This is a genomic window from Clostridium sp. AF34-13 (genome assembly GCF_003477845.1).
GTDB lineage: Bacteria > Bacillota > Clostridia > Lachnospirales > Lachnospiraceae > Butyribacter > Butyribacter intestini.
The window spans coordinates 89,810-147,480 of sequence record NZ_QUEB01000003.1 but is presented as its reverse complement, the minus strand read 5'-3'; the positions used below and the strand labels follow the sequence as shown (position 1 = coordinate 147,480).

Annotated in this window: 63 protein-coding genes and 1 pseudogene (1 of these 64 cut by a window edge); 53 read left to right on the top strand and 11 right to left on the bottom strand. The window is 36.4% G+C overall.

The annotated features are described in order from the left end of the window. The 5 genes and pseudogenes from DWZ63_RS03980 to DWZ63_RS03960 form a co-directional block, all read left to right on the top strand. A pseudogene (locus DWZ63_RS03980) lies at window positions 1-70 on the top strand (GNAT family N-acetyltransferase) (its annotated part extends 158 nt beyond the left edge of the window); the annotation flags it as partial. A gap of 91 nt (window positions 71-161) precedes the next feature. Continuing rightward, complete coding sequence (locus DWZ63_RS03975; protein ID WP_147353199.1) at window positions 162-467, top strand: hypothetical protein; 306 nt, start codon at window positions 162-164, stop codon at window positions 465-467. A 463-nt stretch (window positions 468-930) separates the two neighbouring features. Beyond that, window positions 931-1,755: a hypothetical protein gene (locus DWZ63_RS03970; protein WP_118498783.1), complete on the top strand. Its 825-nt coding sequence runs from the start codon at window positions 931-933 to the stop codon at window positions 1,753-1,755. Between the two features lie 29 nt (window positions 1,756-1,784). Continuing rightward, entirely contained in the window at window positions 1,785-2,612 is an 828-nt protein-coding gene (locus tag DWZ63_RS03965; protein WP_118498781.1) for an HD domain-containing protein, read from the top strand. 181 nt (window positions 2,613-2,793) lie between these two features. After that, complete coding sequence (locus tag DWZ63_RS03960) at window positions 2,794-4,182, top strand: hypothetical protein (protein ID WP_118498780.1); 1,389 nt, start codon at window positions 2,794-2,796, stop codon at window positions 4,180-4,182. A gap of 96 nt (window positions 4,183-4,278) precedes the next feature. On the opposite strand, the gene DWZ63_RS03955 is transcribed toward DWZ63_RS03960, so the two are convergent. After that, entirely contained in the window at window positions 4,279-5,025 is a 747-nt protein-coding gene (locus DWZ63_RS03955; RefSeq protein WP_022014842.1) for a hypothetical protein, read from the bottom strand. A 157-nt stretch (window positions 5,026-5,182) separates the two neighbouring features. Next, a complete protein-coding gene (locus tag DWZ63_RS03950; protein ID WP_022014843.1) occupies window positions 5,183-5,653 on the bottom strand; it encodes a LytTR family DNA-binding domain-containing protein in 471 nt (156 codons plus the stop codon). A 402-nt stretch (window positions 5,654-6,055) separates the two neighbouring features. Between DWZ63_RS03950 and DWZ63_RS03945 the strand changes: the two genes are divergently transcribed. Then, window positions 6,056-7,900 (top strand): fibronectin type III domain-containing protein, encoded by a 1,845-nt coding sequence (locus DWZ63_RS03945; protein ID WP_118498779.1) that lies wholly within the window; start codon window positions 6,056-6,058, stop codon window positions 7,898-7,900. A 214-nt stretch (window positions 7,901-8,114) separates the two neighbouring features. On the opposite strand, the gene pyk is transcribed toward DWZ63_RS03945, so the two are convergent. From pyk to DWZ63_RS03935, 3 genes are all read right to left on the bottom strand, one after another. Further along, entirely contained in the window at window positions 8,115-9,533 is a 1,419-nt protein-coding gene (gene pyk / locus DWZ63_RS03940; protein WP_022014845.1) for a pyruvate kinase, read from the bottom strand. A 28-nt stretch (window positions 9,534-9,561) separates the two neighbouring features. Then, window positions 9,562-9,702, bottom strand: coding sequence for a hypothetical protein (locus tag DWZ63_RS15615; RefSeq protein ID WP_182431439.1), 141 nt, complete (start codon window positions 9,700-9,702; stop codon window positions 9,562-9,564). Window positions 9,703-9,769: 67 nt separating this feature from the next. Further along, the gene (locus DWZ63_RS03935; protein ID WP_118498777.1) at window positions 9,770-10,186 is read right to left on the bottom strand and encodes a hypothetical protein; all 417 of its coding nucleotides are present in this window, start codon (window positions 10,184-10,186) and stop codon (window positions 9,770-9,772) included. Window positions 10,187-10,636: 450 nt separating this feature from the next. On the opposite strand from DWZ63_RS03935, the gene DWZ63_RS03930 reads away from it, so the two are divergent. Further along, a complete protein-coding gene (locus DWZ63_RS03930) occupies window positions 10,637-11,854 on the top strand; it encodes a BMP family ABC transporter substrate-binding protein (RefSeq protein WP_118498775.1) in 1,218 nt (405 codons plus the stop codon). A 17-nt stretch (window positions 11,855-11,871) separates the two neighbouring features. Further along, window positions 11,872-13,596, top strand: coding sequence for a methyl-accepting chemotaxis protein (locus DWZ63_RS03925; RefSeq protein ID WP_055945187.1), 1,725 nt, complete (start codon window positions 11,872-11,874; stop codon window positions 13,594-13,596). 539 nt (window positions 13,597-14,135) lie between these two features. Here the strand turns inward: DWZ63_RS03925 and DWZ63_RS03920 are convergent. From DWZ63_RS03920 to murC, 4 genes are all read right to left on the bottom strand, one after another. Continuing rightward, on the bottom strand, window positions 14,136-15,308 hold the full coding sequence (locus DWZ63_RS03920) for a ribose-phosphate pyrophosphokinase (protein ID WP_055945185.1): 1,173 nt from the start codon (window positions 15,306-15,308) through the stop codon (window positions 14,136-14,138). A 56-nt stretch (window positions 15,309-15,364) separates the two neighbouring features. After that, window positions 15,365-16,357, bottom strand: a complete 993-nt coding sequence (locus tag DWZ63_RS03915; protein ID WP_022014851.1) for an ATP-binding protein — start codon at window positions 16,355-16,357, stop codon at window positions 15,365-15,367. A 221-nt stretch (window positions 16,358-16,578) separates the two neighbouring features. Continuing rightward, entirely contained in the window at window positions 16,579-17,724 is a 1,146-nt protein-coding gene (locus DWZ63_RS03910; protein ID WP_118498773.1) for a DnaD domain protein, read from the bottom strand. 249 nt (window positions 17,725-17,973) lie between these two features. After that, a complete protein-coding gene (gene murC, locus DWZ63_RS03905) occupies window positions 17,974-19,356 on the bottom strand; it encodes a UDP-N-acetylmuramate--L-alanine ligase (RefSeq protein ID WP_118498771.1) in 1,383 nt (460 codons plus the stop codon). A 501-nt stretch (window positions 19,357-19,857) separates the two neighbouring features. Between murC and DWZ63_RS03900 the strand changes: the two genes are divergently transcribed. From DWZ63_RS03900 to DWZ63_RS03690, 42 genes are all read left to right on the top strand, one after another. Continuing rightward, entirely contained in the window at window positions 19,858-21,132 is a 1,275-nt protein-coding gene (locus tag DWZ63_RS03900) for a glucose-1-phosphate adenylyltransferase (protein WP_022014854.1), read from the top strand. Further along, window positions 21,129-22,250: a glucose-1-phosphate adenylyltransferase subunit GlgD gene (glgD, locus tag DWZ63_RS03895; protein ID WP_055945180.1), complete on the top strand. Its 1,122-nt coding sequence runs from the start codon at window positions 21,129-21,131 to the stop codon at window positions 22,248-22,250. The genes DWZ63_RS03900 and glgD overlap by 4 nt, the downstream gene beginning before the upstream one ends. Window positions 22,251-22,351: 101 nt before the next feature. Continuing rightward, window positions 22,352-22,639 (top strand): septation regulator SpoVG, encoded by a 288-nt coding sequence (spoVG, locus tag DWZ63_RS03890; protein ID WP_055945177.1) that lies wholly within the window; start codon window positions 22,352-22,354, stop codon window positions 22,637-22,639. Between the two features lie 483 nt (window positions 22,640-23,122). After that, on the top strand, window positions 23,123-23,440 hold the full coding sequence (gene rpsJ / locus DWZ63_RS03885) for a 30S ribosomal protein S10 (RefSeq protein WP_022014857.1): 318 nt from the start codon (window positions 23,123-23,125) through the stop codon (window positions 23,438-23,440). 209 nt (window positions 23,441-23,649) lie between these two features. Beyond that, window positions 23,650-24,333 (top strand): 50S ribosomal protein L3, encoded by a 684-nt coding sequence (gene rplC, locus DWZ63_RS03880; protein WP_055945175.1) that lies wholly within the window; start codon window positions 23,650-23,652, stop codon window positions 24,331-24,333. Window positions 24,334-24,359: 26 nt separating this feature from the next. Beyond that, window positions 24,360-24,983 (top strand): 50S ribosomal protein L4, encoded by a 624-nt coding sequence (gene rplD / locus DWZ63_RS03875; RefSeq protein WP_022014859.1) that lies wholly within the window; start codon window positions 24,360-24,362, stop codon window positions 24,981-24,983. Beyond that, the gene (gene rplW / locus DWZ63_RS03870; protein WP_022014860.1) at window positions 24,983-25,282 is read left to right on the top strand and encodes a 50S ribosomal protein L23; all 300 of its coding nucleotides are present in this window, start codon (window positions 24,983-24,985) and stop codon (window positions 25,280-25,282) included. The genes rplD and rplW overlap by 1 nt, the downstream gene beginning before the upstream one ends. 105 nt (window positions 25,283-25,387) lie before the next feature. Next, a complete protein-coding gene (gene rplB, locus DWZ63_RS03865; protein ID WP_055945172.1) occupies window positions 25,388-26,233 on the top strand; it encodes a 50S ribosomal protein L2 in 846 nt (281 codons plus the stop codon). A 121-nt stretch (window positions 26,234-26,354) separates the two neighbouring features. Beyond that, window positions 26,355-26,627, top strand: coding sequence for a 30S ribosomal protein S19 (rpsS, locus tag DWZ63_RS03860; protein WP_022014862.1), 273 nt, complete (start codon window positions 26,355-26,357; stop codon window positions 26,625-26,627). Between the two features lie 76 nt (window positions 26,628-26,703). After that, a complete protein-coding gene (gene rplV, locus DWZ63_RS03855) occupies window positions 26,704-27,093 on the top strand; it encodes a 50S ribosomal protein L22 (protein ID WP_022014863.1) in 390 nt (129 codons plus the stop codon). 32 nt (window positions 27,094-27,125) lie between these two features. Further along, window positions 27,126-27,794, top strand: coding sequence for a 30S ribosomal protein S3 (rpsC, locus tag DWZ63_RS03850; RefSeq protein WP_022014864.1), 669 nt, complete (start codon window positions 27,126-27,128; stop codon window positions 27,792-27,794). Further along, window positions 27,794-28,231 carry a 50S ribosomal protein L16 gene (gene rplP, locus DWZ63_RS03845; RefSeq protein ID WP_022014865.1) on the top strand — a complete coding sequence of 146 codons (438 nt, stop codon included), beginning with the start codon at window positions 27,794-27,796 and terminating at the stop codon, window positions 28,229-28,231. The genes rpsC and rplP overlap by 1 nt, the downstream gene beginning before the upstream one ends. Next, window positions 28,221-28,418 (top strand): 50S ribosomal protein L29, encoded by a 198-nt coding sequence (rpmC, locus tag DWZ63_RS03840; RefSeq protein ID WP_022014866.1) that lies wholly within the window; start codon window positions 28,221-28,223, stop codon window positions 28,416-28,418. Before rplP ends, rpmC begins: the two co-directional genes overlap by 11 nt. A 53-nt stretch (window positions 28,419-28,471) precedes the next feature. Then, window positions 28,472-28,729 carry a 30S ribosomal protein S17 gene (gene rpsQ, locus DWZ63_RS03835; protein WP_082440773.1) on the top strand — a complete coding sequence of 86 codons (258 nt, stop codon included), beginning with the start codon at window positions 28,472-28,474 and terminating at the stop codon, window positions 28,727-28,729. A 93-nt stretch (window positions 28,730-28,822) separates the two neighbouring features. Further along, window positions 28,823-29,191 carry a 50S ribosomal protein L14 gene (rplN, locus tag DWZ63_RS03830; protein WP_022014868.1) on the top strand — a complete coding sequence of 123 codons (369 nt, stop codon included), beginning with the start codon at window positions 28,823-28,825 and terminating at the stop codon, window positions 29,189-29,191. A 16-nt stretch (window positions 29,192-29,207) separates the two neighbouring features. Next, window positions 29,208-29,513, top strand: a complete 306-nt coding sequence (rplX, locus tag DWZ63_RS03825) for a 50S ribosomal protein L24 (RefSeq protein WP_022014869.1) — start codon at window positions 29,208-29,210, stop codon at window positions 29,511-29,513. A gap of 23 nt (window positions 29,514-29,536) precedes the next feature. Continuing rightward, the gene (gene rplE, locus DWZ63_RS03820) at window positions 29,537-30,076 is read left to right on the top strand and encodes a 50S ribosomal protein L5 (RefSeq protein ID WP_022014870.1); all 540 of its coding nucleotides are present in this window, start codon (window positions 29,537-29,539) and stop codon (window positions 30,074-30,076) included. A 12-nt stretch (window positions 30,077-30,088) separates the two neighbouring features. Further along, window positions 30,089-30,274 (top strand): type Z 30S ribosomal protein S14, encoded by a 186-nt coding sequence (locus DWZ63_RS03815; protein WP_022014871.1) that lies wholly within the window; start codon window positions 30,089-30,091, stop codon window positions 30,272-30,274. A 14-nt stretch (window positions 30,275-30,288) separates the two neighbouring features. Then, window positions 30,289-30,690, top strand: a complete 402-nt coding sequence (rpsH, locus tag DWZ63_RS03810; protein WP_022014872.1) for a 30S ribosomal protein S8 — start codon at window positions 30,289-30,291, stop codon at window positions 30,688-30,690. A 59-nt stretch (window positions 30,691-30,749) separates the two neighbouring features. Then, window positions 30,750-31,292, top strand: a complete 543-nt coding sequence (gene rplF, locus DWZ63_RS03805) for a 50S ribosomal protein L6 (protein ID WP_022224482.1) — start codon at window positions 30,750-30,752, stop codon at window positions 31,290-31,292. A gap of 167 nt (window positions 31,293-31,459) precedes the next feature. Beyond that, window positions 31,460-31,828, top strand: coding sequence for a 50S ribosomal protein L18 (gene rplR, locus DWZ63_RS03800; protein WP_022014874.1), 369 nt, complete (start codon window positions 31,460-31,462; stop codon window positions 31,826-31,828). A 40-nt stretch (window positions 31,829-31,868) separates the two neighbouring features. Next, window positions 31,869-32,378, top strand: a complete 510-nt coding sequence (gene rpsE, locus DWZ63_RS03795; RefSeq protein ID WP_022014875.1) for a 30S ribosomal protein S5 — start codon at window positions 31,869-31,871, stop codon at window positions 32,376-32,378. 25 nt (window positions 32,379-32,403) lie between these two features. Beyond that, window positions 32,404-32,586, top strand: coding sequence for a 50S ribosomal protein L30 (gene rpmD / locus DWZ63_RS03790; protein WP_022014876.1), 183 nt, complete (start codon window positions 32,404-32,406; stop codon window positions 32,584-32,586). A gap of 9 nt (window positions 32,587-32,595) precedes the next feature. Then, window positions 32,596-33,024 carry a hypothetical protein gene (locus DWZ63_RS03785; protein ID WP_055945170.1) on the top strand — a complete coding sequence of 143 codons (429 nt, stop codon included), beginning with the start codon at window positions 32,596-32,598 and terminating at the stop codon, window positions 33,022-33,024. A gap of 375 nt (window positions 33,025-33,399) precedes the next feature. Continuing rightward, a complete protein-coding gene (gene rplO, locus DWZ63_RS03780; protein ID WP_022014878.1) occupies window positions 33,400-33,840 on the top strand; it encodes a 50S ribosomal protein L15 in 441 nt (146 codons plus the stop codon). Between the two features lie 2 nt (window positions 33,841-33,842). Beyond that, window positions 33,843-35,183: a preprotein translocase subunit SecY gene (gene secY / locus DWZ63_RS03775; protein WP_022014879.1), complete on the top strand. Its 1,341-nt coding sequence runs from the start codon at window positions 33,843-33,845 to the stop codon at window positions 35,181-35,183. A gap of 312 nt (window positions 35,184-35,495) precedes the next feature. Continuing rightward, on the top strand, window positions 35,496-38,876 hold the full coding sequence (locus tag DWZ63_RS03770; RefSeq protein ID WP_118498769.1) for an Ig-like domain-containing protein: 3,381 nt from the start codon (window positions 35,496-35,498) through the stop codon (window positions 38,874-38,876). A 116-nt stretch (window positions 38,877-38,992) separates the two neighbouring features. Next, a complete protein-coding gene (locus DWZ63_RS15915; RefSeq protein WP_055945164.1) occupies window positions 38,993-39,961 on the top strand; it encodes an RNA methyltransferase in 969 nt (322 codons plus the stop codon). 581 nt (window positions 39,962-40,542) lie between these two features. Next, window positions 40,543-41,187: an adenylate kinase gene (locus DWZ63_RS03755; RefSeq protein WP_055945161.1), complete on the top strand. Its 645-nt coding sequence runs from the start codon at window positions 40,543-40,545 to the stop codon at window positions 41,185-41,187. Between the two features lie 217 nt (window positions 41,188-41,404). After that, window positions 41,405-42,169, top strand: coding sequence for a type I methionyl aminopeptidase (gene map / locus DWZ63_RS03750; RefSeq protein WP_055945159.1), 765 nt, complete (start codon window positions 41,405-41,407; stop codon window positions 42,167-42,169). A gap of 251 nt (window positions 42,170-42,420) precedes the next feature. After that, a complete protein-coding gene (infA, locus tag DWZ63_RS03745) occupies window positions 42,421-42,639 on the top strand; it encodes a translation initiation factor IF-1 (RefSeq protein ID WP_022013568.1) in 219 nt (72 codons plus the stop codon). A gap of 192 nt (window positions 42,640-42,831) precedes the next feature. After that, window positions 42,832-43,209, top strand: coding sequence for a hypothetical protein (locus tag DWZ63_RS03740; RefSeq protein ID WP_118498767.1), 378 nt, complete (start codon window positions 42,832-42,834; stop codon window positions 43,207-43,209). 516 nt (window positions 43,210-43,725) lie between these two features. Then, window positions 43,726-44,613, top strand: a complete 888-nt coding sequence (locus DWZ63_RS03735) for a M14 family zinc carboxypeptidase (RefSeq protein WP_118498765.1) — start codon at window positions 43,726-43,728, stop codon at window positions 44,611-44,613. Window positions 44,614-44,923: 310 nt separating this feature from the next. Further along, the gene (gene rpmJ, locus DWZ63_RS03730; protein ID WP_082440772.1) at window positions 44,924-45,037 is read left to right on the top strand and encodes a 50S ribosomal protein L36; all 114 of its coding nucleotides are present in this window, start codon (window positions 44,924-44,926) and stop codon (window positions 45,035-45,037) included. A gap of 357 nt (window positions 45,038-45,394) precedes the next feature. Beyond that, complete coding sequence (gene rpsM, locus DWZ63_RS03725) at window positions 45,395-45,763, top strand: 30S ribosomal protein S13 (RefSeq protein ID WP_022013716.1); 369 nt, start codon at window positions 45,395-45,397, stop codon at window positions 45,761-45,763. Between the two features lie 40 nt (window positions 45,764-45,803). After that, window positions 45,804-46,199, top strand: coding sequence for a 30S ribosomal protein S11 (rpsK, locus tag DWZ63_RS03720; protein WP_022013715.1), 396 nt, complete (start codon window positions 45,804-45,806; stop codon window positions 46,197-46,199). 102 nt (window positions 46,200-46,301) lie between these two features. After that, a complete protein-coding gene (rpsD, locus tag DWZ63_RS03715) occupies window positions 46,302-46,895 on the top strand; it encodes a 30S ribosomal protein S4 (protein ID WP_022013713.1) in 594 nt (197 codons plus the stop codon). Between the two features lie 45 nt (window positions 46,896-46,940). Continuing rightward, window positions 46,941-47,900 (top strand): DNA-directed RNA polymerase subunit alpha, encoded by a 960-nt coding sequence (locus tag DWZ63_RS03710; RefSeq protein WP_022013712.1) that lies wholly within the window; start codon window positions 46,941-46,943, stop codon window positions 47,898-47,900. 17 nt (window positions 47,901-47,917) lie between these two features. After that, window positions 47,918-48,454 (top strand): L17 family ribosomal protein, encoded by a 537-nt coding sequence (locus tag DWZ63_RS03705; protein WP_055945153.1) that lies wholly within the window; start codon window positions 47,918-47,920, stop codon window positions 48,452-48,454. Between the two features lie 57 nt (window positions 48,455-48,511). Next, a complete protein-coding gene (locus tag DWZ63_RS03700; RefSeq protein ID WP_243020474.1) occupies window positions 48,512-49,396 on the top strand; it encodes an energy-coupling factor transporter ATPase in 885 nt (294 codons plus the stop codon). Window positions 49,397-49,718: 322 nt separating this feature from the next. Further along, window positions 49,719-50,576 (top strand): energy-coupling factor transporter ATPase, encoded by an 858-nt coding sequence (locus DWZ63_RS03695; RefSeq protein WP_055945151.1) that lies wholly within the window; start codon window positions 49,719-49,721, stop codon window positions 50,574-50,576. Continuing rightward, window positions 50,573-51,382: an energy-coupling factor transporter transmembrane component T gene (locus DWZ63_RS03690; RefSeq protein WP_022013708.1), complete on the top strand. Its 810-nt coding sequence runs from the start codon at window positions 50,573-50,575 to the stop codon at window positions 51,380-51,382. The genes DWZ63_RS03695 and DWZ63_RS03690 overlap by 4 nt, the downstream gene beginning before the upstream one ends. A 101-nt stretch (window positions 51,383-51,483) precedes the next feature. On the opposite strand, the gene DWZ63_RS03685 is transcribed toward DWZ63_RS03690, so the two are convergent. Together DWZ63_RS03685 and DWZ63_RS03680 are read right to left on the bottom strand one after the other, a co-directional pair. Beyond that, window positions 51,484-52,785 carry a GHKL domain-containing protein gene (locus tag DWZ63_RS03685; RefSeq protein WP_055945149.1) on the bottom strand — a complete coding sequence of 434 codons (1,302 nt, stop codon included), beginning with the start codon at window positions 52,783-52,785 and terminating at the stop codon, window positions 51,484-51,486. After that, window positions 52,785-53,519 (bottom strand): LytTR family DNA-binding domain-containing protein, encoded by a 735-nt coding sequence (locus tag DWZ63_RS03680; protein WP_182431438.1) that lies wholly within the window; start codon window positions 53,517-53,519, stop codon window positions 52,785-52,787. The genes DWZ63_RS03685 and DWZ63_RS03680 overlap by 1 nt, the downstream gene beginning before the upstream one ends. A gap of 348 nt (window positions 53,520-53,867) precedes the next feature. Between DWZ63_RS03680 and DWZ63_RS03675 the strand changes: the two genes are divergently transcribed. The 3 genes from DWZ63_RS03675 (at window position 53,868) to DWZ63_RS03665 (ending at window position 57,523) form a co-directional block, all read left to right on the top strand. Beyond that, complete coding sequence (locus tag DWZ63_RS03675; protein ID WP_172794176.1) at window positions 53,868-54,020, top strand: cyclic lactone autoinducer peptide; 153 nt, start codon at window positions 53,868-53,870, stop codon at window positions 54,018-54,020. 22 nt (window positions 54,021-54,042) lie between these two features. After that, window positions 54,043-56,247 (top strand): S8 family serine peptidase, encoded by a 2,205-nt coding sequence (locus DWZ63_RS03670; RefSeq protein WP_182431437.1) that lies wholly within the window; start codon window positions 54,043-54,045, stop codon window positions 56,245-56,247. A gap of 115 nt (window positions 56,248-56,362) precedes the next feature. Beyond that, window positions 56,363-57,523 (top strand): hypothetical protein, encoded by a 1,161-nt coding sequence (locus tag DWZ63_RS03665; RefSeq protein ID WP_147353197.1) that lies wholly within the window; start codon window positions 56,363-56,365, stop codon window positions 57,521-57,523. Window positions 57,524-57,671: the final 148 nt, after the last annotated feature.

Here is a 57,671-nt window from a genome sequence, read left to right as displayed (position 1 = left end):
AATATCGGGTGGATTTCGTATGAAAGATGGGCATTATGAAGATATTTGTCCGTATTATCATGTGCTTTAAAAGTTTAATATAGTAAACTTTATCTCCTAAAAATTGAATTATCTCCTAAAATGAGATATGATGTAGGAGATAAATGACAGGAAATGGAAAAATGAAAACATATATAAACAAATCTAATGATGAAATCATAAAAAAACATATAGCAAACATGAATGAATTTTGCATTGAAAATATAGATTTTGAGCAGGGAAAAGAACAGCTTCAAATGATATACAGATATTATGTTAAGAGGTTTTCAAGTGATGAAATATCATATAAAAATCTTATTATATTAAAAGATGAAATGAGTCGCGATGTTAATATCGGTGAAAATTACAACAAAAATACAAGTCACTGGATGAAATATTTTGTTTCATGCAGTGGCAGTGAATGGAAAGAATTGTGGCAGGCATTATAAAATGACTTTATCTGTTCACATCCTACAAGATTTACTCATTGATGCATGGTCTGACAGATAATGGCTAATGTCATGTTCATGTTTGCAAGTGGGCAGTAAGTTTGCTATTGCATCTGCTTATATTATATATAATACTCATTAAAAGTAAAATAGAAATTTTAACAAAACTTATATCGTATTTTCGGCAAATTTGTACGAATATTTTCTAGTTCAGTGTCTAGCGTAGAGTGCTATATACTTGCCATGATTTCGCACTTTAGCTGCTACTTCAGTATCCATTTCTTGTGATTATTTGACAGGCTGGTGTCTGAGAGTAATACATTTATAAATAATACTAAATAATAGTTTAAAAGTCTTTGCATGGAATTGATAAATAAATAAAGTATAATATCATTGAACAAGTTGTTTAATAAAATAAGCTACATTTATGTTACAGGATATAAGGATGAGGAGGAACATAGATATGAAAAAGAAAATAATTATACCATTAAGTATTATCGTAATTGTATTTTTAGTGGCAAATATTGTTACATACGCATATTCAAATGAAAATTTATTTGAATTTTTCTTTGCTGATAACAACGCTGTACAGAAGAAAATAACAAATAATCTTTTAACAAGAGAAAATCAAAAAATTGAAATTGACAATTATATTATTAATCTGAAAGAAAGCCTGTGTGAAAAGAAAACACAGCTTGGATATCTGGTGATTTCAGTTTCCGATAAAAATGGTAATAAAGTGGATGCAGATATCGACAAAAAAAATAATACAATAAAATCATTTGGAGAAGATAATCGTTTTACATTTGAGTATGAAGCAACAGGTACATTTACTAAATATGCAGAATATAAAGGGAATAAATTATATATTTATGTTTCTTTTGAGATAAATAATGAAATTTGGCAGGATACAGACTTAAACAAATGCATAAAGATTACAGATACAGCAAAGAGAATCAATAAGAAATATAAGCAGTATAATTTTGATTTAAAATTTGCTGAAAATTGTAAAAAATTCAAGTCAAAAGATGGTGTATTATATCTGTCACCATTAGGTCTGAGATTTTTGACAGATACTACTATGGATGAGCTTGTAATCGCAATAAAAGATGAAAATGACAAAACAATTAATAGTTTTAGCAATAGTGATAATATGCTCAGTGAATCCGGTAAAAGGTACAAGGATATAACTAAAGTTCAGTATGCAGCAGAATTTGATGAATTGTTAGATATTAAGAAGATAAATAATATTTATATCAACAGAAATAAATTGGAAGAAGTTAAGTAACAATACGATGTAAAATAAGGAGATTTCTAATGATCATTGACAGAAAAAATGTTGAAGACACTTTTAAAAAATATACTGATAATTATGATACAAGTGATGAGAAGATTAAACTTAAGGTTGACCACACCTACCGGGTGGCGGCTCTTAGTGAGAGGATAGCAATATCACTTGGACTTGATAAATCTGATACAGACCTTGCGTGGCTTATCGGTATGTTGCATGATATAGGCAGATTTGAACAGTTAAAAAATTATGGGACTTTTTCGGATGCCGATTCCATAGACCATGCACACTATGGAGTTGAACTTTTGTTTGATGAGGGGCTTATATGGAAATTTGTTGATAAAACTAAACCAAAGGCAGATATTGAAGATGATAAATCAGAAGATAAGTTAAAAAAGGAATTTTCGGAGCTTGATATATTAAAAACTGCGATTTTTAATCACAGTGCATATCGCATTGAAGAAGGACTTCCTGAAAAAGTACAGATGTTTTGCAATATTATAAGGGATGCTGACAAGATAGATATATTAAAAGTGAATTATGATGTAACACTTGAGGTTATTTATGATGTAACAACGGAAGCTCTTAAAAATTCTAAAGTGACTGGGGAGGTTATGACGGCATTTATGGAGCATCATGCCGTACTTAGAAGTCTTAAAAAGACACCTATAGACAATCTTGTCGGTCATGCGGCACTTGTGTTTGAACTTGTTTATAATGAGAGTTTTAAGATAGTGAAAGAGCAGGGTTATCTTAAAAAGATGCTTTCTTTTAAATCTGCTAATAAAGAAACGGTAAAACAGTTTGAGTTACTTAACAGAGATATGGACGATTTTTTGAGAACAAAAAATTAGTTGGAATATTTCTTCAACTGTAATAAGTTATGACAGATGGATGTTAGAAGATGGAAATAACCATTTAGGCGTTAAAATCGACCATTTAGACATGATTTCACACAAGAAACATTTAATGTGGTAAAATGTAATTGTAAGAACAATGTAGCGTATTTTAAATATTAAAAAGGGAGGAGATTGTATGATGAAGATTAGAAAAAAAATTGTAGCATATGCGATGGTCGCAGTGCTTTCACTTCAAAGTGCATCGATTTCAAAAGCAGCCGTATATATTGATTATGGTTTGCAAAGCAAAAATGCTACTGTGTCAGAAGTGAGTGGTTTTAGTGACAAATGGGCAACGATTATTAAAAATGCAATAAAATCATGGAATAATTCAGGTGCAGGAGTTAAGGTAGCCCAGTCGGCAAATCCTGTCAGCACTTTGGAAGTTGATTCTTATGCCGATAGCTGGTATGGTCTTACGCAAATATTGCAGCTAGATAATGGTTATATAAGCAAAGCAGGTATAAAGATAAATCATAGAACAATATCAGGTGATGCCTCCAATTTCAATAGATTTGCCCAGAGTACGGTTGCTCATGAAATAGGGCATTTATATTGGCTTGCGGACAATCCGGTTGAGTCACCAGCGGGATATGATATGTCTCTTATGAATCACGGACGAAACAGAAATAAAATATATGAGCCACAGGTTTTCGATGTTTCAAATGTAAAAAGAAAATACAGCAGTAAAGCTGCTTATGATATATCAGATAGTATGACTGACGATACCGTAAATTATATAAGTGTAGATGAACCTGAGTACAATAAGGCTTCAAAATTTGTAAAGGCGGCGGATATACTTGTTTCGGGAACTGTTGCTGCACAGGAAACAAAAATGCTTGAAACAGGTACAGATAAAGAGAAAATGCCATATACGATATATAAGATTGAAGTTAAGGATAAATATAAGGGTGATTGCAGCAGTACGATATATGCAAAAAGACTTGGTGGAAAAATAGATGGCAGAGATAATATATTATCGGGTGCGGCTGACATAAATGTAGGAGAGTCATATGTATTTGCATTGAAAGATTATGGAAATGGTGATTATGGTTTTGTAAATACAACACAGTCTGCAATGGCACTAAAAAAATCTTCTATATATGAATATGGCGGCATCAACAGAAAGGATGTGCTTGCTTTAGCAGATACGGCATCTGTCCGGCGTATGGCTGCGGATGAAAAAATATATGGAACGGAGAAAGAATTAAAAAAAGCATCCGATGTTGTGGTAATAGGTGAGGTTATAGATTACTCATATGAAGTTATTGAGGATAATTTATATACTATATGGAAAGTAAAAGCTGACAGAGTTGAAAAAGGAAAAGAAAAGTCAGAGATTATTTATATAAAAACACTTGGTGGAAGAAAAGATACCTTAATAAGTCTTGTGGAAAATATGACAAAGATAGAATGTGGAAATTCATATAAGTTTTATCTTAAAGATTATGGTACAGATTATTATGGACTGACAAATTACAGTGAGAGTATTATAAAACTCAGGGTGGTGACTATTATAGATTAATAAATTATACCAACGGCATTTTTCAGAGAGAGCATTATGATTTTCCAATGAAATTTATACAAAGAGCAAGCCGAAAGGCTTGCTCTTTTATACACTTTATACATAAGTAATTATCACACTTCCGAATTTAACTTCTCCCGTCAGATAAACAACAGGTGAACCGGTACTTTTATTGCGATTTCGTTCTTCTATAGCACCTGCAAAAACTGAAGCTTTCGGTATAATCTGCCATTCTTTTGGAATGAAAAGCTGTGTAGAACCAAAACTCTGTCTGACATGGATCTCAGCAGACTCAGATATTATCTTTGCACTGTCAAAGTAAACTTTGAGTTCTCCGAATGAGCAGTCGAGGTCTGCTTTTTTAAAATCACCCGTGTTTATATATTTAGCTGATGCTCCAAAGCGGTTACTTCCATAGAAAGTATCGTTTGTATCTTCATTAAATACAGTCTGATGTCTGCCAACTTTGTCAGGGTCATCATAATCGTCCCATTCTGCGTGCTTGTTTTGGTTTGAATATTTATAGTTAAAATTCTTTTTTGGAAACAACATTGAAAAACCTATTGTCAGCAGTAAAGCAACAATAATAACAATTTTTGTTGATATATGCGGAAGTCCTAAAATGTTGTCAAATATTATCCATAAAAAGGCAAGTGAGAAGAAGAAACCTGCGAAACTTCTTTCTATAATTGAATTTATCGCTGTTCCGACAAAGATAACACCTAATATAAGTTTAGTTATGCTTACCGCAAGTGTTACAATGTGAAGCTGGCATAAGATAAGATAGCAGGCTACTGCGATGAGCATAAGCCCCCAAAAAATTGAATTTCTGTTTCTGTTCATGTTTAACCTCTTTTCCGTGCCTGATATGGCACTAAAATGTGTAAAGTTATTGTTGAAATTTTGCCGGTACCGTAATATGACAGGTTTATGTCAAATGATTTAAAATGCTGTGTAATATGTAATGCTATTATTTATGATAATTTAGTGTATGATGATTTTACAATTTGTGAAATCGCCTCTCCTCCATTTTATTTTTCAGCATTTTATAATATGCTCTTGAAACATAAACTTCTTTGTGCGTGTTATTAAATGATATAACACTTGATGCAGCAAGGTTTCTCTGTATTGAGTAGATAAGACTGCTGTTTACTATGGCTGATTTTGATATCCTGATAAAGGCTGCCGGGAGAATTTCTTCAAGTTCATAAAGTTTATATTTGGTTTCATACGCATCTGTTGCAGTATGAGCATATATAACAGAACTTTCTGTTTGAAAAAATAATATATCATTTAGGTTCATATAATATTCGGTATCGCCCTTGTAAAAAATTATCTGGTTTAAACTGCCGTTTCCGGCATCATAGCTGGCAAGCATTTGTTGTAGTTTGATAATATCCGGTGTAAGTTTGTGGCATTTGATGATGATTTCAGGTTCGCCTTCATCTGTCATTTCTAATAGTATTTTCAATTTTTTCATTCTCCCTTTTATAGTATTTCAGGTAATTGCAAAATATCATTTTTCAATATAAAATTGAATTTATTTTAGTCATAGATATGATAGTTTAGCAAATGCCTATATTGATGTCCCTTACATGATAAGATTAAAACATATGAGAGATTTTATGTAAATAGGATTTTGGCAAGAGGTAGATTTTTGATGGTAAGAGGTGAAAAATGATAGATTACCTGCTTGTATGGGCATATGAAAATTGATATAATTTAAAATACTATCAAGGAAATCACCAACTTTTATTGTGCATAGCCATAAATGATTGGTGAGGGCTTGCTTGTATCAGAAGGGTTCTGGTATGTTTACAGCAAAATCACAGCGGATTGCAAATATTTGTTTGAAAGAGGGAGGAAAATGCTTATGAAACACAATTTAAAAAAGAATGAAAAAAAGAAAAAAGTTGTATTTATCAACGGATGGAGAAAGCTGTGCAGTATGGTACTTATATTCAGCATGGCAGTATCACTTGGTGCAGGATATGTATCATCACAGGGGGTTGAAGCTAAGGCTTATGACACATCAATGTCTCAGTTTAACAAACAGTATCTCGATACAAACACTTTTACGGTAAAGGGTGAGGCTTATCTTGTTGGCACTGACAATGTTGCAAAGATAGGAAGTACGCAGACTGTTTATTCGGTGCCGGAGGGTACGAAGATTCAGGGAAAAACGATAAAATCCAAATATCTGCCACAGGATAATAACCAGACTGTCAAATATATCTGGAACGGCAGTGGAAATGTAGTCGGTGGAGGAATAGACTGGATAAGTGATCATAACTCCAGTGCAGCTTTCTTAGAGTATGAAACCACAAAATTCAAGGTACTTGCCTATGATGACCAGTGGGTTATCGTGTGGAGTGAAGGATATACACCATATAAAAACCTTACGGAATTTCAGTCGTGCAAAACTTATCTTGTACAGACGGCACACCGTCCGGGATTTTACCGTGTAAAGAGAGAACAGGTATGGCTTGATATGGGTCGTTATGAAAGCACCACCCCTAAGGATGGGGAGAAAGTTACTATTAAGGCAGAGGGCAAGACAACGAAGGCATTTGTCGGTATAAAACTTTTTAACGGAATACCGTCATGGGGGGATTCGTACCGTGTACCGATTAACACAAAGCTTCAGGTTGTATCTACAGAGCCGATAGAATCTAAGACAAAAGGTGACAAGTCAAAATACTATAAGATATATTTCAACGGTAAAAATTCCGTAGATTATATGAAATATAAAAGTTCCGGATATTATTATGTGAATGCGAAGTATGTGAATCTATATAATAAAGATACAAAAGTTCCAAAGGAAACTAAGGAAGGCAAGGTTTATAAACTTGCTGCAGGTAAAGAACTTAATGTATATGAGGAAAAGAGTACGACAAGTACGGTTCTGGGTGCAATGGAAAACGATGTCACAGTCGAATATTTCACTGATGAGACAGACGATACATGGACAACTATATGGTTTAACAGTAAAAAAGCATATGTAAAGAGTGCATACTTTTCAAAGTCTACAGCCGTAAGCGGTGGAAGTAAGGTTACTAATCTGCACATAAAAGATATTGTTAATAATCAATATGTCGTTGGCTGGGATGACCTTTACAACAGCACGGGATATAAAGTGGGAGTTATTACTTCATGGGATAAATTTCTTCTTGCAGCGAGTAAACAGATACCGGGCAGCAGAAATTATGAACTTATAGAAGATGCTGATGTTGAAACAAATTATTATAAGGTAAAAAAGTCCTGCTTTAATAAGAGAAAAACGATAGATATTTTTGTTTACGGACCGTCAAGCAAAGTAAGTGATACAGCACATATGACGCTTTCTGCACCGCCTGAGAGAGATGTAAAACCGATGGCAGAAACGAAATTATCTTATAACAAGAAAAAGAAGAAGTATGTTACGAAAAAGAATATTACGAAAAATACAGTAAAGATAGTGAATTTTTATACAGATTATGCAAAGTATGAACTTCAGTATTCTTCAAATAAGAATTTTAAAGATGCTAAAACTATCACTAAGTCAGGTGGAAATGTAAAAAAATATACAGGAAAATCTATTGTTATTAAGGGACTTAAACCTAACACGACATATTATTTTAGACAGAGATACAAGGCAGCGGTCAAGACAGATGCCGGAACAAAGTATCTTATTGCACCGTGGTCTAAGTCATTAAAGATTAAAACGCTTGCTAAGTAAAATAAATGTGTAAGTGCAATAAAAACAGCCGGGTTCGATAAAATCGAATCCGGCTGTTCTATGTTTTTGTTCTGTATCATGCATGGAACAATAGGCAAAATATCCATACATGATAAAGTTTTACTGGTTTTGATATAAAAATATAAGCATAATTTACATGATGAATAAATATTCATATGATGAATGTTATTCATCATGAATACTATCCATCGGTTTATTTTGAAACGGCTTCTACGCGAATAGTGTTTGTTTTTCCTGATACACCGCTCACCTGACCGCCGGTGAGGACAACATTGTCGCCTTTGTTTAAGTTAAATATTTTCTTTGCATGATTCATTGCGTGATAGAACATGACATCAACAGAGTTAAATTCCTCGCTGAGAACAGGAGTTACCCCCCAACTCAAATTTAATTTTCTCCATGCTTTTATGGATGTTGTCATGCCGATTATGTCAACAGGGCAGCGGAAACGGCTTACCATACGAACTGTATTTCCTGAAAGTGAACTTATGACAATACCCTTTGCGTTTGTATCAATAGCCATTGCACAGGTAGCGTGCGATATGGCATCAGTATTATCCTTTATTCTGTATTCAGTGGTTCTGAAGCGTTTTGCATAGTCAATATTCTTTTCCGTATATAATGCGATTTCTGCCATGTTTTTAACGGCAGCGACAGGGTATTTTCCTGAAGCTGACTCACCCGAAAGCATTATTGCCGATGAACCATCATAGACTGCGTTTGCAACATCAGAGATTTCAGCTCTCGTAGGGCGAGGATTCTGTATCATTGATTCAAGCATTTCAGTAGCAGTTATAACTCTTTTTCCGAGAAGTCTGCATTTTTTGATAAGATATTTCTGGATGGCGGGAACTTCTACAAATGGAATTTCCACACCTAAGTCACCTCTTGCAACCATGATTCCGTCAGCAATCTCGCAAAGTTCTTCAATGTTTTCGACACCTGAGCGGTTTTCAATCTTAGCGATAATATCAATATCTGAACCGCCGTTTTCATTTAAGAAGTTTCTAAGGTCGAGTAAATCCTGCTTTGTTGAAACAAAAGATGCTGCAACAAAATCGACCTCATTTTTGATACCAAAAAGCAAGTCTTTTTTATCCTGTTCGCTCAGATAAGGACCAGTCATCACATGATTAGGGAAATTCATGCTCTTTCGGTCGGACATTTCTCCGCCGACAATTACTTTACATATTGCATCATTTCCCTTGAGTTTAGCAACCTCAAAAATAAGTAAGCCATTGTTTACAAGGATGGTGTCACCGATTTTCAGCTCATTTATAAGATTTTTGTAACTGACTGATACACGCTTATTGTTTCCCTCAACCTCGTCAGTAGTAAATATAAAGGTGTCACCATCTTTTAAAGTAATTTTATGATTTTCAAATGTGCGTATCCTGTATTCAGGACCTTTTGTGTCGAGCATTATCGCTATTGGAAGACCAAGTTCTTCTCTTACTTTTTTGATTCTGTCTATCTTCTGCTGATGTTCTGGATGAGTTCCGTGAGAGAAATTAAGTCTCGCAACATTCATGCCTGCTAAGCACATTTGTTTTAATGTCTCTTCGCTTTCACTTGCCGGACCAATGGTACAAATAATTTTAGTTTTTCTCATGATGAGTAGCTCCTTTCGATTAGACGATTTACTTTTCAGTGCTTTTATTTATCATATCATCGCCATGTTCGCCGGTAGCATCAATATCGCTGCCCGAAAACCACAATCCAAATGCGGTAAGACCAACAATGAATAATATACCGATAATAATCAAAATGATTCGTAACATAACTTTTCCCTCCTGATATATGTTGGTACAGTGATTTTTTTAACCGTACATATGATAAAAAGCTATGTTAAATTTTCTTTTTTCCATCCTTCATATGTATATAATCGATGATAAAGGCTGTTGACCTCGGCTCACAAGCGACTGAAATATATTCAGAAAGACCTTGATACAGAGGGATATGTATCGTATCAGATATGTTTGCCAAATACAGCAGCGATTTGTAGGTGTTTGAAAAAGTTCGTATTTTATGAGAAATCTCAGGACGGGATATAAGCTCCTGTCTGCCAAGCATCTCTGGAGTACATATATCTTCGCCGGAAGATGTTATGGATAAATTATATATTGCCTCTTCAGAATGAACAGATGCAGCCTGATCAATAAAAGGTGTGGATATGGTTGATGTGTAAGAAACAAGGCAGGAAAGAATTATACACAATGTAACAAGTAAACTTGTATATCTGCATTGTTTTTCATTGAAACGCATATCTGCTCCACCTCCTTTTTAAAAAGCCGCTCATAAATTACTTATAAGAATAGCACATTGATATCAATAGGGCAAATATATTTTTGTAAAATTTATTGGATTATGAACCATTTATGATAATGTCCTAATATACCGCAAAGGAAATTGAAAGAGTCTGATTACTCGCGAAATTATCGTCGTTTTTCGACAACTAAAAGAAAAATTAAAAAAAATTTGATTATTTTATTTGTTTTTATGTCGTATTATGATAAAATATGTACAAAAAATACTTGTTTATGTATAAAAATAAGCGGTTATATGCCGTGATTATAGTGGTATAGAATAATAAAAATCATGAATAGTTTTGTGTCTGGGCACACTTGGCACAAATTTTATGTATTGGTGTTTACACTTTATGTGAGGGCGTAATCACTAAAAATGCAAAAATGTGTGCAGAAATGAGGCATATGTATGAAAAGGAAAATATTATCACTTTTAATGACATTCTGCATGGTGTTTTCTTTGACATCCTGTGGGAGCGGAGGGAAAATCGTTGACATGGTCACTAATGATACAGGCGAAAAGACGGAGGTATCACAGAACTCAGATACGGCGAAAAAGGCTGCCGATACGAACAAAGCCGGAATGAAGACTATTTCTAAAGATGAGCTGAAGATAGGTGTTCTTTATATAGGAAGTGCATCGGAGACTTCAGGTTATACATATGCACATGAGATAGGTATTCAGGGTATGGCGAACAATATCGGTCTGTCGGATAATCAGATAGTAAGAAAAGAAAGTGTAAGTGATAGTGATGAGAAAGCTATAAAAGCAGCCTTGCAGGATTGTGTTGATAAGAAATGTAATGTAATCTTTACGACAAGCTGGGGATATATGAACCAGACTGAAGAATTTGCGGAGAAATATCCTGACATATATTTTGCAAATGCAACTGGGTATCTGAGCAATGGCAAAAACTTTACGAACTATTTCGGCAGAATTTATCAGACGAGATATTTATCAGGTATAGTTGCAGGGCTTAAGACAAAGACAAATAAGATAGGTTATGTTTCTGCTATGGGTACGGATAACAGTGAGTGTACCGGAGGTGTTGACGCATTTGCGATAGGTGTTGAGTCGGTAAACAAGGCTGCAAAGGTAAAAGTTGCCGTGACAAATTCATGGTACGCACCGGATGATGAAAAAAAAGCATCAGATGCACTTATAGCAGCGGGGTGTGATGTGCTGGCACAGCATTGTGATACGACAGCACCACAGGAAGCTTCACAGGACAATGGTACATGGTCGATAGGTTACAATTCAGATATGAGTAAGGAGACACCAAAAGCAACGCTCACATCTGTTATCTGGAACTGGAGTGCTTATTACACATCATATATAAGCAGTATCATCAATGCTTCATATGATGGCAAAAATTATTATGGTGGAATGAAAGAGAACCTTGTAAGTCTTACAGAATTGTCATCGCTTTGTGAGAGCGACACAGCGGATAAGATAAAAGAAGCAAAGGAAAATATCATTTCAGGAAAGTTTGGAGTGTTTGACGGAGTGTTAAAGACAAACACGGGAAAGACTGTAGGAAAAGAGGGAAAGACACTTGATGATGCCACTATAACAGGAAAGATAAACTGGTATTATCACAATGTATCGCTGATAAACTGGAAATAGACAGGGGGTATGCCGTTATGAGGAGATTTGAAAACTGGAAATTAAAATATAAGATTTTATTTGTGGCACTTTTGCCAATTCTTGTAGTATGTATAGCCGTGATGGTGATTAATAATACGGTTATAAAAAATACTTTACTTGACAAGACAAAAAATGAACTTAAGGCGACGGCGGAGGCTTTGAGTGCCGCTTACAATCAAAATTCAGGTGAGTATTTCAAAAATGATGACGGTGAGATATGGAAAGGTACATACAATGTATCGCTTTCCCAAAAGCTGGTTACGGAAATGAGCGAGAAAACTGGAAGCAGTCTCACATTTTTTTATGGGGATAAAAGGCTTGTAACTTCCCTAAAAGATAAAAAAGGTGATTACATTCTTGGTTCTAAGGCAGGAGATTATCTAAAGAAAAATGTTCTTGAGGGAGGAAAGGATGTATTTACAAGTCGTGTCAGCGTAGAGGGGACTATGTATTATGGCTATTACATCCCAGTAAAGCAAAATAACAGTGATGACATAATAGGAATGATATTTGCCGGTATGCCGGTAAGGGAAGTTGATAAGACGATAAATCTCGTTAGCGGACTGTTGTTTTTGATATTAGGTATCGTGCTTATTTTAACGATACTTGTCAGCGTACTTGCATCAAAGGAAATTGCATCGGCGATAGAGGATAGTGTACTTGTCGTACAAAATATGGCATCGGGAAATTTAAATGTAAGTATAAACCGGAAAAATCTCGGCAGAAAAGATGAAGTAGGTAAACTTTCAGCCGGTACGAAAAGCCTTCGTGAAAGTCTTGGCAATATGATAGGTGCAATATCGGATAATACACTTAGTCTTGATGTTGCATCTCAGGATATGAGTAATATCGCAGGGCAGGCAAGTGACGCTATGGATTCGATAAGTGAAAATCTTAAGAGTGTGCTTGAAAGTGCCAAAAATCAGGCAGAAGTGACTGCAAGTGTTGATGACAATGTCAATAATATCAACATGATGCTCAAACAGACCGGGGACGAGGCAGACGGACTTTCAGATGCAGCGGATGATATGCTTGGAACGGGCAGAGAGGTCGATAACAGTCTTAAAAATCTTTACAATTCAAACGAAGAAGTTCTTGATGCGATAGAGAGGATAAGAAAGCAGACGAGCGAGACGGATATTTCTGTTGATAAGATAAAAGAAGCGGTAAATCTTATAGCGTCCATTGCAGAGGAGACAAATCTTTTGAGTTTAAATGCGTCCATAGAAGCGGCGAGAGCCGGGGAGAGTGGAAAAGGTTTTGCTGTTGTAGCTGTTGAGATAAGTAAACTTGCGGAACAGAGTAATGCGGCATCAGCCGACATAGAAAAAATGATAATGGATCTCGGAAAAAATTCTGAGAGAACAGTAGAGACTATGGAAATGGTTCAGGATGCGATAAACAGACAGTCGGATGATATGAACAATACCAGAAAGATATTTGAAAAGGTAAAAGACCGCATAAACCTTGTAGCAAAAGGTGTTGCAAATATTAGGGAAGCCACGGAGAGACTGGAAGGCGAGACTACATATATAGCTGAGGATATTAACGGACTTAATGCGGCAGCAAACAAGAATATGGAAAATGTAAAAGAGACAATGGAAGCCGGTGAGGAAGTCCTTAAAGTTGTGAAGAATGTCAGTAGTATGTCCGTGAATGTCAATACAGCCGCTAATGAAATGATGCAGTCGGTTGAAAAATTCAGAAAAAAGCAAATATAAGATAGTAAAAGCCTTATCATTAGTGATAAGGCTTTTACTATCTTTAAAGAAAAAAGAGGATTGAACTATCAGTCTTTGCTGATAGTTCAAAAAATAATGTAAAAAATGTGTACTTAATTGTTGATTAAGTACGGTACAAAAAGGAGTTGGTCTGCGATAGAGGGAGCTATCACAGACCCAAATGAAAAAAATGAAAAAGAATCTATCTCAAACATAAGTCAATAAGCTAATTTAGTTGTTGTCGAAACAGGTGACAAAAATAAGAATCACTGTATGTTTAAATTCCTACTTTTGTTTTACTCACCCGCTTCATTTATGTTTATAAGTACATTATATATGTTAATTGTGTTTGTTTTGTGTTTCATTTATGAAGTGATTGTGAAAATAAGCCCTTAAATCTAAACAAAATCTAAAAAAACACCGACAGAAGGTATGTTTTTTGTCGGTGCTTTTAAAAAGTATTATTTTAAAGTAATAAAATAATTTATTTGTACTTGTATAAGTATTGTATATTAAAAATTTAAAATATATAAATATGATTAAATCTGTCCGTATTTCTTAAGAACAGCCTGTATTCTTTCAGTAGGGTTTAACAGATCACTTATTGACTGGTCATGATTGAGTGTGTCAATAAGAAGAGCAACATATTTGCTCATATCAACATTGATATAGTAATCTCTTTTTAGAACTTCTTCAGGCTGATATACAAGATTTGTAGTAAGAACTTTGTCGATAAGTCCTTTTTCGTGAGCTTCATCAAATTTTTCCATTCCGTTTGTGAAAAGACCAAATGTAGCAGCTACAAATATACGGTTAGCTTTTCTTCTCTTTAACTCTGTGGCAACATCTATCATACTTTCGCCTGAAGAAATCATATCATCAATAATAATAACATCTTTTCCTTTGAGGTCTGAACCTAAAAATTCATGTGCTATGATAGGATTTCTTCCATCGACAATTTTACTGTAATCACGGCGTTTATAGAACATTCCTACATCAATACCGAGGACATTTGCATAATAAACGGCGCGTCCCATAGCACCTTCGTCAGGACTGATAACCATAAGGTGGTCAGTATCAATCTTGAGGTCATCGACATTTTTAAGGAGAGCTTTTATAAACTGGTATGTCGGCTGAACCGTTTCAAAACTCTTTAAAGGAATGGCATTCTGAACACGAGGGTCATGTGCATCAAAAGTGATAATACTCTCAACACCCATCTGTGTAAGTTCCTGAAGTGCAAGGGCACAATCGAGTGATTCGCGTGCACTTCTTCTGTGCTGGCGGCTCTCATATAAGAAAGGCATAATAACAGTGATTCGTCTTGCTTTGCCACCGACAGCGGCAATAATACGCTTAAGATCCTGATAATGGTCATCAGGAGACATATGATTTGTCTGACCACATACAGTATAAGTCAGATTGTAGTTACATACATCTACTAAGATATAAAGATCCTGACCTCTGACTGATTCTCTGATAATACCTTTTGCTTCGCCGGAACCAAATCTTGGGCACGCTGAATCAATGATGAATGAGTCTCTGTTGTAGCCTGCAAAAGAAGCCGCAGTAGCATGATTTTGTGCTCTGTCATTTCTCCAGTCAACAATATAGTCATTGACTCTTTTTCCCATGTCCCTGCTGCTCTCAAGTGCAAGAATACCGAGAGTACCATAAGGGATTGTTTCAGCTAATTTGTCATGTCGTTTCATAATAGTTTGTCCTCCATAATGTATTTGGATAAAGGAAAATAAATAATTTTCCCAGGTTAAGAGATAGCAATCTTAATGCGTATATCGTCACCGGCTATCATATAAAAATTATAATATCCGGTAAATCTTGAAAAGATACGCTCACTGTATCGTTCTCTCAATTCCTGAAATGAGAGATTTGTTGATATAATTGTTGATTTTTGTTTCATGTGTCTTTCTTCTATAAAATAATACAACTGGGAAGTTGTAAAACTGTTTGCCAGTTCTGTGCCCAGATCATCAATGATAAGCAGTTCACAGTTTAGAATGTATGAGACTTGTTCGTTGTTAATATACTCATCAGTCTTATAGAACTTATTTTTTTCTAAAATATCAAAAAGCTGCAAAGAAGTCAAGTACACAACGGTATGCGAGGTGTCTAAAAGCTCTTTTGCTATGCAGTGTGTAAGAAAAGTTTTTCCAACACCGGTTTCACCATAAAAGATGAGGTTATCATATGCCGTGTCAAAATGTTTAACAAAGTCAAGACAAACATCTCTGACTCTGAGAATATTTTCACGCGCTGTTAATGATAAATTTTCTATAATATGACTATTATCATAAAAATCCGGGTTAAAAGTATTAAAATTCTCTTTTTCAAGTATATCAGATAAATTTGAATTGGCATATAAAGAATTTATCTCATATTGTTTAAGACAGTGGCATGGTTTATTATCAATGTATCCTGTGTCCATACAGTCTTTACATGAATAGATAGGCGAAAGATAATCAGCCGGATAACCGTTTTTTGTAAGAAGTTCAATCTTTTTGCTGACAAGCTGTGATTTTTTTTCACGGTATGTCTGTTCATCAAGTTTTTCATCGGGACTAAGAAGTTCCATGCGTGCCTGATTTGTGGAAAGATTGATGATTTCATTTTGAATTTCCTTAAGTTTTGGAATTTTGTTAAAAAGCTTTTCATATCTTGCTGCAACAATGCGTTTGTTTTTTAATCTCAACTGGTCATACTTATACATGATATCACGATATTGAGTGTTTGATAATCCCATAAATTTCCTCCATTATAAAGATATGTACTCTCGGTATCTTCTTAAAACGAGTTGTTTTGGCTGGATTTACGATATACTGTTTTCATTTTTCGTACACTGTGTACGCACTGTGAAAATGTCATTGTGTATCAAAAATCCATATCGAAATTCTTCGTTCAGAAAATTCCGAGAGCACATAGATGGAAAGTTTTGCTGTTGCTGGTTCAGCGTGCAAATCTTTATTATCTGTTTAAAAGTTTTTTTTCAAGTTCACTTATCTCAGCGTGAGATGTATCTCTCTGTCTGAAAGTGTTAAATTGGTTTTTCTTTACATAACCATTAACGGAGCTGCCTGTTGTGTTATATCTGTAGCTGCCTGAATTTGAGTTATCCTTTTGTGATTTTTTATCAGCTTTGTTCTTGGCATATATTTCGTCAGCTTTTTCAACATCGAGTAATGTTTTTATACCTGATTTATGCCAGTTGTCGAGTATGCCATCTGTATATTTGAAGTCTGCTTTCTGGATTTTTAACATTGTGCGGTTGCACGCTTCAAGAATTACGCTTAAGTCAATGCTCCAGTCTTTCTGCCACTTTTCAACAAACTGTTTTTCAATCATTGCGAGAGGTCTTCCAAGTCCAAACGCTTTTGATATGGCGGTATGTGCCGTATTGTAATCAGTAGATTCTTTTTTTGCATCTTCAGGTGTTTTTACACCGCGCTCATGCCAGGCTAATGCAACAGCCTGTATGTAGCTTGAATTACTCTTTCCGAGTGAGATACAATATTCATAAAGATGAAGAAGTAAGTCGGAAGAAAAGTGCAATGTACCATAAAGATATGATATAAGTTCTATCTCATTTGGCTTGAACGGTCTTTCAAGAAACGATTCGATAACCTGACATGCCCATTTAAAATCCTGATTTGAGGCAAGTTCTTTTAATTGTTTAGGAGAGACAGTAACAGGTTTGCTGTTTAAAAATCTGTTTTCTGTTTCTTTAGTGCCGGAAAAAGGCATCTGTTCAGTACTTGCTATATCATCAATTACTTCGTCAGTCTGTGTATACTTCTTTATGGATTCATATACATCATCAGGGTTATACATATCTATGGAAATTAAGTTATCTTCATTATCAACAGTGATGCAGATAAGCCCTTTTTTTTCCCAATGCTGTAAAGCACGAATAATATCTCTTTCGGTGCTGTCCATTTTATCAGCAAGCTCGGAAACCGATATGTCCGTTTTTCCAGCCTGGATATATTCTGACAGGTAAAGATAAACTTTTACATAACTGCCGTTTGCATCAAGCATAAAATGCTCGATAAAAGCATTGCTTATCACTGTATTCGGTTTTATATATCCCGTACAGGAGAAAACATTTTCCATGATAAACCTCGTTTCTTTGTAGTATAAAATTTATGATATAAATAGTCCACCGAATTGTATTTTATCATGTTTTAAAAATGTTTCAAGTCATTGATGTAAAACAGCTATGTGGATTGATAAAATGTGGATAATGTGGAAAATGTTAATAATAGGACAAAATGCCTGAAATACCTATTATACCGGGAATAAAAATATCCACAATGGATTGTGAAGAATTATTAACAATCTATTGTGGATAATGTGGATAACTTATTTGTTGACGAGTGCTTCGCCTATGGATACTACATTTCCGGCACCCATAGTTATCAACAAATCACCGTTGATACAATTTTCAAGTAAAAATTTTTCAATTTCATCAAAACTTGGAAAATAGTATGCTTTTTTGCCAAGTTTTTCAAGCTCCGCCTGGAGTGTTTTTGATGAAATATCGCCCGGATCCTGTTCTCTGGCAGCATAAATATCAGCAAGAACAATATTTTCTGCAAGTGAAAGAGCCTGCACAAATTCTTTTAAAAGAGCTCTTGTTCTGCTGTAAGTGTGCGGCTGGAAAACGCACCAGAGGTGTTTGTGTGGATATTTCTGTGCTGCAGCAAGTGTAGCTGCGATTTCTGTCGGATGGTGTGCATAATCATCAATGACAGTAACACCGTTAAATGTACCTTTAAGTTCAAAACGGCGTTCAGTTCCGACAAAATCAGAAAGACCATTTAATATAGAAGCTTCGTCTATTCCATAATATTCTGATAAAGCTATTGCCGAAAGTGAATTTGATATATTGTGCCTGCCAACTACATTAAGCTTAATCTGCATATCTGTTTTCTGGCCGTTTCTTATGAGTGTGTAACAGCCATGACCTTTTTCATCAAAGCTGATGTCTGCTGCAGAGTAATCGGCACCATCATCAAGACCGAAAGTGATGACCTTGCATTTGAGTCCGTCTGTTATCTCGTTTAATTTGTCAATATCCTTATTTATAACAAGGACACCGTTTTCTGGTATAAGTTCTGCGTATTTGCGGAATGAATGTCTTATGTCGTCAATGTCTTTGAAGAAATCAAGATGGTCTGCATCGACATTTAAGATGATTCCTGCTGTAGGATGGAATTTTAAAAAGCTGTTTGTGTACTCGCAGGCTTCAGTGATGAAATTCTCTGAATGGCCGATGCGGATATTTCCGCCTATTGCATCAAGAATACCGCCTACTGATATAGTAGGGTCTTTTTTTGCCGCAAGAAAAATCTGTGACAGCATTGAAGTGGTAGTAGTTTTGCCGTGAGTACCGGAAATGCCGATGGCATTTGGATAATTTTTCATGACCTGACCTACCATTTCAGCTCTTTCCATCATAGGAATACCAAGCTCTTTTGCCCTGACAAATTCAGGATTATCAGGATGAATTGCAGCAGTGTAAACCACAAAGTCAATATCTGCTGTAATATTTTCGGTTTTCTGTCCATATATGATATTTATGCCTAAGCTCTCAAGATGATCTGTTATCTTGCTTTCTTTCATATCTGAGCCACAGACATTGAAGCCGTTTTCATGAAGAAGCTGGGCGAAACCGCTCATGCTTATACCCCCGATTCCGATAAAAAATACTTTGCATGGATTATTAAGATTTATTTGATACATAATTCCACCGTCCTATCTGTTTTTATAAGTTATCTCTTCTTATATTAAAACAATGAATGGAAAAAAACAATTACAAAATAAAAATGTAATAAAAATATAAATTATTTGTAATTAAAAGGGATTAAAAAACTTATTATGGATGCACGAATTAAAAATTAGAATTAAAGAGAAAAAGCTGATGAACTAAAGGAACAACAAAGAAATTTTTGCTAAATATTTATACATAATAGGTAAATTATGAAAAAATTTGTTAAATATTACAAAAAATAGTTTAAAAAAAATGACGAATTTGTTCACATTTTGTTCATGATGTGTTATAATAAATTGCACGGGGAATGAATATACTATATTGTCACAAAAAAAATCCGTAATTGTGAAATATGAAATTTCGTAAAAGGTCATAAATGGTTTATTCCATTGCCTTGAACTTATAGGTGGACAAGTAATGGGTGACTGTATATATATGAATTTCAAACGAAAAAACATAAAAGGGGTGATAGTGTGATTAAAAAAGAAATGATAGCGATGCTTTTGGCAGGCGGACAGGGCTCAAGACTTGGAGTTCTCACTGCTGATGTTGCAAAACCGGCAGTGTCATTCGGAGGAAAGTACAGGATTATTGATTTTCCGCTTAGCAACTGCATTAATTCAGGAGTAGACACGGTAGGTGTTCTTACACAGTACCAGCCACTTAGGCTGAATACACATATTGGAATAGGTATTCCGTGGGATTTGGATAGAAATGTAGGTGGTGTGTCTATACTGCCACCATATGAAAAGAGTGCAAGCAGTGAATGGTACACGGGAACGGCAAATGCAATCTATCAGAATTTAAAATACATGGAATATTTTAATCCTGACTATGTGCTTATACTTGGCGGAGATCATATTTATAAGATGGATTATGAGGTCATGCTTGATTTTCACAAGGCAAATAAGGCTGATGTTACACTTGCAACGATTCCGGTTCCTATCGAGGAAGCAAGCAGATTTGGTGTAGTGATAACTGATGATAGCGGAAAGATTCAGGAGTTTGAGGAAAAACCTGAGCATCCGAGAAGCAATCTTGCTTCAATGGGTATTTACATATTCTCGTGGCCTGTTTTAAGAGAGGCACTCATAAAGCTTAAAGACCAGCCGGCGTGTGATTTTGGAAAACATATTATTCCTTATTGCCATGAGCAGGGAAAACGCATCTTTGCATATGAGTACAACGGATACTGGAAAGATGTAGGAACACTCGGAGCATACTGGGAAGCAAACATGGAACTTACAGACCTTATACCTGTATTTAATCTTTATGAGGAGTATTGGAAGATTTATACAAAGAGTGATAAGATTCCACCGCAGTTTGTATCAGATGAAGCGTCTATTGACAGATCGATTATAGGTGAAGCTTCAGAGATATATGGCAATGTAAGTAATTCTGTTATAGGTACCGGTGTATATATTGCACCCGGAGCTGTAGTAAGAGACTCCATCATTATGAGTTCATCATATATTGATGAGGGCACTGTTATAGACAAGGCTATAATTGCAGAAAGTGTAAAGATAGGAAAGAATTGCAAGATTGGTGTCGGTGAAGAAAAACCAAACAAGTTTAAGCCTGATATATATGCTTTCGGACTTGCGACTATAGGTGAGGATAGTGTTATCCCGGATGGAGTAAGTGTAGGAAAGAATACGGCTATATCAGGAGTGACGGAACTTAGCGATTATCCAAACGGATTGCTCGACAGTGGTGAAAGTTTGATTAAGGCAGGTGATAAGGTATGAGAGCAATAGGAATCGTGCTTGCTGGAGGAAACAGCAGCAGAATGAAAGAGTTATCAAACAAAAGGGCAGTGGCAGCTATGCCTATCGCCGGCGGATACAGGAGTATTGACTTTGTTCTTAGCAATATGAGCAATTCGCATATCCAGAAAGTAGCTGTATTTACACAGTACAATGCAAAATCACTTAATGAACATCTCAATTCATCAAAGTGGTGGGATTTTGGAAGAAAGCAGGGAGGTCTGTATGTGTTTACGCCTACGACTACACCGGAAAACAGTTATTGGTACAGAGGAACTGCCGATGCCATAGCACAGAACCTTGATTTTCTCAAATCAAGCCATGAACCATATGTTGTAATCGCTTCAGGTGATGGCGTTTATAAAATGGACTACGCAAAAGTGCTCGAATATCATATTGCAAAAAAAGCAGACATTACTATAGTTACATCGACGGTTGATGAGAGAGATGATCCAAGTAGATTTGGTGTTATAAATACCGATGCTGACGGCAGAGTTACTGACTTCGAGGAGAAGCCTATCACGACAGACGGTCGTCAGGTTTCAACGGGTATATATATAATAAGAAGACGCCAGCTTATAGAACTTATAGAAAAAGCTGCTGAGGAAGAAAGACATGACTTTGTAACAGATATTCTTATAAGATATAAAAATGTCAAGAAGATATATGCTTATAAGATGGATACATATTGGAGCAATATCGCATCAGTTGATTCTTATTACAATACAAATATGGATTTTCTTAAGAAAGATGTGAGAGATTACTTCTTTAGACAGTATCCTGATATATATTCAAAGGTTGAAGATCTTCCACCGGTTAAATATAATCTCGGTTCAAATGTGAAGAACAGTCTTGTTTCGAGCGGTTGTATAATAAACGGTTCGGTAGAAAATTCTATTCTGTTTAAAAAGGTGTATGTTGGAAATAACTGTACTATCAAAAATTCCATCATTTTAAATGATGTATATATAGGAGATAATACTCACATTGAAAACTGCATAGTTGAGAGCCGTGATACTATCAGGGCAAATACAAGTTATGTAGGAGAAAATGGTCAGATAAAGATTGTTATCGAAAAGAATGAAAGATATGCACTATAATAGGAAGAAATACATTTAAAAAAGAATATATAAAGCATTAGCACATCATGGCAGTTTGTCATGATGTGTTGTGGTGATAAAGGAAAAAAGGGGGTTAAGCTGTGCAGATAACAGATATAAGAGTACGAAAGCTTACAAAAGAAGGAAAGATGAAAGCTGTTGTATCGGTTACGTTTGATGATGTATTTGTTGTTCATGACATAAAAGTCATAGATGGCGACAAAGGACTGTTTATTGCAATGCCAAGCAGACGTGCGGGAGACGGTGAATATCGTGATATAGCACATCCTATAAATTCAGATATGCGTGACAGGCTTCAGAGTGAGATACTTGCAAAGTATGAAGAAGCTGTTAAAGAAATCAGGGAAAATGAAACTGCAGAGGAATAATATGCGGCAGCAGTTAGTATGTGATACTGTAAAACTAGAAAATATAAAAATGGTATAAGGTAAAAATCGCTAAAAGCATCGTATAAAAACGATGCTTTTTGTGCATTTTGTAGAAAAATGAAAAAAGTTGTGAAAAACTGAAAAAAGGCTTGCAAAACCTTTTGAGTCGGTGTATAATAGCAACTGCTGTGACATTGATAGCTGTGAAGCGTGAGGTTGCTGCCCTGATGGCAGGTTTTCCGTGGAGCGAATGTCAAGTTAGGAAACTGGCGACAAGTCACTGTACAACAATTTGATATCTTATATGTAACATTAGGAAACATATTTAGATAAGGCGGGATTTTCTGCGGCTTAATTGTAAACCATAGCAGGAAACACCCGGATAAGTGTACAGTCACCACTTGTTCCGCTGAAATTAGCAGACTTGGCAAAAAGCCAGATCAGTATGTCTGCAAAAAGTGCGAAAAGGAGGCGGCTTTTTTTATGGCAACAAATGTAATGAGAATTACACTTAAAGCGTATGACCACAATCAGATCGATCATGCTGCTGGAAAGATTATTGAGACATTGAAGAAAAACGGGGCAAAGGTTAGCGGTCCTGTACCTCTTCCAACAAAGAAGGAAGTTGTAACAATTCTTCGTGCCGTTCATAAGTACAAGGATTCCAGAGAGCAGTTCGAGCAGAGAACTCACAAGAGACTGATTGATGTTATCGCTCCTACACAGAAGACTATCGAAGCTCTTACTAAGATGGATATTCCTTCTGGCGTAGCAGTCAATCTTAAAATGAAAGAAAAATAATTCTGAGAATATCTCAGTTTGGAATGTTTCTTATATTATAAGAAAGAATTCCTATTTGAAATGAGTAAGTCCTTAGGGTTTATATATAAATCGCGTAATATGCGGTTCGAGTTTTTGGTTTACGAACTTGCACATTATAGACCGTCTAGGATGATTTCAAATTTTTTAGAATTTGAAATCCGCTGTAGATTAACAGGAGGTGCAAAACAATGAATAAAGCTATTTTAGCTACAAAGGTCGGTATGACACAGATCTTTAATGAAAACGGAGTTTTAACTCCAGTCACTGTACTTCAGGCTGGTCCTTGCTATGTAACACAGGTAAAGACAGTTGACAATGATGGATACAGTGCAGTTCAGGTAGGTTTTGTTGATAAGAAAGATAAAGTTATCACAAAAGATGCCTCAGGTAAAAAAGAAATCAAGAGAAGTCATGGTGTTAATAAGCCATTACAGGGACATTTTGCAAAGGCTGGTGTTTCTGGAAAGAGATATCTGAAAGAATTCAAGTTTGAAAACGCTGAAGAGTACACACTCGGTCAGGAAATCAAAGCTGATATCTTTGAAGCAGGCGACAAGATCGATGCAACAGGAACTTCAAAAGGTAAAGGATTCCAGGGTGCAATCAAGAGACATGGTCTTCACAGAGGACCTATGGGACATGGTTCTAAGTTCCACAGACACGCAGGTTCAAATGGAGCTTGTTCAGATCCGAGCCGTGTATTCAAGGGTAAGAAGATGCCTGGTCAGATGGGTTCAGTAAAAGTTACTATCCAGAACCTTGAAATCGTAAAGGTAGATGCAGAGCAGAACTTAATCTTAGTTAAGGGAGCTGTTCCGGGACCTAAGAAAGCTTGTGTAGTATTAAAGGAAAGCGTTAAGGCTTCTAAATAATTCTTTTAGAAAGGAGGAAAACACAGATGGCTAACGTATCTGTTTATAATATGGAAGGTAGCGAAGTTGGCAAGATGGACTTAAATGACAATGTATTCGCTGCAAAAGTAAATGAACATTTAATGCATATGGCTGTTGTTTTACAGCTTGCAAATAAACGTCAGGGCACACAGAAAGCTAAGACTCGTTCAGAGGTCAGAGGCGGTGGAAGAAAGCCTTGGAGACAGAAGGGAACAGGTCATGCAAGACAGGGTTCTACAAGAGCTCCACAGTGGACAGGCGGCGGAATCGTTTTCGCTCCAACTCCTAGAGATTACTCTTTCAAGATGAACAAGAAAGAGAAAGCAGGAGCAATTAAGTCTGCTTTGACAACAAGAGTAAATGAAGAAAAATTCTTCGTATTAGATTCTCTTAAATTTGATGAGATTAAGACAAAGAAAATGGTTGCTGTACTTGATGCATTAAAAGTAAACAAAGCACTTGTAATCCTTGATGGTGAGGACAATGCAAATGTTGCAGTTTCAGCAAGAAACATTGAAGGAGTAAGAACTGTTCCTGTAAATGCAATCAATGTATATGACATTATGAAATATGAGACAGTTATTCTTACAAAGAGTGCTGTAGCTAAAATCGAGGAGGTGTACGCATAATGGCAGATTTAAAGTATTATGACATCATCCAGAAGCCTATTATCACAGAGAAATCTATGACAGCTATGGAAGAAAAGAAGTACACTTTCGCTGTACACACAGAAGCAACTAAGGCTCAGATTAAAGAAGCTGTTGAGAAGCTTTTTGAGGGAACAAAGGTTGCTAAAGTCAACACAATGAACTTAGACGGAAAGACACGTCGCCGTGGTAGAACAGTTGGAAAGACAGCTAAGTCTAAGAAAGCTATTGTTAAGTTGACAGAGGATAGCAAGGACATCGAAATCTTTGAAGGTCTGTAAGATACAGCCCTAAAGATGAGATAAAGCATCCAGAGGTCGGAAATATCGCGTGGAAAACCTATCGCGCGAATCATTTTATAATGAGTATTGAAAGGAGAAAATGTCATGGGAATTAAATCATTTAACCCATATACACCTTCTAGAAGACACATGACAGTTGTTGACAGAACAGAGCTTTCAACGGCTGCACCTGAGAAGTCGCTCACAGTGTCATTGAAGAAGAACGCTGGTCGTAATGCTCAGGGTAAGATTACTGTAAGACATCGCGGTGGCGGTTCAAAGAGAAAATACAGAATCATTGATTTTAAGAGAAATAAAGATGGTGTTCCAGCAACAGTAAAGAGTATTGAGTATGATCCAAACAGAACAGCAAACATTGCACTTATCGCATATGCTGATGGACAGAAAGCTTACATCCTTGCTCCAGAAGGACTTAAGGTTGGACAGAAAGTTATGAACGGTGCTGATGCTGAGATCGCAGTTGGAAACTGTCTCCCACTTGAGAATATTCCAGTTGGTACACAGATTCACAACATCGAGCTTATGCCTGGTAAGGGTGGACAGCTTGTACGTGCAGCAGGAAACAGTGCACAGCTTATGGCTAAAGAAGGAAAGTATGCAACGCTCAGACTTCCTTCAGGCGAAATGAGAATGGTACCTATCGGTGCCCGTGCAACAATCGGTGTTATCGGAAACGGTGAGCATGCACTTGTAAACATCGGTAAAGCAGGACGTAAACGTAACATGGGTATCAGACCTACAGTTCGTGGTTCTGTTATGAACCCTAACGATCATCCACACGGTGGTGGTGAAGGTAAGACCAGTGTCGGACGTCCGGGTCCATGTACTCCTTGGGGTAAACCTGCTCTTGGTCTTAAGACACGTAAGAAGAACAACAAGTCAAATAAGATGATTGTTAGAAGAAGAGATGGTAAAGCCTTAACTAAATAATATATGCTGAGAAATGTTGAAGTAAGGCTTCAGCCTTAGCTAAATAATTTATTTAACAGGCAGCCACATGAGTTGAATTGGATTAGCCGGTGATCATTATACCGGCAGAATGGAGGATACAATGGCACGTTCATTAAAAAAAGGACCTTTTGCTGATGCCAGCCTTCTTAAGAAGGTAGATGCTCAGGTAGCATCAGGTGACAAGCAGGTTATTAAGACATGGTCTCGTCGTTCCACTATTTACCCATCATTCGTAGGTTTGACATTCGCAGTACATGATGGAAGAAAGCATGTACCTGTTTATGTTACAGAGGATATGGTTGGACACAAACTCGGCGAGTTCGTTTCTACAAGAACTTACAGAGGTCATGGTAAAGACGAAAAGAAGAGATAATATATAAATTGATGATGCTATGTGTGGCACAAGCCACCGTAGCAATTTCACAGAACTTGAAAGGAGGCTTCATCAAATGGCAAAGGGACATAGATCTCAAATAAAGAGAGAGAGAAATGAGAACCAGAAAGACACTAGACCTTCAGCAAAATTATCATACGCTAGAGTATCAGTACAGAAGGCTTGTTATGTGTTAGATGCCATCAGAGGCAAAGATGTAGAGACAGCAATCGGTATTTTAACATACAACCCAAGATATGCTTCAAGCATCATTTTAAAATTATTACAGTCTGCAGTTGCAAATGCTGAAAACAACAATGGAATGAATCCTGCTGATTTATACATTGAAGAGTGTTTCGCAAATAAAGGACCGACAATGAAGAGAATCAGACCAAGAGCTCAGGGTAGAGCTTACCGCATCGAAAAGAGAATGAGCCATATTACAATTATTCTTAACGAGCGTTAATAATTGCATCTGGTCTATGAAAGGAGAATATAATGGGACAGAAAGTTAATCCTCATGGTTTAAGAGTCGGCGTTATCAGTGACTGGGATTCTAATTGGTTTGCAGAGGAGAAATTTGCAGATTACCTTGTAGAAGATTACAAGATTAGAGAGTTCGTAAAGAAGAAGTTATACAGCGCCGGAATTTCAAAAATTGAGATTGAAAGACCTACTGACAAAGTTAGAGTTATTATTCATACAGCTAAGCCTGGTTTCGTAATCGGTAAGGGCGGCGAGGAAATAGAGAAATTAAAGAAAGAGCTTGCAAAAGTTATTGCTAGAAAGACAGCACTTGACATCAAGATCATGGATGTTAAGAACCCTGACAAACACGCTCAGTTAGTAGCTGAGAACATTGCTGCACAGTTAGAGAACCGTGTTTCTTTCCGTCGTGCAATGAAGTCTGCAATGGGTAGAACATTAAAGACTGGTGCAAAGGGTATCAAGGCATCTGTTTCAGGTCGTCTTGGTGGAGCTGATATGGCTCGTACAGAGTTCTACAGCGAAGGTACTATTCCACTTCAGACTTTGCGTGCAGATATTGATTATGGTTTCGCAGAGGCTGACACAACTTATGGTAAAGTTGGTGTTAAGGTATGGATCTACAATGGTGAAGTACTTCCAACAAAGAACAATGCCAAAAAGGAAGGGAGCGATAAATAATGTTAATGCCTAAGAGAGTTAAACATCGTAAGCAGTTCCGCGGTAGAATGACAGGAAAAGCGCTCAGAGGAAATAAGATCACAAATGGTGATTTCGGTATTGTGGCAATGGAGCCGGCTTGGATTAAGTCAAACCAGATTGAAGCAGCCCGTATTGCTATGACACGTTACATCAAGCGTGGTGGTAAAGTTTGGATTAAGATTTTCCCAGATAAGCCGGTAACAAAGACTCCAGCCGAAACTCGAATGGGTAAAGGTAAAGGTGCTCTTGAATATTGGGTAGCAGTAGTTAAACCTGGTCGTGTAATGTTTGAAATTTCAGGTGTATCTGAAGAAGTAGCCAGAGAAGCTTTACGTCTTGCAACACACAAATTACCTGTTAAGTGTAAGATCGTATCTCGTGCAGACTTAGAAGGAGGTGCGGGCAGTGAAGAGTAAGCAGTTTTTAGAGGAATTAAGAAATAAATCTGTTGAAGAATTAAACGCTGATTTAGATGCTGCAAAGAAGGAACTTTTCAATTTAAGATTCCAGAATGCAACAAATCAGTTAGACAATACAAGTAGAATCAAAGAGGTTAAGAGAAATATTGCCAGAATTAAGACAGTGCTCGCAGCACAGAATTAATTTGCATAACTCATTAACATGTTGAACGCAATCAACTTTGAAAGGAGGACACGATCGTGGAGAGAAATCTTAGAAAGACTCGTGTAGGTAAAGTAGTAAGCGATAAGATGGATAAGACAATCGTTGTTGCAATCGTAGATAACGTAAAGCATCCACTTTACAACAAGATCGTCAAGAGAACTTACAAGTTAAAGGCTCATGATGAAGAAAATACATGCAAGATTGGTGATAGAGTCAGAGTAATGGAGACAAGACCTTTATCAAAGGATAAGAGATGGAGACTTGTTGAAGTTATCGAGAGAGCTAAATAATTCATCAATATTATATAGAGCGTATGTAAGACAAGTTAATATATATTCGTGATTGATAACCGCATTATTATGCGGCAGAAAATGGAGGTAAACATGGTACAGCAGGAATCAAGACTTAAAGTAGCTGATAATACAGGTGCTAAAGAACTTCTTTGTATCAGAGTTATGGGTGGTTCAACCAGAAGATATGCCAACATCGGTGATGTCATCGTTGCTTCTGTCAAAGATGCAACACCAGGCGGAGTTGTAAAAAAAGGTGATGTTGTTAAAGCCGTTGTAGTTCGTACAGTAAATAGTACACGCCGTCCTGATGGTTCTTACATCAGATTTGATGAGAATGCAGCAGTAATCATCAAAGATGACAAGACACCAAGAGGAACTCGTATCTTTGGACCAGTCGCTAGAGAATTAAGAGACAAACAGTTCATGAAAATCGTTTCATTAGCACCAGAAGTGTTATAAGGAGGTGTCACACAAAATGGCAACTAGCAAGATTAAAAAGGGCGATACAGTAAGAGTGATCGCTGGTAAAGATAAAGGCAGAGAAGGCAAAGTAAGTTCTGTAAAGAATGGTAAAGTCGTTGTTGAGGGCATCAACCAGGTTACAAAACATGCTAAGCCAAGCCAGGCAAATCCACAGGGTGGTATCGTACAGCAGGATGCAGCAATTGATGTATCAAATGTTATGTATGTTAGCAATGGAAAAGCTTCACGTGTCGGATTCAAGATTGAAGATGGCAAGAAGGTTCGTTATGCAAAAGCAACTGGTGAAGTAATCGACTAATTTCAGAAAGGAGGCAGTTAGCTTTGACTCGTTTAAAAGAGACTTATCAGAATGAGATCGTTAAAGGAATGACCGACAAATTCGGTTATAAAAATGTTATGCAGGTACCAAAGCTCGCAAAGATCGTTATCAACATGGGTATTGGTGAAGCAAAAGAAAATTCAAAAGTTTTAGATGCAGCAGTAGCTGAACTTGAAATCATCGCCGGACAGAAAGTTGTTACAACAAAGGCTAAAAACTCTGTTGCTAACTTCAAAATCAGAGAAGGCATGCCTATCGGATGTAAAGTTACACTCCGTGGCGACAAGATGTATGAGTTCTTAGATCGTCTTGTAAATTTAGCATTACCTCGTGTACGTGACTTTAGAGGTGTAAACCCTAATGCATTTGATGGTAGAGGTAACTATGCACTTGGAATCAAGGAACAGTTAATCTTCCCTGAAATCGAATATGACAAAGTAGACAAAGTAAGAGGTATGGACATTATATTTGTTACTACCGCTGAAACTGATGAAGAGGCTCGTGAATTATTAACACAGTTCGGTATGCCTTTCAAGAAATAAGGAGGTAATTTCATGGCTAAGACTTCTATGAAAGTTAAGCAGCAGCGCAAAGCTAAATTCTCTACAAGAGAGTATAGCCGTTGTAGAATTTGTGGTCGTCCACATGCTTATTTAAGAAAATACGGAATTTGCAGAATCTGCTTCCGTGAGTTAGCTTATAAAGGACAGATTCCAGGCGTGAAGAAAGCAAGCTGGTAAGGAGGTAAACTAAGATGATGACGAGCGATCCTATTGCAGATATGCTTACAAGAATCCGTAATGCAAACACTGCAAAGCATGATACAGTAGATGTACCTGGCTCAAAAATGAAGGTTTCTATCGCTGAAATCCTCAAAAAAGAAGGTTACATTAAGGATTTTGAAATGATAGATGTTGATGGAATCAAGATGATCCACATCACATTAAAATACGGCGCAAACAAGAACGAGAAGATTATTACAGGAATCAAGAGAATTTCTAAACCTGGTCTTCGTGTTTATGCCGGAAAAGATGAACTTCCTAAGGTACTTGGTGGACTTGGTATTGCAATCATTTCTACAAACAAGGGTGTTATGACAGACAAGGAAGCTAGAAAAGAAAATGTTGGCGGCGAGGTTCTTGCATTTGTTTGGTAATCCGGACGATGCAACCCTAAGCTTAATATAAACCGAAAGAAAATATGGAGGTGCGGCATATGTCACGTATCGGAAGAATGCCTATCGCGATACCATCAGGTGTAACTGTTGATATTGCAGAAAATAATAAAGTGACTGTAAAAGGACCAAAGGGAACTCTTGAGAGAGTTTTACCTGCAGAGATGGAAATTAAGAAAGAGGGCGAGGAAGTTATCGTAAACCGTCCAAACGATCTTAAGAAAATGAAATCTTTACATGGTCTTACTAGAACTCTTATCTACAACATGGTTGTAGGTGTTACAGAGGGCTATCAGAAAGAGCTCGAAGTAAACGGTGTTGGTTACAGAGCTCAGAAACAGGGAAAGAAACTTACACTTTCTCTTGGATATTCTCATCCTGTTGAGATGGAAGATCCAGAAGGTCTTGAAGTAATCGTTGAAGGACAGAACAAAATTATCGTTAAAGGTATCGATAAGGAAAAAGTCGGCCAGTACGCAGCTGAAATCAGAGAAAAGAGAGCTCCGGAACCTTATAAGGGTAAAGGAATCAAATACTCTGATGAGGTTATCAGACGTAAAGTTGGTAAGACAGGTAAAAAATAAATTTCGTGAAGGCAAAAGTGAGGATGGTCTTGACAGCAAATGTCATGTTTACATGACAATATTGCTGTGGAGAGCATACGAACGCGCCCGCGAGCGAGGAAATACGAAGTATTTTCGAGCTTTTGTCTGAACAGGCAAACAAAAAAAGTATAAGGAGTGAATATACGATGATTAAAAAGCAGTCAAGAAGTGAAGTTCGTGTGAAGAAACACATGAAGGTTCGTAATCGTTTCTCAGGCACAGCCGAGAGACCTCGTTTAGCTGTATTTAGAAGCAACAATCATATGTACGCTCAGGTTATCGATGATACTGTTGGTAATACTTTGGTATCAGCTTCAACTTTACAGAAAGATGTTAAAGAAGGTTTAGAGAAAACTAACAATGTTGAAGCAGCTGCTAAACTTGGCGAAGTAATCGCAAAGAAAGCATTAGATAAAGGTATTACAACTGTTGTCTTTGATAGAGGCGGTTTCATATATCAGGGTAAGGTTAAAGCTTTAGCTGAAGCAGCAAGAGAAGCAGGATTAGAATTCTAATATTGGTTGGGATTCGTGAATTGATTTAGGAGGAAAACTCATGAAACGTACAATTATTGATGCCAGCCAGTTAGAGCTGGAAGATAATGTAGTAACAATCAAGCGTGTTACCAAAGTAGTTAAAGGTGGACGCAACATGAAATTTACTGCATTAGTAGTAGTTGGCGATAAGAACGGACATGTTGGTGTTGGTCTTGGAAAAGCAACAGAAATTCCTGAAGCTATCCGTAAAGGAAAAGAAGACGCCATCAAGAAACTTGTTGAAGTTCCTATCGACGAGAACGGCAGTGTACCACATGACTTAACAGGTAAGTTTGGTAGTGCATCCGTACTTATTAAGAGAGCTCCGGAAGGTACTGGTATCATCGCAGGTGGTCCAGCCCGTGCCGTACTTGAGCTTGCAGGTTACAAAAACATCCGTACAAAGTCTCTTGGTTCTAACAACAAGCAGAACGTAGTACTTGCAGCAGTAAACGGTCTCAGCAACCTCAAGAGACCTGAAGATGTAGCAAAGGCTCGTGGTATCTCATTGGAGGAACTTTTAGGCTAATTGTTTAAACTGAATGGAGGCTATTATGGCAGATAAGTTAAAGGTTACATTAGTAAAATCTACAATCGGTGCCATTCCAAAACAGCGTGCAACTGTTGAAGCATTAGGCTTAAAGAAAGTAAACAAGACAGTTGAGTTGCCTGACAACGAAGCAGTAAGAGGAATGATCTGGCACGTAAGACACCTTGTTAAGGTCGAAGAAATCTAATATAGATTCGTGAATAAAGAACGCGGTAAGGGGAGAGTTATTTTAAATAACTCACTAGTCCCCTGCGGCGTTCTTTTTATTACAAATATTTTTATAATGAAAAAAGAAAATTATTATAAATGGAATGATGCTTCAATATCTGATATAGAATGGGAACAAATGATGGGGGAAACAGACTTTGAGTATCCAAAGGTTTTTTCATCTTTAGTTCATTTTATTAAGAGTTTGTCGGAAGAGGAAGAAAAGGCTTTTATAAATAAGATAGAAAAACTTGAAATGGAAAATGAAGAAGAAAGAAAAAAGCAATTATTAAACATGAAGAGTTATTTCATAAAAATTGGTGTCAGATGTATGGAAGATAAGTATACAGTCAAAGAAATTAAGCAAAATTTGTATTGCCACATGATTATGATTGTATATGGTTTGCTAAATAGCTAAAATAGTAACAGAGAAAAATCCTTTATTCTAAAATATAGATTTAATAAAAATTTTACTGTACAAACGGGTGGTGTTTGTGGTAAAATATTGAACTGTAGCGAGGGCAATGGCAAGCGGAGCTTGCCGTTAGAAAAAAGCAAGAACAGCTTTTTTCCGAAGTTGTGAAGCTTGCCGTTAGAAAAAAGCAAGAACAGCTTTTTTCCGAAGTTGTGAGGTTTGCCGTTAGAAAAAGGCAAGAACAGCTTTTTTCCGAAGTTGTGAAGTTTGCCGTTAGAAAAAGCAAGAACAGCTTTTTTAACAGTGAGCGTTTTACATTTGCCCGTTAGTGATTTGTGTGGCTGTAGGGTACAGCCCGTAGTTTTAGGAGGTTAAATAATGAATTTATCAGAATTAAGTCCAGCAGCAGGTTCAAAACAGAGCGACAACTTTAGACGTGGTCGTGGTCATGGTTCAGGAAACGGAAAGACAGCAGGTAAGGGTCATAAAGGTCAGAAGGCTCGTTCTGGTGCTCCACGTCCTGGTTTTGAAGGTGGACAGATGCCACTTTACAGACGTATTCCAAAGAGAGGTTTCACAAACATCAACTCTAAGGAAATCGTTGCTATTAATGTTGACAAATTAGAGAAATTTGCAGATGGTGATGTAGTTACAGTTGAAGCATTACTTGAAACTGGTATTATCAGCAATCCTAAGGATGGCGTTAAGATACTTGGAAATGGAGAATTAACTAAGAAGCTTACAGTACAGGTAAACGCATTCAGCAAGAGTGCTGTTGAAAAGATTGAGGCTCTTGGTGGAAAAGCTGAGGTGATCTAAGGATGTTTGAAACAGTCCGTAATGCATTTAAGATCAAAGATTTAAGAAAGAAACTTTTTTATACTTTCTTTGCTTTGATAGTTGTCCGTATTGGTTCACAGCTTCCAGTTCCGGGAGTTAAGTATGAGGCAATCAGGGAGATGTTCAATTCACAGAAATCACTTGATTTCTTTAACCAGTTGACAGGTGGTTCATTTGAGCAGATGTCAATATTTGCGTTGAACATTACACCATACATTACAGCTTCCATTATTATTCAGCTTCTTACGATTGCAATTCCACGCTTAGAGGAATTACACAAAGATGGTGAAGAAGGAAGAAAGAAACTCACAGAGTACACGAGATATGTGACAATAGGACTTTCAGTATTAGAAAGTGCTGCTATGGCTATCGGATTTGGTAACAGCGGATATCTTACTGACGATAAGATTACATTCACATCAGTTTCAGTCATCATTGTATCATTGACAGCAGGTTCTGCTTTCTTAATGTGGTTAGGTGAGCAGATTACTGAAAAGGGTGTAGGAAACGGTATATCTATTATCCTTTTATACAACATCGTATCAAGACTGCCAAACGATATGGCGAATCTCTACGAGAAGTTTATAAAGGGTGCGACTACAGTAACAAATGGTTTATTGGGAGCTGTTATAATCTTAGCTGTCTTACTTGGAATGGTTGTATTTATCATTATTCTTTCAGATGGTGAGAGAAGAATCAGCGTACAGTATTCAAAGAAGACACAGGGAAGAAAACTTGTAGGTGGACAATCTTCACATATTCCGCTTAAAGTAAACACAGCAGGTGTTATCCCGGTAATCTTTGCAGGTTCACTTTTTTCAATGCCTATTGTTATTGCAGGATTTGCAGGTATTCAGCCGGCATCAGGTGCAGGTGCTTCATTTGGACAGAAGATATTGAAGGTATTAAACCAGAACTCATGGTGCAACTTTGACAGCTTAGGCGAGTTCAAATACACAATTGGTCTTGTTGTTTATATAGTATTGCTTATATTCTTTGCATACTTCTATACTTCAATAACATTCAATCCACAGGAGATTGCGATGAACATGAAGAAACAGGGTGGTTTCATTCCTGGAATCAGACCTGGAAAGCCAACGACTGATTATCTTACAAAGATTCTTAACAGCATCATTTTGCTCGGTGCAATTGGATTATCATTCGTAGCAGTAGTACCTATTTTCTTCTCAGGTGCGTTTGGTGCAAATGTATCATTCGGTGGAACATCACTTATCATTATTGTAGGTGTTGTACTTGAGACATTGAAGCAGGTAGAATCGCAGATGTTAGTTCGTCATTATAGAGGATTCATCAGTGAGTAATGTTAGGTCTGTAAAGTAACAGAGTTGTTACTGATGCAAAGACATCGTACTTATAAATATAAAGTCATACATTCAGGTGATATACCGTCTGTTATACAGAGGGATGTTACCGTATGTGTGGCTTTTTCTTTTTTATTGTATAGGAAAATGCTCGTAATGTAGTGTGGCACCAACAAGAATTGCAAAGCAATTCTTGCAGGAGCAAAACGCTGGTTTTGCTCTTTTTTAAGTGAAAAAGTAGTGGATATTTTGCTATTAGGGTGTTAGAATATTTATTACTAATAACAACCTAAAAAGAAAGGGAATACAAAAATGAAAAGAAATTGCTTTAAAAAAACAAATTTAAAACGATATATTGCACTTATTCTTGTATTTGCCTTGACATTTCAGACAGGCATAAAATATACAAATGCAAATGAATCTCAAGAAACACAGGTGCACACTGCCTATAAGGTAAGGGATATGTATAATATGGCAATACCTATCAGGTTTGATGGTGAGGATGAGTATTTAAATGAGAAAGTAACAGAAACAAATGATATTACAAACATAGAACTCATTGATAATACATATAATAAGTCTGAATATTCTGCGCGTGAATATTATAGAGCAGTATCTAATCAGACATTAAATTTAAGAACGGTTTACCTTTCAGAAAATGATAACAAATTTACATCTATAAAGCTTGCTCACACCAGAGGATATTATTCACCAAAGACAGATGAGAATCCAGAGGGTTATACTACAGACAAAGAGTATAGAAGATTAGAGCTTTTAAGGGATTGGAGTAATAAAGTACAGGAGGCAGTAGATAACGGTGCAAAATTAAAAAATATGGCTGGTGAGGAAATTGGCTTTGATAAGCTTGACTCAGACAACGACGGTTATATTGATGCCATTACCGTTTTGTTTACACCGACTGATGCAAAGTATGCAAGTTCCTGGGATGGAGGGACTATACCTCTATGGGCTTATCATACGATAAATAATCGTATCACTATTAAAACAGCTAAAGGGACATTGACAAGCAACAGATATAATCAGGCTCCAATTCAGAATGACCCGGTGAGTATTTATAAAGAAGCCGGAAGCGATATATATTTTGTAAATAATAAAACGCTTATTCATGAGATGGGACATATATTTGGTTTATTAGATCTTTATACAGCTTCGGGAAAAAGTGAACCGGTGTGTTTTATGTCGGCTATGGCGAAAGCATTGTCTCCGGTCGTGCAGTTTATGACATCCCGTGAAAGAGAGGCGGTGGGATGGCTCGATGCAGATAATATTACACCTATTACAAAGGCAGGTGAATATACACTTCCGCCGACAAAGGATAAAAGACAGGATGGGACGGTGGCATATACATTGGAACTTCCTAATAATCATAAACTATATCTGGAGTATCGCTATGTGGATGATAGAGAAATAAACAGATTTGATTTAAATGCCCAAAATCGTAAAATATATAATTTACTTGGAAATTATGTGTCTGCAAATGGACTAAACAAATCCGGGCTTCTTGTTTGTGATTCTGATATGAGTGTTAGATTTCCTAAAAATTTAAGTGGTGTGACACAATTATCTGCAATAGGCGGACAATATAACACAAGAATTGATGCACCAATGTCAGTTGGAGAAGACATAACATACGGTGGATACACAATATCCGTAACAGAGCTTACAAAAGAAAAAATAACATTTAATGTAAGTGGAAAGGAAATAGATGGCGAGCAACCGACAGAGCAGCCTGAAAATACTGGGAAACCGACAGCAAACGGTATTACATTATTAGCACCGTCAGAAGTTGGTGGAAATCTTCAGATGACTGCCGTACGAGGAAGTCAGATTCAGTTCCTTGCACAGATAAACGGAAAGAAAATATCAGATGGAGACATAAGGTGGAATGTAAGTGGAGAAACAGCAGCGGACACAGAAATTGACTATGAGACAGGACTGCTTAAAATAGGGGCATTTGAATCACCGACAAGTGTGTTGAAAGTAGTTGGGAAGTCTGAAAAAAATGATGAAAAAACGATAACGATAAATGTAAATGTAAAACTTGGAACAAAGACATATTCAGTAACATATCTTCCAGGAAATGATGTGGTTGGAAGTGTCGAGTCAATAAGCAAATTGCAAGATACATCACTGAACTTAAAAGCTGCATTATATACAAAAACAGGATATACTCAGACAGGCTGGTCGCGCAGTGAGGGTGGCGAAAAGACATATGATTTAAATGGTGAATATAAAGAAAACGAAGCTATTAAATTATATCCGTATTGGTCAAAATCAGAGAAACCAACGGAAACGGCGAGTGCAAAACCAAGTCAGACAGAGAAACCAACAGAAACAGCGAGTGCAAAGCCAGGTCAGACAGAGAAACCAACGGAAACAGCGAGTGCAAAACCAGGTCAGACAGAGAAACCAACGGAAACGGCGAGTGCGAAACCAGGTCAGACAGAGAAACCAACGGAAACGGCGAGTGCAAAGCCAAGTCAGACAGAGAAACCAACAGAAATAGCGAGTGCAAAGCCGGGTCAGACAGAGAAACCAGCGGAAACAGCGAGTGCAAAACCAGGTCAGACAGAGAAACCAACGGAAACAGCGAGTGCAAAGCCAGGTCAGACAGAGAAACCAACAGAAATAGCGAGTGCAAAGCCAGGTCAGACAGAGAAACCAACAGAAATAGCGAGTGCAAAGCCAGGTCAGACAGAGAAACCAACAGAAATAGCGAGTGCAAAGCCAGGTCAGACAGAGAAACCAACAGAAATAGCGAGTGCAAAGCCAGGTCAGACAGAGAAACCAACAGAAATAGCGAGTGCAAAGCCAGGTCAGACAGAGAAACCAACAGAAATAGCGAGTGCAAAGCCAGGTCAGACAGAGAAAGCAACGGAAACAGCGAGTGCAAAACCAGGTCAGACAGAGAAACCAACGGAAACAGTGAGTGCAAAGCCAAGTCAGACAGAGAAACCAACGGAAACAGCAAGTGCAAAGCCGGGTCAGACAGAGAAACCAACGGAAACAGCAAGTGCAAAGCCAAGTCAGACAGAGAAACCAGCGGAAACAGCGAGTGCAAAGCCAAGTCAGACAGAGAAACCAGCGGAAACAGCGAGTGCAAAGCCAGGTCAGACGGCAGAACCAACAGAAACATCAGAGCCGAATGAAACCACAACTCCAACGGTGTCGCCGAACAGTATGGTTAAAGTGAACAAAACTTCAGTTGTACTGTATCTGCCGAAATATAAAACATTTACTTTGATAGCTAAGGTAGACGGGAAAGCGGTTAAAGCGAATTTCAAAAGCAGTAATCCGAAAATAGTAAAAGTTAATGCAGCAGGGAAACTTACGGCGGTAAAGTCCGGAAAAGCAGTAGTTAAAGTTACGGTTAATGGAAAGAAATTTATATGTAAGGTCACGGTGAAAAAAATATCACTTAAGATAAAACCGGTTAAGAGAACGCTTTATCTGAAAGGCAATAAGAGTATTCGTTTAAAAACGATAGTAACAGGTCCGTACAGGAAAGTCCGGTATAAAAGCAGTAATAAAAATATCGTAAAAGTGAACGGTAAAGGAAAAGTGACCGCAGTAAGAAAGGGAAAGGCAAAGATAACTGTTACAGCTAACGGAATAAAGAAAAAATGCAGGATAACCGTATTGTCAGTAAAACGAAAAAAGCATAAAGGATAAGTGAAATGTATAAAAATGTGGAAAAAATCACATAAATATCAATTATTTTTGGCAGACAAGACAGATAAACTTTTGGGCATTGCTTTTAACAGGTTGTACGGAAATGAGGAAACAAAATGAACATAATAGAGATAAAAGATTTTGAAGCAAAAGAACTTGATATATATGCAAGATTGTCTGAGGGACAGCTTTTAAACAGAGCAAAGCCTGATAAGGGAATATTTATAGCGGAAAGTCCGAAAGTAATAGAGAGGGCGCTTGATGCAGGATATGAGCCGATTTCATGTCTTATTGAGAAAAAACATATTGAGGGCGAGGGGAAAGTTGTATTGGAAAAGTGCGACAGGATATATCAAAACAGAAAAATATATTCAGATGCAGAAAAACAGGAAAATCTTGTTTTGAAAAACAACAGAGAAAATACGGTATCAGAAGAAAAATATGCCTTAAAAAGTACCGGATACAAAGAAAAAGATATATATGGATTTCCAGTATATACGGCAGAATTTGGGATTCTCACAAAACTCACGGGATTTAAACTAACGAGAGGAATGTTGTGTGCGATGCACCGCAGACAACTTCCGGCACTTGAAGAAATCTGCAAGGATGCAAGGCGGATAGCTGTTCTTGAAAATGTAATGAATCCGACAAATGTGGGGGCTATATTCCGCTCAGCGGCGGCACTCAATATAGATGCGGTAATACTGACAAACGGCAGCAGTAATCCTTTGTATCGCAGAGCTGCAAGAGTGAGCATGGGAACAGTCTTTCAGATACCGTGGACATTTGTAAATATATCAGATGATGACAATGGAGAGAGTTATATAAAAAGACTTCACAGCCTCGGATTTAAAACAGCGGCAATGGCACTTGATGATAATTCTGTAAGCATAGATGATAAAGATGTAGTATCAGAAGAAAAACTTGCGATAATTCTCGGAACGGAGGGTGACGGACTTTTACAGAGTACAATATCTGAGAGTGATTATACTGTCAGGATACCAATGTCACATGGAGTCGATTCGCTAAATGTTGCGGCGGCAAGTGCAGTAGTATTTTGGGCTGTTGCCCATTCACAAGTTTAACATAGCTGTCAGGCGGTGCTTTGCAAACAAAAGATTATGCTGCACTGATGTGCAGCTATAAATGAGTTTATACCAAACGGTCAGATGGTATTTGGCAGACTAAAGTTTATTTGTTGAAAATAATTAAATAATTGACATGGTAATGTAACAGTTCAGCCATAAAAAATAATTGACAATACTTGAGCTTGCTCATTGTATTGTTGATTATCTTTTTATGGTAGAATAGCCTTTCATTTCTGAAATGAAATAAACCAAAGCTGCGAAGCAGCGACTGACAGCTTGCTGGCAGGTTTATGAATTGAAGAAATAAAAGGCTGAACTTTTACATGGTAAGAGCAGAGTCAAAAAATTTGTATTGAAATAACTGACAATTTAGGATAGAATATATATTGAGCGTTCTTTGAATAAAAATTTTATGTTCAGAGATGATAACAGTTGATAGCAATAAAATTGATGCAAAGTAACATAACTGTTACGATGTGAAATACACGATATGTGTATAGTATGGCAAATTTAATATCATTCATGCAGTATAAAACACATGAATGTAAAAAACTGATTTTTTGAGAGGAGAACAAAATATGAAGATTATTATGTTAGGTGCACCTGGAGCAGGTAAAGGAACACACGCAAAGAAGATTACTGAAAAATTTGGTATTCCGGCTATTTCTACAGGAGATATTTTTAGAGAAAATATCAAAAACGGTACGGAGCTTGGAAAGAAGGCTAAAGAGTATATGGATGCAGGAAATCTTGTACCGGATGAACTTGTATGTGACCTTGTTGTAGACCGCCTCAAACAGGATGATTGCAAAAATGGATATATTCTTGACGGATTTCCAAGAACAATTCCTCAGGCAGAAGCACTTACAGCGGCACTTGCAAAGGATGACGATGCCATCGATTATGCACTTGAGATTTTCCTCGAGGATCAGGCTATTATAGACAGAATGAGCGGAAGAAGAGTCTGTAAGTCTTGTGGAGCAACATATCATGTAGTAAATATTCCTCCAAAAACAGAGGGAGTATGTGATGAATGCGATGGCGAGCTTATTGTAAGAGATGATGACGCTCCGGAGACTGTTAAAAAGAGACTTGATGTATATCATGAGCAGACAGCTCCACTTATTGATTACTATAAGAAACAGGGAATCTTAAAAGTTATTGATGGTTCAAAGGGACTTGATACCTGTTTTGAGGAGATTTGCGGAATTCTTGAGGGATGATTTTAGAAAAATTGAAATCCCCATAAAATGATGCATGGGGTTCAAAAGGTATTTTGCCATGAGTTTATACCACGGATTGATTTATTTTTATCCGATTTTGAACCTTGCATCATATAAAATAAAGAATTGTAGTATTTATAGCATAACGGACACTATATGTGCATGATATAAATTGTCTCAATATCAAAAAAATAAAGAAAGAAGGCACATTAACATTATGGCAGTAACAATTAAATCAGAACATGAAATTGAATTGATGCGTGAGGCAGGAAGGATTCTTGCGATAGTTCATGACGAACTTGCAAAGATTATCCGTCCAGGTGTAAGTACATTTGAGATTAACAGAAAATGTGAAGAAATCATAAGAAGTTATGACTGTATCCCATCATTCCTTAATTATCAGGGATTTCCGGCATCTGTGTGTACATCAATAAATGAGCAGGTAGTACATGGAATTCCGGATAAGAAAAACATTCTTAAAGACGGAGACATCATCAGTCTTGATACGGGTGTTATTTATAAAGGTTATCAGTCTGATGCGGCGCGTACTCATGCAGTAGGTGAGATTTCACCTGAGGATCAGAAACTGATTGATGTTACAAAGCAGAGTTTCTTTGAGGGAATGAAGATGGCGAAAGCCGGAAATCATCTCTATGATATTTCAAAGGCAATTCAGGATTATGCTGAGTCAAACGGTTTCTCAGTTGTAAGAGAGATGGTAGGTCACGGCATAGGAAAAGAGATGCACGAAGAACCACAGATACCAAACTTTAAACCAATCGGCAGAGGAATGAAGCTTCGTGCCGGCATGACATTTGCAGTTGAGCCTATGATAAACAGAGGAAAGAAAGAAATCTGGATACTTGACGATGGTTGGACTTGTGTCACAAGAGACGGTATGAATTCAGCACATTATGAAAATACACTTCTTATAACAGAAGGAGAGCCGGAACTTTTATCATACAATAAGGATCTGGTATAAGATTTGAAGTTATAAATAGGGTCAGGCAGCGATGCAGAAAATATCATGTCACTGTTTAGAATATAATAAAACAGCGGCAGGTAACCGATACAGCATATGTTAAGGTTCGTATCATTGTCTGACTTAAAATAAGTAAAAAAATTGCCGATTATTTTATAGGCAGGTTATAGAAAATGTTTACTGTTTGATGATGGATTTAATATTTGCCATAAACAGTAACAATAAATGATTTATCAAGACGGAGGTTATTTATGTCTAAAGAAGATGTTATTGAAATTGAAGGAATTGTAGTTGAGAAGCTTCCAAATGCCATGTTTAAGGTAGAACTTGAAAATGGTCATCAGGTGCTTGCACATATCAGCGGAAAGCTCAGAAAGAACTTTATCCGTATATTGCCGGGAGATAAGGTTACAATGGAAATGTCACCATATGACCTTACAAAGGGACGCATCACATGGAGAGATAAATAAGATTAGGGTTAAAGACAAATCATGGTGGTTTGTCTTTTTGTTTATTTTAATTAGATATTTGCACAATTTAATTCCATATATATATGATAGTTTTGCAAACATCTAAGTATAAAAATATAAGGAAGTACAATTAGAACAGAATATAATTGGTTATGTATAAGCATAAAAATACATTATAATAGGAGAACACAAATGTTAAAAAGAAAAAGAAAACTGATAGCGATGTTTCTGGTTCTTGCGGTTTTGCTAGGTGGTTTACAGCAGACTGCCGTGTCGGGGGTGAAGGCACAGGCATCAGTTAAGACACAGACGGCGGTGAATAATAAAGTAACCGTTAGGACACAGACTGCAGATGGCAAAAATACAGTTAAAAAAAGCAACAAAGCTAAAGCCAAATTAAAAGGTGACAGCATTTCAGAACCGGCAGATGTTACAACCGGCTCAGCTATTTATGATGATACATTGCCGACAATGGATGTTTCCATAAAGCAGGGTGGCTCAAAACAGATAAAATTAAAATGGAATTCATATGAGGGTGCAGCGTATTATACCGTATTTTATGTAAAATGAAGTTTTCATCAGACTCCTGATAATTCGGGTAATACATCCGAAAGCACAAATGATGGAAAAACAGAAAATCTTTCACAGAAAACTTTATACAATGAAACAGAGTTTACACTTAATGTCAGCAGAGGTGAGAATTATTCATTCTGCGTTGTTGCATATTCGGGTGCGGATGTTGCTCTTGCAAGGACAGACAGACTTACAAGCTGTATTCCTAAAAAGAACAGTGTCAGATTTACAAGGCTTAGTTCAAGAAGAGTAAAGTTAAGCTGGAATAAATCAAAAGGTGCAGAAAAATACATTATATATAAGAAGGTAAACAATAATAAATACAGAAAACTTGCTGAGACAAAAAAGTTAAGATATAACGATGGAAAAGTCAGGGCAGGTAAAAGGTATAAATATTATATAGCTGCCGTAGGCATTTATAATAATGAAATATTCAAGACAGAGTCTAATGCAAAAAGTTTTGTAATTGCAAATTTTGTAAGCACGGGTCACCAGAAATACAGTTATCATGAGATGAGCGGTGATCTTAAACAGCTTGCAAATACATATTCTGACTATGTAAAAGTAAATGTAATCGGAAAATCAAATGACAAGAGAAATATCTATGATGTTGTGGTAGGCAATCCAAAGGCAAAGAAAACAATGCTTGTCGTAAGTTCGATACACGCAAGGGAGTATATGACGGCACAGCTTTGCATGGCTCAGATAGAACATTATCTCAAAAATTATAACGGTCGTGTGAAAGGTGTCAGATTAAAGAGCACATTAAACAAGATTGCGATACACTATATACCGATGACAAATCCTGACGGTGTGACAATATCACAGTTTGGTATATCAAAAATAAGAGACAGCAAACTCCGTAAGGCACTTTACAGGATGCCGGGTGCAAAAAGTACATCTTCATGGAAAGCAAATGCAAGAGGTGTAGACCTTAACAGAAATTATAAATACAACTATCATGCAAAATACGGCGGCAGGCGTGGCGGTTCAGGATATTCAGGACCATATGCGGAGAGTGAGCCTGAGACAAAAGCAGTTGTAAAACTGATAAATACATTAAAGAATAATACAAAATTAAAAGGCACGGTAAATTATCACGCAATGGGTTCTATAGCATTTGGAAGTGTCCGGAGAGGAATTAAAAAAACTACAAAAAAGACTACAATAAAAATGTATAACCTTGCCAGAAGAATTACGGGGTATGCGAGCAGTGCCAGCTATGAAAAGGGTGGAAAAAGCGTTGGTGCACTGAGAGAGTACACAATGTATAACAAGAAAGTGCCGAGTATCACCCTTGAGATAGGTGTCGGTGGCTGTCCTCTCCCAAGTTCACAGTTTGGTTCAGTGTGGAGAAGAAATTACAGTCTTGTGATAAGAGAAGCGAGACTGCTGGGGTAAGGATAGAGTTTATTATGTTAAGTGGCGACGATAATAAAGTAACAGTTCAGCCTTTTATTTCCTCAATTCATAAACCTGCCAGCAAGCTGTCAGTCGCTGCTTCGCAGCTTTGGTTTATTTCATTTCAGAAATGAAAGGCTATTCTACCATAAAAAGATAATCAACAATACAATGAGCAAGCTCAAGTATTGTCAATTATTTTTTATGGCTGAACTGTTACATAATAAATGAAAAATCAAAAAAAGTGCTTGCATCCAATAAAAATATATGGTAAAATAGCAAATGGACTTTATGAAAGGAGGTTATTGCTGTGAAAGTTAGATCTTCAGTAAAACCAATTTGCGAAAAATGTAAGGTCATCAAAAGAAAGGGTAAAGTCAGAATTATCTGCGAAAACCCTAGACACAAACAGAGACAGGGCTAATTAGTTGACGGAAACCAAAGCAGTATTACTTTGGCTTTTCTGTTGTTATAATATAGAACTTGCTTTCTGTTCGTTATGATACTATATGTATCATGATATTGTAGACAGGCTGATTACCTGTTTCAGCGGAAGGTTGTGTCATTTCAATTGGAGCTGGTCTTATCAACGGCAGATTGATGACTGCGGCGTAGTACCGGCTGCCATTTCGCAGGCAGCTCGACATTTGTTCACCATAGTGGTGTCCGAAAAGGAATCGTCTATGCAATAGGATTACAATTTAAAGCGGCTGACAGTGCAAATGCACTGTAATCAATTTTAACTAACAATCTAGAAAATTAACGGAGGTGTAAAGTACACATGGCTCGTATTAGTGGTGTAGATTTACCAAGAGAGAAACGTGTTGAGATCGGACTTACCTATATTTATGGTATTGGTAGAGTAAGCTCAAATCGTATTTTAGCAGAAGCTAATGTCAATCCTGACACACGTGTTAAGGATCTTACTGATGACGAAGTAAAGCGCATTAGCAGTGTGATCGATGAGTCACAGACAGTTGAAGGTGATCTTCGTAGAGAAATCGCTATGAACATCAAGAGACTTCAGGAAATTGGATGCTATAGAGGCATTCGTCACAGAAAAGGTCTTCCGGTTCGTGGACAGAAGACAAAGACAAACGCTAGAACTCGTAAAGGTCCAAAGCGTACTGTCGCAAATAAGAAGAAATAATATAGATAATATGTACAAATTCTAGTAGGAGGGTTTGACAATGGCTAAACAGGTAGCAAAAAAGGCAAGTAAGAAGCGTGTCAAGAAGAATGTCGGACATGGACAGGCACACATTCAGTCTTCCTTTAATAATACAATCGTTACGCTCACAGACGCTGAAGGAAATGCAATTTCTTGGGCAAGTGCAGGCGGATTAGGATTCAGAGGTTCAAAGAAGTCTACACCTTATGCAGCACAGATGGCTGCTGAGACTGCAGCAAAGGCAGCAGTACCTCATGGTTTAACTTCTGTAGATGTTATGGTAAAAGGACCAGGTTCTGGTCGTGAAGCAGCAATTCGTGCATTACAGGCTTGTGGAATCGATGTAACAAGCATTAGAGATGTAACACCTGTACCACATAACGGATGCCGCCCACCAAAGCGTCGTCGTGTATGATTTTTGTGGAATATACCACAGGATTTTAAGAACGGTCTGTCTACAGTGGCAGATATAAAGATGAATAATTATTTGTGTATTATTATATAGGAGGAAATAAACATGGCAAGAGATATGACTCCAGTACTCAAGAGATGTAGAAGTCTTGGAATTGACCCTACATTCCTTGGTCTTGATAAGAAGTCTAATAGAAATGCTAGAGCTGGTAGAAAGCAGAGCGAGTATGGTCTTCAGCTCAAAGAGAAGCAGAAAGCAAAGTTCATTTATGGTGTTTTAGAGAAGCCTTTCAGAAACAACTTTGCAAGAGCTCAGAAATTAAAATACGGTACAACTGGTGAAAACCTTATGATTATTCTTGAGCTTCGTCTCGACAATGTACTCTTCAGAATGGGTTATGGTCGTACAAGAAAAGAGTCAAGACAGATTATCGATCACAAGCATGTACTTGTAAACGGCAAGTGCGTAAACATCCCTTCATATGAAGTAAAACCGGGTGATGTTATCGAAATCAAAGAGAAGCACAAAGGTGCTCAGAGATATAAGGATATCCTTGAAGTAACAGACGGAAGAATCGTTCCGGAGTGGCTTGAAGCAGACCATGAAAAACTTTCAGGAGTTGTTAAGGAAATTCCTACAAGAGAGCAGATTGATGTTCCTGTAAATGAAGTGCTTATCGTCGAGTTATATTCTAAGTAATATTAACTGGCAGCAAAGCATAACACCCAAAAGGAGGTACTTAGAGTGCTTGATTTTAAAGAACCAAATATTGAGATAGCTGAGATTTCAGAAGATAAAAGATATGGACGGTTTGTAGTTGAACCTCTGGAAAGAGGATATGGTACAACTTTGGGTAATTCTCTTAGAAGAATTATGCTTTCATCATTGCCGGGTACAGCCGTTAGTCATATTAAAATTGACGGCGTGGTTCATGAATTCGCTGCAATTCCGGGAGTAAAGGAAGATGTTACTGAGATCATTATGAACATCAAGAGTCTTGCTATCAAAAATAACAGCGAGACAAATGAGACAAAGACAGCTTATATCGAAGCGTCAGGTGAGTGCGTGGTAACAGCGGCAGATATTCGGGTAGATCAGGATATCGAGATTATGAATCCGGATCAGGTTATAGCTACACTTAGTGGCGGACCTGATTGCAAATTATATATCGAGATGACAATTGTAAATGGTCGTGGTTACATCAGCTCTGATAAAAATAAAAGAGAAGATTTACCTATCAATGTAATTGCAATTGATTCTATCTTTACACCGGTAGAGAGAGTAAACATCAAGATTGAGAATACTCGTGTTGGTCAGATAACTGATTACGATAAGTTAACAATAGAAGTATATACAAATGGTACTATTGAGCCTACAGACGCTGTAAGTCTTGCAGCAAAGGTTCAGAGCGATCATTTAAAATCATTCATCAACCTTTCAGATAAGACATCTAATATTCAGGTTATTGCCGAGAAACCGGACAATACTGAAGATAAGGTGAAGGAAATGAACATTGATGAACTTGAACTTTCAGTTCGTTCATACAACTGTTTAAAGAGAGCCGGTATCAATACTGTCGGTGAACTTTGCAACCGCACATCTGAGGACATGATGAAAGTTAGAAACCTTGGACGTAAGTCATTAGAAGAAGTTATAGCTAAATTGAAAGAGTTAAACCTTTCATTTAACTTAAGCGAAGATTAATTAGGAGGTAAGCACACATGGCAGGCTATAGAAAACTTGGAAGAACTTCCAGTCAGAGAAAAGCATTGCTTCGTAATCAGGTAACAGATTTGTTATACTATGGCAAGATTGTTACGACGGAAGCTAAGGCAAAAGAAATCCGTAAGATTGCAGAAGGTATCATTGCTTTAGGCGTAAAAGAGTGCAATAATTTTGATACAGTGAAAGTTACTGCTAAGGTAGCTCGTAAAGATAAAGATGGAAAGAGAGTTAAAGAAGTTGTAGACGGTAAGAAAGTTACAGTTTATGACGAAGTAGAGAGGGAGATTAAGAAAGATCAGCCTTCAAGACTTCATGCAAGAAGACAGATGCAGAAAACTCTTTTCACAGTTACAGAAGTTCCTGCTGACAAGCAGAGCCGCAGAAAAGATACAAAGAAAGTTGATGTTGTATCTAAGGTTCTTGATGATATCGCACCAAAGTACACAGACCGCAACGGTGGTTATACACGTATCGTAAAGATTGGTCAGCGTAAAGGTGACGCAGCTATGGAAGTACTTATTGAGTTAGTATAATTCAAATAAGAAAATATAAAATAGGGCTATCACATATGTGGTAGCCTGTTTTGATATATGAAAATTGGCAAATCGAAAGTTGGTGACAGCATGGAAAATATGATAGAAGCAAAAGGTCTTGTGCACGAGTATTCAAGGCGTGATGAAAATGGAGAAATAACCGAGATAAAAAGGGCACTTGACGGTGTTGACATCCAAGTGAAAGCAGGAGATTTTATCGCAGTGCTTGGAGCAAACGGCTCAGGAAAATCCACTTTTGCGAAACATCTCAATGCACTTCTTATTCCAACAGAGGGAACATTGTTTGTAAATGGAATGGACACCTCTGATTATAACAATGACCTAAAGATAAGACAGACTGCAGGAATGGTCTTTCAAAATCCCGATAATCAGATAATATCAAATGTGGTTGAGGAAGATGTGGGATTTGGTCCTGAAAATGTCGGAGTGCCAACAGAAGAAATATGGCAGAGAGTAGAAAAAAGCCTAAAGACAGTAGGGATGTATTCATATAGAAAATCTTCACCAAATCATTTGTCAGGCGGTCAGAAACAAAGGATTGCAATAGCAGGTATAATGGCAATGAAACCAAAGTGCATTATACTTGATGAGCCAACGGCAATGCTTGACCCGGTAGGCCGTAAGATGGTAATAGATACAATAACCGAACTTAACAAAAAAGAGGGGATAACGGTCATACTCATAACGCATTACATGGAGGAAGTAGTCGGAGCAGATTATGTGTATGTAATGTCAGACGGAAAAGTTCAGATGCAGGGAAAACCGAGACAGATATTTGCAAATGCGGAGGAACTTGAGCAGTACAGGCTTACGATACCAGAGATAACAAAGATAGCACTTGAATTAAATAAAAAGGGTATGAATATACCAAAGGATATTTTGAGTGCGGAGGAGCTTGTGGATTATTTAATGGGTCTTTGATGATTTTGCAATGACAGCAATAATAACACAGGTACGCTCCCGCTATGCTGTCTCCGTAGCAGTACATAAATGGTGAAAAGACCACCATTAAGTACTGACGGATACAGAATACCTGTTAATATTATTTGCTGTCATTGCAAAATCCATTAACGGTATTGAAAAAAAGATTGATTAAGATATTTGTATTATAGCGTATGAAATGGAAATATATTTTATTTTTAATAAGTATATTGTATGATATATTTATTGTATGTGAAATAGTATATAATTTTTTATATATTAATATTGTAAATGTGTATCATATGTTGGTTTGGAGGCTCATATGGGAATTAGACTTGAAAATGTTGATTATGTATATGCCGCAGGGACTGCTGAGGAGAAGAAAGCTCTGGATGATATAAATTTAAAAATAAATGATGGTGAGTTTATAGGGCTTGTCGGTCATACGGGTTCGGGCAAATCGACTTTGACACAGCTTTTAAATGGTCTTGAAAAGGCAACATCGGGAAATATTTATTATGAAGAGAAGAATATTTATGATAAAGGCTTTTCGATGAAAGAGCTTAGAGGAAATGTCGGTCTTGTGTTTCAGTATCCGGAGCACCAGTTGTTTGAGGTATCTGTTATAGAGGATGTGAAGTTTGGACCGAAAAACTTAGGTCTTGATAATCTTGAAGTTGAGATGAGGTCTTTCGAGGCTCTTAAAATGGTCGGCATAGGTGATGACCTTCTTGATGCGTCGCCGTTTGCACTGTCGGGAGGACAAAAAAGGCGTGTTGCGATAGCGGGTGTGCTGGCGATGAAACCAAAGATACTCATACTCGATGAACCGATGGCAGGTCTTGACCCGGCAGGCAGGGACGAGATACTTGAACTTCTCGCAAAACTTCACCGTGAAAACGATATGACGATACTACTTGTGTCCCACAGCATGGATGATGTGGCAAAATATGTTGACAGAATGATTGTAATGAATGACGGAAAGATAGTTCTTGACGGCGAACCCAGAAAAGTGTTTAAATATCAGAGGGAACTTGAAGAAATCGGATTGGGCGTGCCGCAGGCAACAAATGTCATACACAAACTCAATGTACTTGGAGCAGGGATAGAACAGGAATGTATAACACCGAAAGAAGCGGCAGATGCTATTTTTAATAAATATATGAAAGGGAACAAATGATTAGAGATATTACCATTGGACAATATTATGCGACAGATTCAGTAATACACAGGCTTGACCCAAGAGTAAAGGTGGTTGGAACATTAGCATATCTAATATCATTATTCTGCTTTAATAAATTTAGCGGATATATAATCGCAGCATTATTTTTTGCAATACTTGTAAAAATATCCCATGTGCCATTTAAGTTCATGGTAAAAGGTCTTAAGCCTATAATGTTCATGCTTATATTTACGGCGGCGTTAAACCTGTTCTGGACACCCGGAGAGGTAGTGCTTGTAAAAGCGTGGGTATTTACTATTACGCTTGAAGGTGTTAAACGATCAGTGTTTATGGCACTCAGACTTACATTTCTTATCATAGGTTCATCACTTATGACACTCACAACAACACCAAATCAGCTCACGGATGCACTTGAAAAACTTTTAAAACCGTTGAATAAGATAAAAGTACCGGTACATGAGATTGCAATGATGATGTCGATAGCACTCAGATTTATACCGATACTTGTCGATGAGACGGACAAGATAATGAAAGCACAGATGGCGAGAGGAGCAGACTTTGAGTCGGGCAATGTCATTCAGAGGATAAAAGCAATGCTTCCTATACTCATACCGCTTTTCATATCAGCGGCAAGGAGAGCGAATGACCTTGCACTTGCGATGGATGCGAGATGTTATCACGGCGGAGAGGGCAGAACAAAGATGAAGCCTTTAAAATATAAAAAACAGGATGTGATAGCTTACCTGACGGTAGCAGCCTATGCGGTAGTGCTCGGAGTAGTGGTAAAGTTTTCAGTATTTTGAGGAAATAACTTAATAAAATTTATATGATTTCAGCCATATATATTGAATATGTATATGGCTGAACTGTTACTATTTTGTACCAATCCTTGAATAGTATCAAATTATATTTTCTTATATTTATCAATATTACATGGAATAGTAACAACGGCATGATAAAAATTTTCTTTGATAAAATTATTATAATTACCACGGTTAGTGTGTGTGATATTAAAAACATTAGCAGTACCATAACCGTGAACAAGTTCATCATCATCGTATTTTATCGTGTCAGGGAGAAATGTATTGTATAAATGAATTACAAGTTCACGCTCTGTTGTGAAAATATCAACATCAATCTCTCTTTTTCTTGGTGGCATTATTTTTTCACACGCATTATAGCAATTATCCAAAAGATTTCCGAGAATAATGCTGAAATCATAATCGGATATCTGTATATTGTCAAGGTCAACTTTAATATTTGTTTTAAATACGATATTATTATGTTCCGCAAGCATCATATAGTTACTTACAAAAGAGTCAATAACAAGATTTCCGGTATTGATGCGGTTGAAAGTCTGCTCCATATCTCCGATAGATGTATTAATATAATCATCAATTTCACTGTAGTGTTGTTTGTGCAGACATTCCCTGATGAAAAAATAATGCTTTTTAACATCGTGGATAATCTTGCGTGAATTTTTATAAGTTGTTGATAAAAGAAGATATTTCTTTGTCTGATATTCAAGTTTATCATTTAACTGTTTTTTGGTGATTTCCAATTCTTTTACTTTTAAAAGGCTGTCAAGTAAAAAGTAGTTGACTATATTTGCAGCAAGAAGTCCTATTATTGCAAGTGTATTCATTGTTTTATGAAAAATATTATTTTTTGGTGCATTAGAGATACTTAAAATAAGTATATTAGTTAAAACCGGTGTAAACAAAATAAGTATTGAGTATTGTAATGTAAGTAATTCACTCTTTTTTCTTTTTACAAAAAGAACGGCAAACATTATAAACACAAAAAATAAAATTTGTGATATAGCAAGGCAGATACCGTTTTGGGAGAGTATTTTAGCCCTGTCTTCCTTTGGAAAGTAGGATATAATAATATATATCACAACTTCTGATAAGCCGCCCAGAACATGATAAGATATGGCACTAAGTAAACGCAGTTTAAGGTTTGCATTATATAAAAATGTCAGTAAAAATATTGTTAATATACTTACTAAAGAGACAATATACAAATGTTTACTGCCTGACAGATTAAAATAACTGTTGGTGATAAATCCTATAAATTCATATAGTACAAAGAATGATATAAATATAGGATAAGGAATATTTTTATTACGCTTTTGAAAAATAGTATTAAAAAATATGTTCATAGTAAAAATATCAAAAATATCAGATGTTAAAGTGTAAATCATTATAAACCTCCGCTTATACATATATGGGCAAAAAGAGTTCGGATTTCTTTTTCTTTTCGCCTGCTTACTGGAATTGCATCACCATTATTCATAATAAGTTTTTTATCTTCAAAATAATGTATCTGTGAAGTGTTGACAAGGTACCCCCTGTGGGACAATATAAAATTATAATCTTTTAAAGATATTTCCCACTCAGATAAAGTGCCTATAGTTTCTATAGAATGATCCTCTAACACTATTTCGAGTCTTTTTAAATGTGCATCAATCGTATTTATGTAAATTATTTTGTGCGAATATATGACTTCTTCTGATAAATCAGTTTTTATAATAAATTGAACTGTATGCGTCGAATTAAAATCTTCAATTATATTGTTCATAACCATGTTGAATTTTTCATATGATAATGGTTTTGACAGGTATTGAAAAGCCTGAACATCAAAACTGTTTTGCATATATTCCGGATAATTGCTCACAAAAACAATCTTTACATCACGGTCAGGAAGTTTTCTTATTCGTTTAGAAACATCAAGACCGGACAATTCAGGCATTTCTACATCAATAAATAAAAGCTGAAACACGCCATGCTTTGAGTATGTATTTAAAAGGTTTTGACCGGATTGAAAGCGGCTGATATTAAAATCAACATCATGTATCATTTGATATTTAAAAAGGTAATCTGATATTATGTCAATATCGTTTTCTTCATCATCGCAAATAGCAACATTAAGTATCATGTGAAAGCCTCCAAGTGGATAAAATAATGAACGCATAAAGTAATATAAAGAGTTTATGCAAAATTCTATTGTATGCAAAATAAATGCACAAATTTATGATATAGGATTTTGGAGTTATTATATCAGATAATATACCTATAAGCTACAAATTTTGACGAATGGTCAAAAATAGTGGATAAGTGGTGTTATTATGAAAAGAAAACTATAACCGAAAGTCGATAAAATTTGACCATTCGTCTGAAAAAAACAGATATTAGAAGAAAGTGTGGTATGATATATGAAATATAAATAGGACAATGTGGGAGTTAATATTTTTTTGGGACTATAGTAAAATGGGAGGTGAAGAATGTGAAGAAATTTACTTATAAGGCAGCAAATGTTTTATGTGCATTTGCAGTGCTTATTGCACCGATAGCAGGCAGGGCTTGCAGAATACTTTTTTATGAGCCGGAGAAACCTGAGGGACTTGATGATTTCATTAGTAAGCATAAGGGATTGTAAAAGAAAAAAGGAGAAAGTGCGTATGAAAAAGAAAGCTCTTTTAACAATAGGAATTATTTTTTCTATGGTTATAACATCATTTAATATGAATTTTGAAAATGTGGATGCTGATGGGACAGAAGCTAGTGAACAATATATTGTTTCTACAAAAAATGGTGAATTGTTTAAGGATATACAGACTAAATATGGTGACTGTATATCGGACGAAGCTGAAAAAGCAGAGAGCTTAGAAGAACATAATACAACTGTTTTAGAACTGCCTGAAAAGGAAGCTCAACAATTGGAAAAAAAGCAGGGGATAACGATAGAACCTGATTGTGAAATGGAGGGATTAGGAGAAACAGAAGATAATCTTACGGATGTATCAGAGTGGAATATGCAGATGATAAATGCAGATGAAAATACTGAAAAAAGCAAAGATAAGATTAAAGTAGCAATAATTGATTCAGGTGTAGATTATACAAATGGTATAAAGGTTGCAGAGAGATATAATCTTGTACCGGGTGAAGAAGATATAAATATTATATATGAGGACAGAACCGGGCATGGAACCGCAGTGGCGGCGATTATTGCAGCAAATTCAAAAGATAAAGATGGAATTTCAGGAATAGCACCTGATAATGTTGAATTATATTCAGTTAAAGCCTTAGACTGCGAGAATAAAGCACCTTTAAGCAGAATAGTTGATGGAATTTATTGGGCAGTTGATAAGGGTGTTAATATAATCAATTTAAGTTTAGGAACAAAAACCAATGCAGATATACTTGAACAGGCAATAAAATATGCAGACTCAAAAGGTGTGTTAATAATAGCGGCAGCAGGAAATGATAAACAAATTCAATATCCGGCAGCTTATGATGAAGTGATAGCAGTTGGTTCGGTATCAAAGGATGGAAATATATCAAAGAATAGTGCCGATGACGAGAGAGTAGAATTGGCTGCACCGGGTGAAGCTGTTAAATCGGCCTGTTTTTTAGATGGTACGCTGCAGGTGAGCGGAACAAGTGTAGCGGCTCCTCATGTTACGGGAGTAGCGGCAGTATTATGGGCAAAAGATAAAAGTAAATCAAAGGAATTTATAAGAGATTTATTAAAAGAAACATCAAAAAAACTAGAGGATGGAAGTGGATTAATAGACTTACAATATGCCCAAAACAAGTATGATGAGTTTTCAAAAAATTATCAGGAAGGGATTGATAATAGTGATATTATAGAGAAAAATCCTGAGAAAGTAGAAAATTTTAGCGAAACTGATAATGCTGAAGCATTATGGGGAGATGCTGTACATACAAGTGTTTCATCTTCGAGTGGATTGACAGGAGTAGAATTAAAATTGTTGTATGGAGCATTGATATATTCAGACCATGATGAGGATAAATCAAATACTACAGATACATTAGGAGATGATGCCGGAATTTCTAGAATGACATATAATTGGACTTTTCATGGTTATGGATATGGACAGCATCATACATTTGATTCGAGTAGAAAACTTTTACATAAACATAGCACAAAGATTAGGTCAAATTATATTGCTAATACTATGCAGATATATAAATTGGCTATGAATTATAAAAATGGAATATATACCAGACCAGATAAAGTTGCAGGAATTTACGATTCTGATTATGAAGTAATTATGGATAGATTAAATGCAGATTCAAAAAATGGAATTGTAAAAACAATGCGTCCGAGCGGAGGACCTGTAAAAATAAATGTAAAAGAAAATGGCGAGAAAGAAAAAGAAGAAACAGGTGTTTTAATAAACAAAAAAACAGTTAGCTGGGATAAAATATTTAATTTTTGTGTAAAGCAGAGCAATACAAATACGACAGTATCTAATAATAATAAAAATCGCTCAATAGTAATTTTAGGACTGGCATTGCATAATGCGATGGATACATTTTCTCATTCATCATGTAGCAGTGATGGAGCATTAATTAAACATGATAAAAATACTTCAACAGGAAAGAAACTTGCGGATGATGCTTCGTATTATCCTAATAGAGTAGACGGAGCTGTAAAGGTTGCAAAAAGTATATTGAAAAAATATCAAAATGAAAGAGAGTTGTCGGCTTCTGATTTTAATTTCAGTTCTGTGTATAAGCCATATCAAGGAGCATTTACATTAATTGGATATGCTGAATATATGAACAGAGTTAGTCCAAGTTATTTTAAATCCAATATGGCAAGTATAGATCAATTATCAACAGGAATAAAAGAATAATATAATAGTTATTGAATAAAAAACTGCAACAAAATCCAAAAATATCTGTCTTATATTATAAGAATAATTATAAAAATATAAGGCAGATGTTTTTACATGGGAGGGAGGAATGATTATGAGCATGAGATTAAAAAAATTATTGGCATTATCATTGAGTGTTTCTTTAGTTTCAACAGGTATTTTCGTTGATGTTGGAATGAGAAGTGTGACTGCAGTAGCATCAAAAACAAAACAGGCTAAGGACAAGAAGAATGTAAAAAAAGTAAAAGTAACGGTTGCACAGAAAAAGACGATAAAAGCACCAAAAAGTGAGAAAAAGGTAGTATGGAGTATTGTAAGTGGACAGCAGAACATATCAGTAATAAAAAAAGACAATGGAGAAATAAAAATAAAAGCACAAAAATCTGGAAGTGTAAAGCTACAGGCAAAACAGGGGAAGAAAAAAACTATTTATAATATAACAGTAAAGAAACAGGCACCTAAAAAATCAGAAATAAAACAGCTCACGAAATTTTATAAGGAGTGTTTTATAAAGAGTTCAAAGGAGATGGGAAATGATTGGTATGCAGAAGGAGATGATTTTCTGCATGACAAATGGATAGAATGGGATGATTATGGATATATCAGAGGAATGTCACTTGAGGCTAAAGAAATACTTACAGAAATTAATTTACCACGGTTTAAAAAAATACAGTATTTTGGTTCAGTTACCGGAAATAATTTGAAAAGCATTGACTTAGGAAATAATCCGACATTGAAATATTTCTTTTTAGATGTTGGATATGGAGAGTCTGCAGAAGAAGGAAATTATCCATATTTAAACAGAATAGATTTTTCAGGATGTCAAAATTTAGAAGGAGTGTATATAAATTCGGTCTTTAATATAAAGCAGATAGATTTATCAAATAACAGAAAAATTAAGACAGTTAATATTTCTCATACACCACTTGACGAATTGAAAATGCCTAAAACATATTGTTTAAAAGAATTTTATATGAATTGGTCAAGAATAAATGAATTGGATTTAAGTAATTGTACCAATATTCAGAAAATAGGGATTATAGGATGCAATCCTCAAAGTGTGACAATATCACTAGGAAACAAAACAGATAAGGAAATATCAGAGTTTGATATAGATGTATATTCTGCGGATGTAGAAACGAGCGTAAGATTTGTTGCAAACAGAGAAATATCAGAGATTCCGAAAGTAAGGTATGAATACGGATATTTAGGATATATAGATGGTGGATTAGATTTTTTGCGTAACTGCATATAAAATATGCGAAAAAACGGAGAAGAGTATCTCAAGTTACCGCAATTAAAAACGGAAAAACACAATGTATGTGGTAAATTACAATAAAATAGCAATAATTGCAACAACTTTAGAAAATATCTGTCTTATATTATAAGAACAATTATAAAAA

Coding starts and splice junctions, on each gene's coding strand:
- rpsJ (WP_022014857.1), top strand. CDS start 23,123: ATGGCAACAAATGTAATGAGAATTACACTTAAAGCGTATGACCACAAT.
- DWZ63_RS03665 (WP_147353197.1), top strand. CDS start 56,363: ATGAGCATGAGATTAAAAAAATTATTGGCATTATCATTGAGTGTTTCT.
- rplO (WP_022014878.1), top strand. CDS start 33,400: ATGAATTTATCAGAATTAAGTCCAGCAGCAGGTTCAAAACAGAGCGAC.
- DWZ63_RS03670 (WP_182431437.1), top strand. CDS start 54,043: ATGAAAAAGAAAGCTCTTTTAACAATAGGAATTATTTTTTCTATGGTT.
- DWZ63_RS03930 (WP_118498775.1), top strand. CDS start 10,637: ATGAAAAGGAAAATATTATCACTTTTAATGACATTCTGCATGGTGTTT.
- DWZ63_RS03705 (WP_055945153.1), top strand. CDS start 47,918: ATGGCAGGCTATAGAAAACTTGGAAGAACTTCCAGTCAGAGAAAAGCA.
- DWZ63_RS03925 (WP_055945187.1), top strand. CDS start 11,872: ATGAGGAGATTTGAAAACTGGAAATTAAAATATAAGATTTTATTTGTG.
- DWZ63_RS03965 (WP_118498781.1), top strand. CDS start 1,785: ATGATCATTGACAGAAAAAATGTTGAAGACACTTTTAAAAAATATACT.
- DWZ63_RS03910 (WP_118498773.1), bottom strand. CDS start 17,724: ATGGAAAATGTTTTCTCCTGTACGGGATATATAAAACCGAATACAGTG.
- rplP (WP_022014865.1), top strand. CDS start 27,794: ATGTTAATGCCTAAGAGAGTTAAACATCGTAAGCAGTTCCGCGGTAGA.
- rpsS (WP_022014862.1), top strand. CDS start 26,355: ATGGCACGTTCATTAAAAAAAGGACCTTTTGCTGATGCCAGCCTTCTT.
- rplC (WP_055945175.1), top strand. CDS start 23,650: ATGAATAAAGCTATTTTAGCTACAAAGGTCGGTATGACACAGATCTTT.
- rpsM (WP_022013716.1), top strand. CDS start 45,395: ATGGCTCGTATTAGTGGTGTAGATTTACCAAGAGAGAAACGTGTTGAG.
- rpsD (WP_022013713.1), top strand. CDS start 46,302: ATGGCAAGAGATATGACTCCAGTACTCAAGAGATGTAGAAGTCTTGGA.
- DWZ63_RS03695 (WP_055945151.1), top strand. CDS start 49,719: ATGGGAATTAGACTTGAAAATGTTGATTATGTATATGCCGCAGGGACT.
- rplV (WP_022014863.1), top strand. CDS start 26,704: ATGGCAAAGGGACATAGATCTCAAATAAAGAGAGAGAGAAATGAGAAC.
- rpmD (WP_022014876.1), top strand. CDS start 32,404: ATGGCAGATAAGTTAAAGGTTACATTAGTAAAATCTACAATCGGTGCC.
- rplD (WP_022014859.1), top strand. CDS start 24,360: ATGGCTAACGTATCTGTTTATAATATGGAAGGTAGCGAAGTTGGCAAG.
- DWZ63_RS15915 (WP_055945164.1), top strand. CDS start 38,993: ATGAACATAATAGAGATAAAAGATTTTGAAGCAAAAGAACTTGATATA.
- DWZ63_RS15615 (WP_182431439.1), bottom strand. CDS start 9,702: ATGTTACGAATCATTTTGATTATTATCGGTATATTATTCATTGTTGGT.
- rplF (WP_022224482.1), top strand. CDS start 30,750: ATGTCACGTATCGGAAGAATGCCTATCGCGATACCATCAGGTGTAACT.
- DWZ63_RS03680 (WP_182431438.1), bottom strand. CDS start 53,519: ATGATACTTAATGTTGCTATTTGCGATGATGAAGAAAACGATATTGAC.
- DWZ63_RS03700 (WP_243020474.1), top strand. CDS start 48,512: ATGAAAATTGGCAAATCGAAAGTTGGTGACAGCATGGAAAATATGATA.
- rpsK (WP_022013715.1), top strand. CDS start 45,804: ATGGCTAAACAGGTAGCAAAAAAGGCAAGTAAGAAGCGTGTCAAGAAG.
- DWZ63_RS03685 (WP_055945149.1), bottom strand. CDS start 52,785: ATGATTTACACTTTAACATCTGATATTTTTGATATTTTTACTATGAAC.
- map (WP_055945159.1), top strand. CDS start 41,405: ATGGCAGTAACAATTAAATCAGAACATGAAATTGAATTGATGCGTGAG.
- DWZ63_RS03755 (WP_055945161.1), top strand. CDS start 40,543: ATGAAGATTATTATGTTAGGTGCACCTGGAGCAGGTAAAGGAACACAC.
- rplX (WP_022014869.1), top strand. CDS start 29,208: ATGGCAACTAGCAAGATTAAAAAGGGCGATACAGTAAGAGTGATCGCT.
- DWZ63_RS03970 (WP_118498783.1), top strand. CDS start 931: ATGAAAAAGAAAATAATTATACCATTAAGTATTATCGTAATTGTATTT.
- rpsH (WP_022014872.1), top strand. CDS start 30,289: ATGATGACGAGCGATCCTATTGCAGATATGCTTACAAGAATCCGTAAT.
- DWZ63_RS03945 (WP_118498779.1), top strand. CDS start 6,056: ATGAAACACAATTTAAAAAAGAATGAAAAAAAGAAAAAAGTTGTATTT.
- DWZ63_RS03735 (WP_118498765.1), top strand. CDS start 43,726: ATGAGCGGTGATCTTAAACAGCTTGCAAATACATATTCTGACTATGTA.
- DWZ63_RS03770 (WP_118498769.1), top strand. CDS start 35,496: ATGAAAAGAAATTGCTTTAAAAAAACAAATTTAAAACGATATATTGCA.
- DWZ63_RS03935 (WP_118498777.1), bottom strand. CDS start 10,186: ATGCGTTTCAATGAAAAACAATGCAGATATACAAGTTTACTTGTTACA.
- rplB (WP_055945172.1), top strand. CDS start 25,388: ATGGGAATTAAATCATTTAACCCATATACACCTTCTAGAAGACACATG.
- rplW (WP_022014860.1), top strand. CDS start 24,983: ATGGCAGATTTAAAGTATTATGACATCATCCAGAAGCCTATTATCACA.
- DWZ63_RS03960 (WP_118498780.1), top strand. CDS start 2,794: ATGATGAAGATTAGAAAAAAAATTGTAGCATATGCGATGGTCGCAGTG.
- DWZ63_RS03815 (WP_022014871.1), top strand. CDS start 30,089: ATGGCTAAGACTTCTATGAAAGTTAAGCAGCAGCGCAAAGCTAAATTC.
- DWZ63_RS03975 (WP_147353199.1), top strand. CDS start 162: ATGAAAACATATATAAACAAATCTAATGATGAAATCATAAAAAAACAT.
- DWZ63_RS03690 (WP_022013708.1), top strand. CDS start 50,573: ATGATTAGAGATATTACCATTGGACAATATTATGCGACAGATTCAGTA.
- rplR (WP_022014874.1), top strand. CDS start 31,460: ATGATTAAAAAGCAGTCAAGAAGTGAAGTTCGTGTGAAGAAACACATG.
- DWZ63_RS03920 (WP_055945185.1), bottom strand. CDS start 15,308: ATGAAACGACATGACAAATTAGCTGAAACAATCCCTTATGGTACTCTC.
- glgD (WP_055945180.1), top strand. CDS start 21,129: ATGAGAGCAATAGGAATCGTGCTTGCTGGAGGAAACAGCAGCAGAATG.
- DWZ63_RS03915 (WP_022014851.1), bottom strand. CDS start 16,357: ATGGGATTATCAAACACTCAATATCGTGATATCATGTATAAGTATGAC.
- DWZ63_RS03740 (WP_118498767.1), top strand. CDS start 42,832: ATGTTAAAAAGAAAAAGAAAACTGATAGCGATGTTTCTGGTTCTTGCG.
- rpsE (WP_022014875.1), top strand. CDS start 31,869: ATGAAACGTACAATTATTGATGCCAGCCAGTTAGAGCTGGAAGATAAT.
- DWZ63_RS03955 (WP_022014842.1), bottom strand. CDS start 5,025: ATGAACAGAAACAGAAATTCAATTTTTTGGGGGCTTATGCTCATCGCA.
- rpsC (WP_022014864.1), top strand. CDS start 27,126: ATGGGACAGAAAGTTAATCCTCATGGTTTAAGAGTCGGCGTTATCAGT.
- murC (WP_118498771.1), bottom strand. CDS start 19,356: ATGTATCAAATAAATCTTAATAATCCATGCAAAGTATTTTTTATCGGA.
- pyk (WP_022014845.1), bottom strand. CDS start 9,533: ATGAGAAAAACTAAAATTATTTGTACCATTGGTCCGGCAAGTGAAAGC.
- secY (WP_022014879.1), top strand. CDS start 33,843: ATGTTTGAAACAGTCCGTAATGCATTTAAGATCAAAGATTTAAGAAAG.
- rplN (WP_022014868.1), top strand. CDS start 28,823: ATGGTACAGCAGGAATCAAGACTTAAAGTAGCTGATAATACAGGTGCT.
- infA (WP_022013568.1), top strand. CDS start 42,421: ATGTCTAAAGAAGATGTTATTGAAATTGAAGGAATTGTAGTTGAGAAG.